A 57,671-nucleotide genomic window follows, 5' to 3' on the forward strand; every position below is an offset into this window, starting at 1 on the left:
TACTATTAACCACCGCTCGTTTTTTCTTCATTATAAACAAAAATACCCTATAAGATGACCTTTTTGAAAGTGTCTATCTTATAGGGTACATTTTAGTATTGAATCAGACCTTTTTTTACTTTGGCGAATTCCTTTTTTTGAAAATAAAATAAACGATTAACATTAGTATTAGGAACAATACTATAAGATAAATACTGTAGCGGGATAAATATACCCCAACATAACGCCAGTTCTCCCCAAGTACCTTTCCTAAGGTAATAAAAGTAAATGTCCAAATAACTGCTCCCGTATAGGCAAAGAAAGCAAATTTTTTATAAGGATAATTATTGATAGCCGCAATATATGCTGTAAGATGACGTACACCAGGAATAAAATACCCTATCAATAATAGTATGGGTCCTATTTTTGCAAATAATTTTCTAGTAAAGTCAATTTTCTGTTCAGTAATGTGGATTTTGGGACCGTATTTTTGCAATAACGGTAGCCCAAATCTATAACCTATATAGTAGCTCAGAGTAATTCCCCCTGCCGCACCTACCATAGCGCTGATTAAAGCTGGAATATGTGCGAGAGTTTCTTTATATACGCTATATCCTACATATGTTAAAAATATCTCATCGGGAAGTGGCAGCCCAACAATCCCGCCAACTAGGATAAGAATGATGCCAAAATACCCGTAATGTTCTATTAGAGATTGCACGTGATGCGCCATAAATTCTTCCCACCTAAAGCATAATGAATTTCTTTTTACAGATAGCTTTATAATAACTTAAAGTAAACAATATTATGAGTATTATGACTTTAATACAATTTTCTCCAGGATTTATTATCACTGCCTTGTAGATTGTATAGATGGAAGAATTATTTCTTTTTAAAAACTTTCTCCAATGTTGTATAGTGGTCGATTCATGCTATAAATCTCATTTCTCGGCTACTACTCTATTAAATTATTTGCAGCTCATGTAGAGCATAATCAATACCACCATCAGTTGATTTCTTCGTTATAAAATCAGCGACTTTTTTTAATGCTTCGCTACCATTACCCATTGCAATACCAAAGCCAACCTGCTCCAGCATGTCGATATCATTATCTCCATCACCAAAAGCAAGCGCTTCCTCAGGACTCAAGTCGAAATAATCTAGTACAGCCTGGACAGCAATAGATTTGGAAACATCCTGTTGCAAAACATTTGTAATGTAAGGGTGCCACCTTTTAAATAATAAATGAGGAAATTTTGAAGTATACTTTTTCTCTATATCCTCATCACCATATAAACACATTAAATAAACCTCTTGAGCTAAAATATCCTCATTAATATCAGGAAACTCTTGCAAAGATAATGTTTCTTGCATGGCTTTTAAAGTCTTTTCTTCTTGGACGTTATTCATTGACAATTGTTCTGTAAAAAAAGATAAACTTTGCTTATTTTCATCAGCAAAAGCCTTAACTACCTGGACAATTTCTTTTGCAACAGGTATTTTATGTATTACTCGATCTTGATACTTAACATGGGCACCATTAGCTGTAATAAACGTTTCTATGCCTATGTTTCTTAAATCTTGGCACATTGACAAAGGTCTTCCTGTAGCAGCAACAATATGAATTCCTTTGTTTTTTAATTGCTCAAGAGCGTTCCTTGTACTTTCTTCAATACGACCATCTTCATAATTAACAAGCGTTCCGTCTACGTCAAAGAATACAATTTTGTAATCCATCTTTCGCTCCTTATCGTTTTACATAATTTTTGACTCTTCCTTATCACCAATAACAATCCCATATTTTTTCAACCAACACACTTGTAATTTTACATTAAGAAACATCTTTACACCAAAATTACAAATAGGTATTATAACCTATACAAACAATTTTATAATAAAAAAATAAGTAGCTATTTAATTAACATTTGTACGTAATTTGACAAACTAAAATAAATGTATAACTTGCTATAACTACACCGATAAACACTATTACGGGTACATATCGAAATTTCAAATAACTAAGAAAGTAATGAACATTTTTATTTTAATAATTCTAAAGGAGTATACCAAAGAACATAGAATTGTTAATATAAAGGTAACTAAATTAAATATATTGAACGATACTATCCATCATATAAATAGAACAAAAGAAATAATCATCTGGATGTAAAGGAGTTGATTCTTATGGCATTTAACATTTACTACTATGAAAGTAGTGTGGATTGCAAGTTTTGTAAAAAGCATTTCACCACATATAAAGTACGCCCTAATCGATATAAAGTTATCGAAGAACAAACAGACTTCATGCCAGTTTATGAAGGTTTAAACCCGTTATTGTATGAAGTTGCTGTTTGTCCACATTGTGGCTATGCTTACCACAAATCTATGACAAGAACATATGGACCTTTCATGCTTCTTATTGATGAGCTATACATAAAAGAGCTTCAAAAACCAATGGATATGTGCAAGGAACGTACAATCGATGATGCCATTGTAAGCTTTAAATTAGCTTATCTTGTATCAAGGGCATCAATGGAAGAGTCACTTCTTATGGCTAATTTCGCACTAAAAATAGCCTGGCTATATCGCTTGAAAAATGATGAAGAATCGGAAATGCGCTACCTCTTTGCTGCAAGGGACTTTTACAGCAAATCTTTTGCATCCAATCAAGAGGGCGGAGAGAGAATTCAATTTTTACATGCAGAATTAAGCCTTCGACTTGGAGATATTGCTGAGGCGAAAAAAGGATTCTCTCGACTAATAGCAGATCGAAATGTTTCCAATAAATATCGAAAACTAGCACGAAATCGCTGGGAAAATTATAAATATGATGAGCAGCCTAACAATGTAAATGAAAATATAGGAGAAGTCATCAATTGAAGTAAACGAGGAGAATAATCAACATGCAGCTATTTACTAAAAGGATTGACGTGAGAGAAGAAGATATTTTTTCAGAACTACATCATTTTTTACTGAGAAAAAATAATCGCTATTTAACGAATGATGAGGTAGTTGCATTAACTGGGGTTTCAACTGAGCTACTCTATAAATGGGTAAAAGCAGGAAAATTAAAAAAATCGATTTTCCCTAATTTAGGCGCACCTTGTGAACGCTGTGGACAAGTTACTCAGGCAAAAATTTGTGTCAGCTGCTCATCAACCATCGTTAATACATTAAAACAAGAGGAAAAGGATCGTGCATGGTTCAATCAAATACAGCGGAATAATCAAAGAGCTAGCACGTATCACTATAAATAAAACAATTAACATCTCTACAGTGTACTTACGCTTTGGAGATGTTTTTTTACCTGCCCTCGCTCGAATAATCCAAAATAATGACATTTGACCAAATTTAAACAAAATTTAAACAAAGTCCCCTTTTACTTTAAACTTCACCACCTATAATTAGTCTTAACATATAGCGAAGGACTGATAGAAAGTGATAAAAGGTAAGAAACGTAAGGTTTTATTATCATTAAGTATTGCACTAACAAGTTTTGTAGCGTTCAACGGAGTTTCAAATGCATCCGCTGCAGTTCCGGCGGTAGAAGAACGCGTAGCTTTAGATAACAAATTAGAAGTGAAGCAAGCTCGCACATCCAATGAAACTCTTCAAGATTGGAAAAAGTGGACAAACGACCACGCTTACAGCTTAACATCCATTCAACCTGAAGCAGTTGGTCAACAAAACATCCCATCTACTAAATTTGAAGATTTAGAGATGCTAAAGCCTTTATTGCATGATAAGCGCATCGTTTTTTTAGGGGAAAGTTCACATGGCGCAGCAGAATTTAGCCTAGCGAAAACACGTTTAATTCAATTTTTACACCAAGAAATGGGCTACAATGTCCTAGCTTTCGAAAGCGGTATGGGGAATGCCATGAATGCTCAAGGACAAATTGATAAACAAACAGCGAAACAAACGATGAAGGATACTATTTTTGGTGTATGGTGGACAAAAGAAACAATGCCGTTATTTGAGTATGCTAAAAAAACACAGAATACCAATAAACCTTTAAAATTAGCAGGCTTTGATATTCAACAGCAAGGTGCATTCACAAACGGGGACTGGCTACAAAATAGTAAGCTTGCGAAACAGTTAAGAGAAGTAGAGGAGCAACTTGTTGACTGGAGCTTCGGTACAGATCTAAAAGGCTACCAAAAGGCGAAACCAAGCATTATCGAAGTGTATAAACAAGTAAAATCACAAGTACAGCTAAAAGAAAAAGAGTTAAAAGCGGCTTATCCGAGCGAGCCTCATATTGTAAAGCTTATGGAACGTACTTTAGCTGACCGTATCCGTTTAGCAGACGAATATGTAGAACTATCAATTCAATCAAATATTGATTTAGAACAAAATAAATATGATTCTTTTTTAAAGACAATGGAATGGCGTGACCAATCAATGATGGAAAACCTTCTTTGGTTAGCAGAGGAGATTTATCCAACTGAAAAATTTATCGTCTGGGCGCATAATGACCATATTCGTAAAGCACAATCCGAAGTAATGGGTTCTCCTTATCCGGTAAAATTGATGGGTGAACGTCTACCAGATAGCTACAAGAAATATAGTTATGTACTTGGTCTTTACATGACTAGTGGCGAAACAGCAAACAATATGGGTGAACCTATGGCCGTTTTACCGACAGTAAAAGGATCAATCGAGGATATTCTTTCATCGTCAAATAAACCATACACATTTATCGACATGCGAAACCGTCAAAATGAGCGAGGAAACTCATGGATGTTTGAGCCACGTTTATCGTATAGCTGGGGAATGATTCAAGAAAGTCTTGTTCCACGAGATCAATATGACGGTCTTCTTCTGATTGATAAGGTAAGTAAACCGAATTATATAAAGTAAAACTTTAATCAGTGGGGTTCTCTCTTCATCCCCACTGATTATTAGTCTTTACCAATCGGGCTTTTACGGGCAGTCCTTTCGTTGAATTTTGAGATGGAGTCTTGTACCTGACGCTTCACTTTCGGTACAGTTAAATTACTGACCCGTTAATGCGGGATAAAATAATAATATAAAAATCGCAAACTAGTTTCTACTTCTAGTTTGCGATTTTTCCTTTAAGCATCATAACATGGGGGCGTCCGATGATCCGCTTCGCTCCAGGGTCTCGGGCCAACAGATGTTTTTTGCGCGAAAGCGTAGCGACAGCAACAACGTGTTTTGTCTGTGCGAAAGCGTAGCCATAGTTGATAAAAACTGAAATTGTTCCGATAAAACGAGAAAATATTCCGATAAAAGCTAAAATTGTTCCGATAAAATGAGATTTTGTTCCGATAAATCTTCAAAGTATTCCTATAAAAATAACTTTTGGTGATGAGCCATAAATTTATTAAGTATCCATCGAAATAGTATCCCATTTCTCATTGCGATACCCTATCATCCAGAACAAGCCTCTGCGTCTTTCCATAACAATACTTTCATTCATCCCCGCAGGAGCTGGTTGTTCGTGTATACGACTATCTACGCAAGCCCAATGGTATCTGTAAATTTTGTCGGCCTCATCTATGATCTCTTCCGGACTACGCATAGTAGTTTGTAAATAAAACTGTTCAAACGATTCGTAGTTAGAAACCACTTGAATTGCATACTCGCAATCGCACACTTCATCAGGAAAATTGAGTTTTTCAACAAATCCAAGTGCCCAAATAAGTGTCCAATAAGCCTCATATTGCCAAGAAATATTAATAGCTTCTTTCCCCTTTGGTTCTGACGTATGTAAAAAATCTCTTTCATCGCTAGTTAGATAATTATCCACATCATAATTACGCAACATATTGACGAAAAACTCTCTCGATTCATCTACATTTTCGCCTTGTGCTACATCACAGGCGAATTGGATAACTATTAACAAGGCTACAGCCCTTCTAGCTATGTCCTCTTGAGTTTTAAACTGACAAGCATCAATTGGTGGGAGCTGAGGGAGTGAAGTTGTATATGGAATAGCTCTTTCCTTTAAATATGCTATCGTGTTATTTTTTCTTTGCTCGCCTTCTTCTGATGTCACCTCTTGTCCCATTACCTTGCGTGTACATGTATGAGGTCTGAAATTTGATGGTCCTGATTGCCCGTCAGGATAAACAATAACGATCCCTTCATCATCTAGTAAAGTGCCATTCGATAAAAAGCCAATCCCCCCTATACTTGATAGCAAGTTCGTAAATAACTGCAGCTGATCTTCATTTACCTCTTTTTCCGATTCAATCGCAATCACTGTATTTAAAACAGATATTTGAGTCAAAACTAATTCTTTTAAGTTGTCATCTTCAAAAGGAATGTTATCGTAATATCCCATCATCCCAGGAATATTATTAGCGAAGTAATCTGGATTCGTATCTTCAGACATGACTCTAATTATTAATTTATATTTTTTAAACAGTGCCTTGGATTTTATCAAATACTCATTGTCATTTTTATCGATCGCAAAGCCTTTTACAAAAACATCTGAAATTTTCACTTCAATATCATCAATGTTGTTCTTAGATGCAAATATAGTGAAATAGTTCAATCTTCTCTCCCCTTTTATTCACCAACTATCTAAGCCTTCGAGAGCTTGGCTAAATAGCTGTTTATTTTTTCGTAGTAGTTCGTTTTCCTTCCAAAAAGCAAGTAATTGTCTCCAATTGTCTTTATTTATACATGTTGATGGCGCAATTTCTTGCTGCATCATTTGCCATACCGCCCGTATTGCTGTAATCCTTTCTACTTCACTGCCGCTCAACCATTCAAATAACGTCTCTGCACTTGGCTGTAATTCTGCTAAAAGTGTATCCCATCCATCTATTGGAAATGAAACATACGTCTTCATCCAAGCTATAATTTTCGGATTATGAAAATGACGTAGTCGGTGTAAAGCTGTATAGGAATCAACGGTCTTTTTCTCAATATCTTGAAGAACAAGAGATAAACCTTCTTCTGTTGGTAGACAATTTGCTGTTAAATAATCTCGAATCCGACTAGGAATATTATTTTTATTACTCCAGAGCGTCCTTACCCAATCACTTGCTTCAACCGCACAAACCTTTACTAGCACATCACTCCATGCTTCTTTATATGTTAGTGCCAGTGATTGTTCGATTTTAATTCGGAGTGCATAATATACCTTACTAGCATCAAACTGTGCAAAGGCTTCCAGAACTTTAGTATCTTTCACTCCATGCATCGATACATATATTAATAAGGATTCCAAGTTAGACATTGCTTGGTTCAGAGTTAGTGTGAAATACTGTTCAAGCCATTTCAGCCATATTTCTGAGCTAGCCAGGCTCAAATCCAGTCCATCCTCACCACAAAACTGTCGATGCTGACCACAATCTGCACCTATACAACCTAAAGCTGTAGCTCGCTCTACATAGATAGTAAAGCGCTTGGCTAGTAGGTCGAACTCATCTTCTTCATGACTCCAATACCAAACGGAACCATCCTCAATCCTAATAAGAAGTGCATCACCGTTGCCAGCCGTATAAAACTGTAAATATAATTGTTCATCTAGATTTTCATCGTCGCCACCGAAATCAGGAAATTCAAGCTCTTCCAAGCTCCAACCAAAATCACCTGATGGCGTATCCTCCAGTTCAATAGGAAGTAAGGCCTCGTCTGGCAAAGACCAATACATTCCCACTTGTCGCGAACAAAGTAATAATAAATTACGGAACTCAAAAGGAATACGAACGCCAAGTCGCTCCTCTACTATTAGTAGCTCGTTCTCTGTAGCTACTGGCTTTATCTCAAGCGGATGCACCAAGGCCCCTTGCTGTTCAAGCTGTTTTAATAATTGCGTCCATCGTTCAGCCCATGTTTGCATGACTATTCCTCCATGTTAAGAAAAGTACTCTAATAAATATACCGTCTGCTCTTTGGGTTTTAGCAGTATAAATACTGTTCCACCACCAATGATCGACATAAAGCGGTAACGCTCAGTTGCCCCACGAATCAAGCTCTCATCAATACCATAGTCATGCGTGACGTTCCATTTTAGATTCATGAAAAACTCCTCGCTCATCTCTTGCGCTTCTTCTTTACTAATTAACACCTCAGTATCATCGTGGCCCCAGCTTTCTGTTAGCTCTGTAATATGCCTAAATTCTCCGGTGCATTCATAATGATATTTAGTAAATTCATAGCTATAAAATGCTTCAGCATAATAATCCACATCGAAATTTTTAGCTAATTGATTCAAACCATCTTGGATTCCCATTTTGTATTTATTGACAGTTATTTTATTTTCCAGGTAGTAATTTTTGTTTTTTGCAAAATCAGTTTGCAGAAAAGCATATACGTCCGGCATATTCCCATCCCCAAACACACGAAGATCTCCAAGAAAATCGTATTTTCCGTCTATGTAACGAAATCCCCAAAAGTTATTCTCTGCATTTAGATACTCTTCCTCGCAAAATAATCCATCAGTTCCTAAAAGGTGAAGGACATATTCAGTTCCTTCAACTACATCAGTAAAAGACAGCAATGGTCTAAAATAACAAGCTAAACGTACATCTACAAATACATCATTTGCTTTCGGATAAAGCGTTACCTTTTTTGGATCCATTTTTTCACCTCTCCATTTTACTGAAACTAAAGATTCCTTCATTTTTTCTTCACTATTGTATCGTCAGGAAATCATTTACTTATTAGGACTAGATTTTAATTCGCTTTAAAACACTAGGATTTTACTTCCATTAAAGCCCAACATACATGCAAAATTACTTACCTTTACTAGTTCTTTTCTAATTGTTTTGAGCGAAATAGTATGTTGTTGACAATTAAGACGGCTCCCTCTATTGTATAAATACATTCGAATGTATCTATAAGGAGATATCTTATGGCCAGAAATAAATATCCAGAAGTTACGAGAAAAAGAATTATTGAATCAGCTGTTAAATTATTCACTGTAAATGGTTGGGACAATGTAACAATTCAAGAGATTGTAGATGATGTGGGCGATATCACTCGAGGAGCTTTCTATCATCATTTTAAAACACGTGCTGATGTTATTGATGCCATTACAAAAGAAATGCTGATGGCAAATAATTATTTTAATGAAATATCTGATTTAGAAAACTTAAATGCTTTAGAACGTTTAAGGCAAGGAATTTCTTTTTCAATTTCTCAAAGTGTCAAAGAAGAAAACCTATCCACGATCCCTTTAAAAATGAATTCTGCTGAGTTTGTTTATAGTCGCATCACAGAAGGAATACAGGTTGTTGCGCCAGGCATTCAAAAAATTATTGAAGAAGGCAATCAAGACGGCTCGCTACAAATTGCTTTTCCGAAGCAAGCAGCTGAAACCTTTACAATGCTTTTTGATATTTGGATGAATCCAGAAATATTTCGTGTAAGCCGAACTGAGTTTATTCAAAAAATCGAACATATTAGTTTACTGTTCGAAGGGATTGGAATGCCACTTGTAAATAATGAATTGAAGGGCGTATTTTTAGCTTTATTTGATAAAGTTCACGAATAGTAGACTACTTTATGTAGTTTATTATTTTAGTCTCTTACATACATTTGTATGTATGTATAGATCACTTGCAATTTTACTTTACTGAGCAATTACATACATTCGTATGTATGTTAAAGGAGATATACTATGAAAACCTTAGAAGTTATATTTACGATTGTTTTATTATTATCAAGCATTTTACTGACATTTAGACAGCGTGGGAAAACTAAAATTAATATATTTATGTTAGTTGTCAACTATATATTATTATTAGCTACAATTATTTCAATTGGTGCTAACTGGCGTATGATCCCTGCTTATATTGTTTCATTACTATTGACACTGCAGGTTTTTGTAAAGCCTAAAAGCACAATTGTTTCAAAAAAGTTTAGTATGAAAATTTTAAAACTTGTAGGTATTGCTGCAGCAGCATTTGGAATGTTCACCTTACCAAAGCTTTTTCCAATCATATCTTTTCCTGAACCTACAGGAGAATATTCGGTAGGAACCCAGGCATTTCACCTCATCGATAAGAATCGTAAAGAATTTGTCGTACCTAATCATCAGGTAAATCGAGAATTAATGATACAAGTTTATTATCCTGCTGAAAAAGGGACTGGACAGCCCTCTCCTTACTTTGAACAGATAGAGGCCTTAACACAACAATTAGCAACCACACAAGGTTTTCCGTATATCGCTACAACACATTTAGGATTGACGGAAACCCATTCTTATGAAGATGCGACGCCGATTAAGTCAAAAGAAAAATTCCCGCTTCTATTATTTGCCCATGGAATGAGTTTATATAGTCGCCAAAACACCTTCCAACTAGAGGAGCTAGCAAGCCATGGCTATGTAGTGGTCGCTCTTAACTTTACAGGTGACGCGACAACAACTGTATTCCCAGATGGAGATCGTGTGGATTTTACACCGATTGACAATACAATTACCTTCCTGAGTGATCGTATCAAGCTTTGGGAACAAGATACATCATTTGTTTTAGATGAGGTCATTAAAGGTGATTTTGATAAGAATTTTAAAGCAATTGCAGCGTTAATTGATGATGACAATATTGGTATGCTAGGCCACTCTTTTGGTGGTGCGACTTCTGCACAAATGCTTGTAAAAGATGATCGCATTAAAGCGGCAATTGATATGGATGGTGGTTTATATGGTGACGCTATGCCAACAAATGGTCCAGAAAAGCCGTTTATGCTGTTGAATGCGGGGGCATCCATTAATTTTATGAAAGAAGCATATAGCCAACAACCAGGTAATCGAGATGAATTGTTTGTAGAATCCTATTTAAGAAACAAAACGATTGAAAAGCCTGGTGTTTACACAGCTATTATTCCTAAAACAAATCATGGTAGTTTTACAGATTTAGCAGCAGTTTCACCAATTATTAATGAATCTGGTGCAGATGTGAATGCTATTTTTAAGCTGATTAATGAATTGTCACTAGGCTTTTTTAATAAAAATTTAAAAGGAATCAATGACAATAAATTAGAAGAAATTCAGAAGGAACATCCTGAAATAAACTTAACGTTGCACTAAAGCATATTGGGTAGCAGGGTTGTTGATAAGTTAACTTATCAACAACCTTTTTTAATTTCTATCATAATTTTCGTTACATAATCCTCTTCACGATTTTTAATAACGGCGTCATAAATATATTCCTCATATACGTACTCCCCTAGTTCAAAACCGTTCACCTGCATAACCTTAAATAATCGCTCGTAAGTTTCACCAAGTGTAGTAGAATCTCCTACATGGTATCCAACAATAAAATCTCCTTCTATCGCCTCGAAATATGGATGACCTTCTCGTGGGTGTGGCTGCTCTATATACAAATAACTATAATTATCATAGTTTCCGGCTAATACTTGCTCTCTTCTTGTAATTCCTCCAATGGGATAACCTGTGTCTAATTGAGAGCGATCTAATTCATCTATAAAGTCTGAAACAGCCTTCGTAAACTGCTCTTCCGTCGAATTCTCGATATTTTTACTTAAATACAACATTGCCTCTGGCAGATGTTCAATCGTAATGCTATCAAAATCAAGATGTAAGGCTTCTTTTGTTAAATCAATTTTTACATCAATAATGCTTTCAATCATCTCTAGTTCTCGACGTTTTTTCGCTACAATTTTCTTTTGCTGATACATTAAGTCTAAAAAATTTTCAGGAGATTTTTCTGCCATATATTTTTGAATATCCTTTAAAGACATACCAACTTCCTTTAATAGCTCTATTACACTGAAAAATTCATATTGTGCAATGGAATAATAACGGTAGTCTTTACTATCCTTCATAATTGGTGATAATAAACCGATTTGATCGTAGTAAATTAGCGTTTGTTTATTAACCTTACAAATTTTAGCGAACTCACCAGTTGTAAAATATTTTACATTTTTATTAAACATTTTTAAGTTTCCCTCCTTGACTATATAGTTACTATATACATTAAATTGTAGCTATTCACAAGCAATTATGCCTCGGCATAATTGCGTCCGGAATCAGCTTTGTGCTTAGGCCATATCGTATGGATGCGATGATTTTAGGCTAACATCCTTTTAGAACTCCTACTCCTTTCCGATTTCCGTGACATCCGCTGAAAGAAATTAAAAATAGAAAGGTTTTGACATTATGTTCACGGAAATTCGTGACATTACAGCTTTAAACAAAGAAGAAATATTGGCATTACGTATTGCAGATAATCAGCAGAATTTTATTGAAAGTACAAAACAATGCTTAGCGGAGGCAGAAACAGATAGACGCTTTATTCCTGTTGGATTGTATAGGGCAGATATTGTAGTCGGCTTCGCTATGTATGGTGTGTTCCCGCATAAGGACAATACACAACGTGTTTGGTTAGATCGCTATTTCATTGATGAGCGTTATCAGCACAAAGGATTAGGAAAATACTTTTTACAGCAGCTTATTAATTATTTAGTAGCTAAATACAGCTGTCAAAATATATATCTAAGTGTTTATGACAACAATATAGTAGCTATTGAGCTATATAAGAAATTTGGATTCGTCTTTAACGGTGAGCTAGATGACAAAGGCGAAAAGGTGATGGTAAAGGAGGTACATGCTCATGACCACCATTAATCCAATTGAAACAAAACCACTAAAGCCCTTGTTTTTATCATACTTATTTCCGGCTATGATTGGTATGTTGCTGATGTCCGTCAATATTTTAGTAGATGGTATTTTCGTTAGTCACGGAGTTGGACCAACCGCTTTAGCAGGAATAAATATCGCCGTACCGATTTTCTCGATTTTACTATCTATTTCCCTTTGGATTGGTATGGGTGGGGCAACATTATTTTCAATTTCTCTCGGTGAGGGCAATAAAAAACGAGCGCACCAGCTCTTTACATTAGCATTTACAACCATGATCGTTGTCGTTATGACACTGGTTCTAATACTTTTATTAAATTTAAAGGAAATCTCCTATATATTTGGGGCAAGTGATGCTACCTTTCCTTATGTTCAAGAGTACCTACTTATTATTTTGATTTTCGGTGTGTTCTATACAATCGAAAACTTACTAAGCATTTTTATTCGAAATGATGGCAATCCAAAGCTTGCGATGCTGGGCTTAATCACTACATCTGTGTTAAACATTATTTTAAACTACATCTTTATTTTCGTGCTCCATTACGGCGTAACTGGCTGTGCCCTAGCTACAGCACTCTCCACAATAATCGGTATGTCGGTGCTTTGCCTACATTTCTTCCGAAAGCAATCCGAATTAAAGTTTGTGCGTAAATTTTTCAGCCTATATGATTTAAAGAAAATATTTGCTATTGGGCTACCAAGCTTTATCGTTGAAGCCTCCGTTGCTGTGATGGTTATTTTATATAATGTAACATTTTTACACTATTTGGGCTCAGATGGAGTGACCGCCTACGCGATGGTTAACTATATTCATACCGTACTATTAACAGTATTCCTTGGGATCGGTATGGCCCTACAGCCCCTAGTTAGTTATCACCACGGTGCGAGATTAATAAAGCGCTTAACAGTGTTATTGAAAATCGGTATTGCCACTGCATTTATTATGGGTTTAATTACTGTCATAATTGCTACGTTATTCCCTTCTCAGCTAATAGCATTGTTCGGTGATAGTACGTTTAAAATTCGCAATATGGCAACACAAGGCTTTGTACACTTTGCCATTGGGTATGTATTCCTTGGAGTGAACATGGTATTTGCGGAATTCTTCCAATCCATTGAAAGAATACGTCTTGCAACAACTATTATGTTACTTCGCAGTATTATATTATTTATCCCTGCTCTCGTACTATTGCCTAAATTCCTTGGCCCACAAGCTATTTGGTGGACATTCCCCGTCGCAGAGAGCATTACCGCATTGTTAATTTTTATATTTATGAAGAAAAAGCCACATACGATTTTCTTAGAAGCAAATAGCTTAAAATAAAATAGTCATTCAAAAGGGACCTTGAAATAAATAGGTCCCTTTTGAATTTATTATTAAACCTAAGGCCAAACAAAAACAAAAAGGAATCATACACACTTGATTCCTTTTTGAACAATTTATTTATCCTCTTGTATTTCCATTGCCTGTTGCAGTTCATCCTCTGAGGACGTCACTCCGAGAATATCGAGAAGGAACATGAATAATGGAATACCAATAATTAATCCCCATACACCAAGAAAATGCTCTGAGAAGAGAATGACGATGAATGTATAGAAAATTGGAAGATTTGTCTTGGCAGACATCAGCTTTGGATTTAAGAAGTATGCCTCCACAGCATGTAGTACCATAACAATAACCAAGATATAGACAATGTACATTGGACCACCGATACTGTATGCAATTATAGTTAGAGGAATCAAGGACATGATGACCCCTGCAACTGGCACCAATCCCAGTATAAAGAGCATAATCCCCAGTGCAATTAAATGCGGGAAGCCCATAATGTATAAAGCAATAACAGATAAAACACAGTTGATAGAGGCAATAATGAACTGCGCCTCAATAACTTTACCGAAAGAACGAATGAATATCTTTGAGAAATAATGTAATTCATCATAGAGATGGCTCATTTTGCTATCTTTAAATTTTGCTGTAAATTCCGTAATACGTTTCTTCTCAAGTAAAATAAACAAGCTCAAAATCAGTGCAATGAATATATGCAAAATAATTTTACCGATATTTGTAAGATTTTTTAGCGTGAGGTCTACACCCTGCTCTAAATATTTACCCAGTTCAATCTTATCAAAGGTTGGAGCTAAATACCTTGCAATCTCGTTATCATTTGGGTTGAGACTAAAGCTGGCAATAAGATCAAAGAGCTGTGTAATTTGTTGGGTTACGATAGGCAAATACTTGTAGATAATTGCAACAATACCTGCAACAAGTAAAAGATAAAGGGTAACTGTCACAGCTTTCTCACTCAACTTTACGTACTTTCTAATCTCTTTTGTTGTCTTCGTGGTAAGTTGATTCATTAAGTACGTAATAATGAACGTGAGAAGAATAAGATTGATCATACTTCGCATCAAATATAGTGCAATAGCGATCCCGACTAGAATTATAAAACGTTTAAATCCATTACTACGAAAGAAATTACTCATGTATTCACTCCTTCTACAAAACGGCTTCGCTGCCTTTACTGCCTGGGTTTCACTATCAAATGAACATAAGCAATTAATAAATTGATGTAAAACATGACGTATCATTCTTATGTAAATGCCTCCCTTCATTGGACTATTATTCCCATCATCGCTTAGAAAAAGACTTAAAATGAATGCTACTTTATAAGTCTTATAAGAAATAAATAAATCCAAGGAGCGCAAAGAATTGTATGTCTTATCAAATTAGAAATTAATGACAATACTTTTGCACTTTATTGAAAGCTGTATCAGCGTTATAAGCCTTAATTCTATTATTCTATTATAACCCTTCGAACACTATCATAGCCAATGTAAGTTCTTTTATAATGGTATTAAAATTATAATTTTTTCTTTTGTTTCGGCTCTTCATCAAAATATTTACATGACTTCCGAAGGGACGCTTTTCACGGGCTTTGAGCTCCCTACATACTATTTGTTTTCATTCCCAAAATACTATTTTAATCAAGAACAGATTTTAGTATTGTTCCTTAGTTTCAGTATGATATTCTTATCAAAATTTTAAACTAAAATAATAGAAAAGATGGAATATGTGAAGTTCCAAGAACCCCGAAGTACATTCATAAGCAGTTGCTCCTTATGTACATAAAATTGAAGAAGCGGGACCAAAGAGCATCTGGACAAAGCAAATGGAGAAAGACGGGACTGTACCTGAAGAGCCATTAGCTCACATGAAGTTAACGTTGAAAATATCCGGAAGAATCTTGAGAGTGCACATACGGAACTTCAAGATTTAATTTATTTGGTTGGGGAAATTAATACGGCACAAAGAAAGCAAATAATAAACGACTTTCTTGGCGATCACCTTCCATGTGTAAAATTGATGACTGGGCATGTAAGGAAATTTAAACTTATCATATGTTGAGATTAACAAGAATGTGCGTCTAGATCTGTATTAATTTAACAAAAACACCTCTTTAGGGCTAAAGAGGTGTTTATCTCATTTATAGATTTTCATTTTCAGAGCCTATTTTAGCGTGCTTGTATCCATAGACTATGTATATAACTAAACCTATCGCTAACCAAATCAAAAAGCGCAGTATAGTAAATAACGGCAGACTAAAAATTAATACAAGACATCCTCCAACACCTACAGTTGCTACAAGCCATATCGCAGGTACTTTGAATACGCGTGGCTGATCTGGTCGTGTATAACGAAGAACAACGACACTAACTGTCGTTAAAGCAAAAGCAGTTAAACCGCCGATGTTAGCAAATTCAGCTAATTCTCCGATTGATAAAAATCCCGATAAGAGAATACCCGTTACAACAACGATTAAAGTTGATAATACAGGTACTCCTGTTTTTTTATTTGTTTGTGCAATACGTTCTGGTAGAAGCCCATCACGGCTCATCGCAAACAGCACACGCGTCGCACTAGTTGTATTTGCAATCATCGTAGCAAGCAGTCCAAAAATAACTGCTACGGCGATGATAGCACCTCCCCATTGAATACCAACTGTTTGCAGTGCATACACTGTAGGATTTGGAACATCCAAATCCGGGAATGGGACAATACCTGTCAATACTAGGGCAACAAGTGCATAAATAAGCGTTAGTACACTTAGACCACCAATTAAAGCTTTTGGTATAGTTTTTTGTGGATTTTTTACTTCTTCCAGAACAGTTGTTACACCATCAAATCCAGTAAAAGCAAAGAACACTAATGCCGCTCCCGCCATTACACCAGACCAGCCAAACGGTGTAAATGGTGTCCAGTTTACAGGGTTAACGTGAAAAGCCCCAATAGCAAGGAATAAGATGATCGCGCCAACTTTTGCAATTGTAAATAGCATATTTGATCGACCAACATTTTTAATTCCGCTCAGTGCAATCCAAGCTACAATAAGCCAACCAACCACAGCAGGTAGATTCACAACCCCCCCATGAGCAATGTCCTTTGTTAAAACTCCTGGTAAGTGAATGCCTACAGATTGTAAAAACGAATTGACGTAGCCACTCCAGCCAACTGCGACTGTACTAGAAATAACGATAAATTCCAATAATAAATCCCAACCGATTATCCAAGCAATAATTTCACCTAACGCAATATAAGAATAGGTGTAAGCGCTCCCGGCGACAGGTGCCATCGCTGCAAATTCGACATAGGCTAATCCAACTGCAATTGTAACAAGACCCCCAATTAAGAACGAAACAACGACACCAGGACCTGCATGTAGAGCAGCTGTAGTTCCTGGCAGTACAAAAATCCCAGCCCCTATTGTAGCCCCTAGTACATACAGCAATAACTGTAACGACCCTAGTTCACGCTTTAGCTTAAAACGTTCGACTTCAGTTATTTTATTGGCTTGCTCAATGGACTTTGTTCGTAAAAAATTCGCCATAATAACCACTCCATTTCCAATAAAAAGCTAATTTATGCATTTTTACTAATAATCAGTATATTAGCTATTTTTTCTAATCGAGTCAACAATTAGATTATTATAGCAATTTATCTGTTACTAGAGAACGAGTTAATCGACGCATTCTTTTATATAAAACTTTTATCATACTATTTTACTGGAATTGTGACGATAGCTGATGATTCCACTTCCATATATGGTGTTTCTAAAATATGAATAATTGGTTTCCCAGCATTCGTCTGATAAGAAACTTGAAATTTATTTGGTCCTTTTGCATGAGCATACTCTGTGATTAGGCTTTCACCCGATTCCGACTTAACATCAATAGGTATTAGATTCTCATTATAAGGAAAATCACTATCGACATAGAAAGACAGCGTAGCTTCCTGCCCCTGATTTGTCACATCTGTGATAACCAAATCCCCCATCTCACCTTGTGAGATTCGTTGCGGTAATGTATCAGCAAGTGGAACAATTACATCTTTAATTTCAGCGCCAAACGGGCGGAAATAGTAAGCAATCTTTATTTCAGTAATATTTTTATTTAAAGGCTCTACTAAGTACATATAAGTTGTGCTTTTGTCATCACCACTTCCTGATTGATGCAACACTGTCAGTGGGGTTCCGTTTTGGTCCATTATAGTAGCCTCTACCCCGGCCTTTTCGGAGAACAATTTATCCATAGTAGCCGCAAATTTCACCTTTATTTTTGTCGATGTTGTTGAAACCTCCACACTTTCTATATCAAATGGGATGTCATTAACTTTCCCTGATTGACCAACTACTAATTTATGACTATCATTTTTTACTTTTTTGATAGGTGTAGAGAATACCCATTCTCCTTCTGTTGTTCCTACTTGTGAAATTTTTATCGTTAAATCAAATTCATCCGGTAATTCTTCGTCGATAGCAAATTCCCATAAACCAAGAAATCCATCTTGACCTTCTAAATCTCGTAAACTTTCAGTCGTATTAAGTTCTCTTCCATTAACAGACAGAACGACCGGTGGGATGTCCTCATACTCGGGCATTGAAAAAATCACATTCAAACGTGTACCATCATATACCATCTCCTCTACTGTAATGGCTATGCCGTTACTAGTTACTGTTTTATTTAATTTCACCTTATTATCGTCAGAAAGCGCCGTTTGCAGGCCTTTATCATGTTCTGCAATATTATACATAAAACCAATAAGTGGAACATCAGCAAGGACATTTGCCATTTTAGGGGAAATAAAACCAGAACCCAAAATCAATGCTACACTTGCTACACTAGAAACAATTACAGTTTTCCAACCTTTTTTGCTTTTTTTCGTTTCAGAGCGCATTCCTTTTTCAATAGCTTGATCAAGTTTTTCTAATGGTACGTCAATGTTATTTATGACTTCTTTAATATTGTTCTCCATAAAGCTCTCCCTCCTTGTTTAGATATTTTTTTAACTGCTGAATACCTCTATGCACATTCGTTTTGACTGTCCCCTCTGGACAACCTAATAAATCTGCAATTTCTTTTATTTGCAAATCTCGATAGTATCTCAATAAAATAACGGTTTTATATTTTTCCTCTAACTGTTCAATGGCTTGTAATAAATCTAGCTTTTCATCGTTAGTTGAAATTTGCTCTTGCTCCGCCTGTTGTTCAAGAAGCGGAACAATCTTTTGATTTTTACGTAGCATTTCTAATGCTGTATTTATCAAAATTCTCATCAGCCACGTGGCAAAATACTGCTCCTCTTTCACTGTATGGATATTGGCATACGCCCTTGCTATTGTCTCCTGCACCACATCTAATGCATCATTTTCATTTTTCATATAAATATAGGCCATCTTATATAGTTTTACTTTTTCTTCCTGTAATAGCTCTATGAACGCTTGATTATTCCCTTTTTTCGCATCTGACAATAATGACTTCACTTGCAATTTTTTCACCATCCTTTCTTGTTTCTATATGTTAGATGTTGTAAATATGTAAATCGTTTCAATAAAATAAAAAACGCGGGCATAAAAATTCTCCTCTAGAAAGTATATCTAAAGGAGGATTAAGGTAACTGCAATCATTCCCCAATCTAGTAACACAATATTAAAGATGATATTGTACAAACTATATAGAAGTTAGGAGAGGACAAAATGGATTCCTATGAAGTATCAACATTAAAAAAAGGCCTTTTGATTTTAGATATATTACGTCAAAGGCATTCTCTTACATTAACTGAAATTATGGAAGAATTATCAATGAATAAGACGTCCGTTTTTCGCATGCTTTATACGCTAGAAAAAATGAATTATGTTATTAAATATAATAAGTATTATCAATTAAATCCGCATATCTTTAGGGATGAGCATTTATATTGGCACAAAGATATCCAGTGGACGTCTCTCGTGGCGCTATATCAATTAGCCCGCCAAGAAGAAATAACTACTTATATTGGTATTTTGGAAGATTGTGAGATGGTGATAAAAAATGTGATTAGGGAGCCTTTTGAACAGCCTGCTTATCATTCAATCGATACTCGGACACCTATGCATTCAAGCGCACTCGGAAAAGTAGTATTAGCTCACCTGTCACCTAAAAAACAACGTGAACTATTAAATAGTATTGAACTTAACACATTTACAACAAAAACCTTCTATGATTATGGTCTATTGATTCCTCATTTACAGGTCATTAAAGCACAAGGATATGCTGTTGATAATGAAGAAACGAATGAAGGTAAATGTTGTATTGCCGTTCCGCTTTATGTGAATGAAGAAGTCATCGGGGCAATTGCTTTGCACGGTTCGACGAATCAAATTAAGAAAACTGCCATACGGTCATTTGTAAAAAAATTAGAAGAGACAAGCCAGCAATTAACGGAGGAAATTCATTATCTTTTAGCATAATGTTAAGACCTTAGGCAATTTTTCATTCGTTCATTATTTGCAATTAAAAAGCATTTGTTTCTATATATGAAACTCTAACGGTGTATGTTTGTAAAATATTTTTTTTACTCTATTCTGATTACAGAACAACGAGGAGGTAGGAATATGAAATTTCATACATTTAAAAAAACAAATATCAAAATTTCCGAAATTGGTCTTGGGACGAATGCTGTAGGTGGCCATAACTTATATGAAAACTTGAATGAACAAGACGGGAAGGAGCTAGTCACAGCTGCACTTGACCTAGGGATAACCTTTTTTGATACAGCAGATATATATGGAAAAGGGCGTTCAGAAGAACTTGTTGGCGAAGTATTAAAAAAACACTCAGGGGAAGATTTCGTTTTAGCGACAAAGGGAGGTAGACATTGGTTTGAGGATGGTTCAGTAAAAACAAATAATCATCCGCAATATTTACGAAGTGCACTTGAAAATAGCTTGAACCGACTACAAATGGATTATGTAGACCTCTACTATTTACACTTCCCAGATAATGAGACCCCTCTTGCGGAGTCGATTGGGGAATTATCACGCTTAAAAGAAGAAGGAAAACTCGGAGCAATAGGCATTTCAAACGTAACATTAGATCAGCTTATAGAAGCTAATGTGCACAATGATATTTCAGTGTTACAATCTCCTTACAATATGTTAAATCGTTCAGCAGAACAAGATTTATTGCCATACTGTGTAAAAAATGATATTTCATTTATTCCATACGGTCCACTTGCATATGGCCTTCTTGGTGGAAAATATACAAAAGACTTTAAGTTAAGTACTGGAGACTGGCGAATTTCGGATCCTTTATTCCAAGGCGAATTATTTGAACAAACATTAGTAAAAGTAGATACATTAAAGGAAATTGCAGCTGAAAAGCAAACGACATTACCAAATCTAGCGCTTGCTTGGTTATTAGCTCAAGATGGCATTGATGCAGTTATCCCAGGTGGTAAACATAAAAACCAAGTGGCTACCAATGTGAAAGCAACCGATATCCTATTAACTAAAGAAGATTTAGTGAATATAGCAAGAATTTTAGAATAAAGTAAAAATGCGAAAATGCTGTTATATCAACATTTTCGCATTTTTTTATTGAGGACGTTCTAACTCAAATATATCACCAATTTTTGCGTAATTTGAGCCAGCTAATCTGCTAACTGCTTTTAGTTTTCTTGGATCAATTCGCCCTTCATTATAAATGGTCTCATCTATATGATATTGTACGACTTCACCAATAAACAAATCACCTGTCTGTTCGTCACCATTCATTAAAGGAATCGTCTGTACTAAACGGCATTCCATTCGAACCTTCGCCTCTTGAATACCTGGTACAGATATCAGTTGGCTATCGATTAATGTAAATTGTGCTCGATCAATTTCACTTTCAGTTACAGGTAAGGAAGCGGCTGTTTCATTCACCTGCTTAACATTATCCTCATCTACAATATGCACAACAAATTGCTGCTGATGATGAATATGGCGAGCGGTATCTTTTAAGCGCCCATTTGGTCTTTGAACGGCTAGAGAAATCATCGGCGGATTGGAAGACACGATGTTAAAAAAACTAAAAGGTGCGCCATTGATGACCCCTTGCTCTGACTTCGTCGTAACAAAGGCAATAGGTCTCGGAATAATACTGCCAATCAATAACTTATAATTCTCGCGTTCTGTATTTTTCTTAGGATCAATTGAAATCAAACGTCACATCTCCTTTAATCAAGCGCACGCACTTTGATTGGAATTAATGTTCTTTCCAATTGTTCACGATGCTGTTCGTATTGAGATGGTAACATTAGTTGGCTACCCATTGTCTCAGGTGTCTCATCATGAGCGAATCCAGGTGGATCTGTCGCAATTTCAAATAAAATCTCACCGGGTTCACGGAAATAAATCGCATTAAAATAATTACGATCTTTCACTTCGGTTACATGTTGTCCATGATTCATTACATACTCTTGCCATTCTAGGTGATCCACATTATCCTGGGCTCTCCAAGCAATATGATGAACTGTTCCAACGCCCATTTGACCGCGCATACCAGAAACAACTTTTAAATCTACTGTATTGCCAATATCTGCGCTGGATTTGTAACGAGTATAATCGCCTTCCGTTGCTACTTTCTCAAGCCCCATGACTTCAATTAAGACTTTTGCTGTTTCTTCAGGATGACTTGAATAAAGTGTTGCACCACCAAATCCTTTAATCGCAACCTCAGGAGTTACTTCACCAAATGTCCATTCATTCAATTCGCCTTCTGCACGTGCAACTAGTTCAATATGAAGTCCGTGTGGATCATCAAATTGTACTACTTGTTCACCAAAGCGTTCAGCTTTTTGGAATGGAATAGTGAATTTTGCAAGACGATTAATCCAAAAAGGTAGTGCTCCTTCTGGTACAACATAAGTAGTTACGCCAACTTGACCATCACCAATACGTCCTTTATAAGCATTTGCCCATGGAAAGAATGTAATAATTGTACCAGGTTTACCACCTTTGTTGCCAAAGTAGAGATGATAAGTGCCTGGGTCATCGAAGTTTACCGTCTGTTTAACTAATCGCAAGCCTAATACACCAGCATAAAAATCAATATTTTCTTGTGGATGCCCTACAATGGCTGTGATATGGTGAATACCCGCAGTATGTTTTTTCATGTTAACAAGCCCTTTCATGATAAATGTATTTCTCACCTATACTTTATCCAATAACGTTCTACCTCAATCTATCAATTATGCCTCGGCATAATTGCGTCCGGAATCGGGTTTTTGCTTAGGCCTGCGTGATGCAGGTCAGTTAGCCGTTATCGCATGGAGGCGATGATTTTAGGCTAACATCCTATGTGAACTCCTTTCCGATTCCGTGACATCCGCCGGAGGCTTTGGGCCAACAGATGTTTTTTGCGCGAAAGCGTAGTGCTAACGCAGCGGCAGTAGCACGAAGTTGGTCACTCAGTCGTTGCCACAGGACGTGGCGTTCTTAGACTGAGTTCCTTTATTTCAACAGGTGTTTGGACACCCGCTGAAATAAGTTAAACAAGATTAACGAATTGTATATAAAGCTTTTGACCAAGGAATTAATTGGTCTAACATTTGGTTAACAGAATCTGTTTGCATCGCTTTTGGTTTAAAATCAGTACCATTTTCAAAATCTGTGAATAGTGACAATGCTGGATGTACACGGACATCTGCAATTAAAAGCTCACCCATAATACCACGTAAATGTTCAGCTGCTCGTGCACCACCTACAGAACCATACGATACAATACCTGCAGCTTTGTTATTCCATTCTTCACGTAAATAATCTAGTGCATTTTTTAGAGCACCTGTAATAGAGTGATTGTACTCTTGTACGATAAATACAAATCCATCTTGTTTTGCAACAATTTCTGACCAAGCTTGAGCGCCTGAAGCGTCTTGCCCTGGTTCACCTAGTAAAGGTAATTTGTAATCTGCAATATCAATAATTGTATAATTAGCATCGCCTCGTTGATCTGCGATTTCTTTTACCCATTGTGCTACTTGTGGACTTACACGACCTTCACGTGTTGATCCGATAATAATCCCGATATTTAATTCTGCCATTGTTTTTTCCTCCTCTTTTTTTGAAGCAAATAATTTATTTAAAAAACCCATTATGATTACCTCCTTCTTATGCAAAAAGTTAAGCTTTCTACACGACTTAAAAGGTTCGAATTCGTTTATCTTGAATTTAGTTATCTTGAATTCGAGATAATAATATCACGATGGTTTTATTTACGTCAACAAGTTTGTTTAATGTTTTTAAAAAAAGCAGAGATGTTATAGGGTTACAACATCTCTGCTTAGCTTTTTAATTAATATGGCTCATCACTATAACGGGTGGTTGATTTCCGTTCCGACTGGGCGCTTTCCTGGGGGCGTCCGATGAGCCGCTTCACTCGCGTTGCTCGCTCCAGGGTCTCATCTGTGACGCTGATCCCTAAGGAGTCGCCCAGTCTCCACTCCAATCAACTTATTTTACATCATATATACCATCCCCAACTTTCAGTGAGTAGCTTTTAAATTTAAAAATAAACAAAGGTGGATTTTCAATCGGAATAACACTTTCACTCCCTAGCTTTTTCTTAAATTCTCATAAATTAGTTACTTTAGATAGCTATATTGAATATCATTCGTATCTTGAAAAGCCTCTTCCCTGTTTGATTGAACATCCTGATATTCGAGGTTGTACGAAAATTATTCTTGTGTAAAATCCTTTCTTTCCCCATTGAGAATATTATAAAAATGCCAGCCTTCATCAAGCCACGTTTTATATATTTTGCCTCCAAGAATATCATTTACAACTAATGCAGTGACTCCGCATTGTCCTTTTGCAGGATTATCTATACTCCATTTCGAGCTAGATTGAATGAACCAGGATTTTTTTAAGCTCTTAATAGATCATTTTCTGTATACATTCCTCAGCACCCTTTTATCAATATTTGTATTCAAAATGGGATGTCATCGATTTTAATTGGCGTTGTGCTACCTAAAATCCAATCATCTTTGATTGCACCATAAACGATACTATCTGTTACAGTACCATCTGCATTTTCCCAAGCATTTCTTAAATAGCCCTCTTTTACAAAACCTGCTTTCGCAAAACATTTTCTCATTCCCATATTATCAACTCTCGTATAACCCTCGATACGAATCTTATCTTTTTCTCCAAACAGGTAATCTTGTAACCAAAGGAGTGTTTTTACTCCGTATCCTTTTCCTCTAAAACGTATATCTAAACGGATATCGAATAATGGGATCGTATCGTTTATGTCATGAATGATAATAATCCCAACCTTTTCTTCATTATCAATTATCCAATGCGTTTCGCGATTGCTGTAATAGTATCCTTCTGCATATGCCTTTCGAACGGAGTCCTCTTTTAATTTTTGGTCGGTATGATAAATCCACTTGTTTTGAGTTAATAATTCCACTAAATCTTCAATTTCATCTTCGAATAGTTTATAGTCCAATTTGTATAATCCTCCCGAAAGTTTTTGATTAAGTAGTGAAAAAGGAAAGTCATCATATGAAAATATCCGTATGTTGCTTTTAAAGACAACGTTCTTTCGAATAGTATACACAACAAATATCATATACTATAAAGAAGTGTATATTTTTGTAAATTTACTTCATGGATTAAAGGTCATGATTATAAAGGGAAAATTTTAAAGGAAATAGGTGAAAACAAAAATGAAAACAATCCCAATATATAAAGCTATTGTAGTATGTTTATTATTAATTCCGTTCTATCTATTTCAACCAGTCTCACAAATTTCCACAGAAGCCGCGGAACAAGACATTAAGAGTACTATAGATAAATATGTTGAAAACTTTTTAGAAGAGCAGCGAATTCCAGGGGCATCTATTGCTATTGTTCATAAAAATGATATCTTTTATTCCAAATCGTGGGGCGTAACGGGAGAATCCGAAGAAAAGGTAACTGCCGAAACTCCATTTGTAGTCGGCTCTATTAGTAAATCACTAACGGGCTTAGCCATCATGAGATTGGTAGATGCAGGCATCATTCAATTAGATGATCCAGTTCAAAAGTATATGCCATGGTTTACCTTGAAAGATAAACAAGCCGCTTCTCAAATAACAATCAAACAGTTACTTACACAAACAAGTGGGATAAGCACTTATTCTGGCTTATCTATATCGGACAACGAATCTAATGATTTGAGTGCTATAAAGGAAAATGTAAAAAGTTTATCGAATGTGAAGCTAACTGCTGCTCCTGGAGAAAAGCATCAGTATAGCAATGCTAACTTTTCTATTCTTGGAGCTCTCATCGAAGAAGTGACCAATCAAACATTTTCTGAATATATGGAGGAACAAGTTTTTTCTCCATTAGGGATGAAAAATGCAGCCGCTAATAGTAGCATGGCCTATGAAAAAGGATACTTATCTGGTTATCAATCATGGCTTGGTCACCCTGTAAAAAGCGCAGTCACATATGATAATGGTGGGACACCATATGGATATATTACTGCAAGTGCATCAGATATGGTGCAGTACATTAAACTTCTTAGTCACCATGAACATAACAATTTTTTAAGTAAAAATGCGTTGAACCTTTATATATCGCCGTTTGTTCAAACTAGTCAATATCGATATTATGGCCTTGGTGTACGAATCTCATATCCAGAATCTAAAGAAGAAATGATATGGCATTCTGGTTCAAATCCTGACGCACGCTCAGAAGTATTTTATCTACCAGAAACCGATTGGGGCGGTGTGATTCTTACTAACAAAAGTCATATATTAGAGGAAAAATCACTTCTATACTTGAAACAAGGGATTATCGACATTTTAAATGGAAAAGAGCCCGTTAATGCGCCTAAATATAAACCTACTTCTCAAGTCATAACAATTGCTATTTTATGTTTACTTTTTGTGATGTTTATTTATCTTCTAATAAAAGTTAAAGCTAAAAATGTGAACAAAAGAGGCGTGTTGGGTATACTCGGTCTTATACTTTTAGTTTTGGCCATTATCTCCATTCCATTATTAAGTTATAGTACAGGAACACCTTGGCACACTATTAGATATTTTGCTCCTGATATTGCATTTTTGGCCATAACACTGGTTACTCTTTTAACATTGAATGGCTTATTATCTATATATATTTCATTTAAACGACGACAAAAAAGACAACTTCTCTAAGTAGGAGTTGTCTTTTTTCGTTATGGTTGTATTTTCGAGGGAATGCTTCAACCTTTCAAAATATCTAATATCTATTATTGATTGCCCTGACCGTAGCCTGCTTCCGTTGCCTCAGCGTCTGCTTTAGTAACATGTACTGTACCGAATGGATGGTTTGGAGGAGCGTATATCGAATAAAGCTTTAGTGGTATACTCCCTGTATTTGTGACGTTATGCCATGTTCCAGCAGGCACTACTACGGCATAATTTTCATAGACCTTTCTTTCATAGTTTAGATTGTTTTTACTAGGGCCCATTTGAGCAAATCCCTCACCCTGTTCAATATATAAAAATTGATCCACATTTGGGTGTACTTCCAAACCGATATTATCACCAACATTTATACTCATTAAAGTAATTTGTAAGTTCTTTCCCGTCCAAAGAGCAGTACGATACGTATCGTTTTGCTTAGCCGCATTTTCGAGATTGATGACAAATGGCTGAGCTCCATAATCTTTTAATGCAATACTTTCACCATTGGAAAAACGAGAAGGTTCAGCTCTATTCGCATACCCTACCTGATAAGGAGGTGCCCAATAAACAAGCTGATCTCCATAGTTATACATAGGCAGGTTTCCGTAATAAGGAATGTAGTACATTTTCTCAATCCCCTCACACATTATAGGGATATCCTATGCAACTTGTTCAAGAAATGTACGTATTACGCATTTCCATCCTTTAGTACGACTTACAAAATCTAAAATGACTTCAGTAAAATACTGAAGTCATTTTAGAAAAAAACAATATAATTTTTTTACTCAAAGGTATCCTCATCCTCAGCATACTCTAAAATATCGCCTGGTTGACAATGCAATACTTTACAAATTGCATTTAACGTGGAAAAACGTATTGCCTTTACCTTCCCCGTTTTTAAATTCGATAAATTGACAATCGATATATCTACTGCTTCTGCAAGCTCACTTAATTGCATTTTTCTATCAGCTAATACACGATCCAATCTTACGATAATCGCCAATTTCTTCACTTCCTATACTGTTGCATCATACTCTTCTTGTAAAAAAGAGCCATATCTAAATATCTTACCAATTGTCCAAACTATAAAACTACATAGTAGTATGCTCCAATTTATATCAAAAAATCTAAAAGAAACTGATTGAATCCATTCAATATTTTGTAATTCATTATTGTTTAAAAACATATGTAATACCGTTGAAACTAAGTATGCTTGAACCGTATTACTAAAAAAACTTAAAATTAATAAACTATATCCCACTAACTCTATTCTTTTACTATTTCTAAGAGTAAATACATCCCCAACAATTACTGATTTAACAAATTTCCATAATAAAATAAAAATTGACATAAAAATCAAAGTAAAGATCATCAAGAGTAAAATTAATATGATTGTTTCACTTTTATCATAAACAAAATTACTCATTATATCTTTATTTAATAAAACAGTTATTCCATTAAATTTAAAAGAAATGTCAATGTTAGAATCTAAAACTAGTTTACTAAACTTCTCACCAGAGACTGTTAAAGCTACAACTAATAAACCAAAGAGCAATAAGATACACGATGATATGATTACTATAGTAGCTATTAATAATACATTTAATATTCTCAAACTCATTTTAATATTACGAATTGCTAAAGATTGATCCATAACTGCTTCTAACACCCCTTATTATTTGTTCTATATATATATTCCTTCCCAAATTATTTCACATCCCCGTTTTAAAGATTACTTTTTAAATAATTTCAACTTCAAGTTCGGATATAGTATATATTATAAGCTGATTTCAGTATGATTCCACATAGATGTTTAACTTCTTTCAGCGGGTATCCAAACATCCGCTGAAAGAAGTTATAGCTTCCGGCGGATGTCAGTTTCATGAACGATTTTTTTCAATTCGACTTTTTCTCTAATAAAGGACATACTAACAATTATAGATTTATCATAAACAAACATTCCAAAAAGTATATAAAATGTGTAGAACTTGATATAGTATGTATTTAGGAAAAAATCAATTTGTTTTGGTGGTGTGTATATGAAGAAATTCAGTATGGATTTTTTAATGATTACGGTCGGAGCGCTGCTTTTTGCACTTGCTGTAAACTTATTTGTTATACCTAATGATTTAGGTGAAGGTGGCGTAACAGGTGTAACAATCATTGCTTATTATTTGTTCGGATGGTCGCCAAGTATTGTGAGCCTTGTGTTAAACGCAGCTTTATTAGTAGTTGGCTATAAATTTTTAAGTAGGCAAATGACTATTTATACGATTATCGCAGTATCCCTTCATTCACTGTTTTTACATTTAACAGAATCGTGGTCGATTTCTTCAAATGAAATTATTGTGAATGCTATTTTTGGCGGGGTGTTTGCTGGAGTTGGTATAGGCCTAATTATAAGAGTTGGTGGAACAACAGCAGGTTCAACAATCTTAGCTAGAATGACGAACAAATATTTAGGCTGGAGTATTAGTTACGGTTTATTGTTTTTTGATTTAATAGTTGCTTTTTCATCTTACTTTATTATCGGAGCAGAAGCATTAATGCTTACTGTCATTATGCTCTATGTCGGAACAAAGGTGATGGAGTTTGTTATTGAAGGTGTAAACCCGAAAAAGGCAGTTACGATTATTTCGAAAAAGCCAGAAGAGATTGCCAGTCATGTGAATGGTTTTATGAATCGAGGCGTGACGGTCCTATCAGGCCATGGCTATTATACGAAGGAGCAAAAAGAAATTCTGTATATTGTCATTAGTAAACAGGAAGTTGTAAAACTAAAGAAAATCGTCAAAGAAATAGACGCGGATGCCTTTATTGCTATTCATGATGTAAGAGATGTTTTTGGACATGGATTTATTGAATTATCTAAGGCGTAATTAAGAAACTGAAAAAACACCTTTTGTTGAAACTAGGGATTATCCCTTTAAAAATCAACATAGAGGTGTTTTTTCTATTGAACATACTTTAGTCCATCATAACGTAGGGTCGATTTCCGTTCCGGCTGGGCGCTTCCCTGGGAGCATCCGATGAGCCAAGGAAATTTCAATAATCCTATCTAAAAGTTGCGTATAAGTAATTCCTGCCGAGGATGCACTTTTTGGGAGTAAGCTGTTTTTTGTCATCCCAGGCAATGTATTAACCTCCATGACATACGGGATTCCATCCTTGATCATCATATCGATTCTGGCATAAACACTGCATTTTAATGCGCTATAGCAAGCTTTTGCGGCTTCAGCAACACGTTCATGTATGGCAGGCGGAAGTTCTACTACCTCCTCTATCGTAGCGGCATCCTCATATTTCGCTTTATAGTCAAAGAACTGCGCTGTATGGCGAATTGAAATAATCGGAAATAGCTCCCCGTCCAAAATGGAGCATGTTATCTCTTCACCCTTTATATATTTTTCAATAATGATTTCTGCATCCCATTTGAATACTTCCTCAACCGAAGTGATTAAAGAATTTTTATCATAAACTATTTTTACCCCTACACTGGAGCCACCCGAATTAGGTTTAACTACTAACGGATACCCCATTTTGTCTAATTCATCGAACTGAAGCTCATTGATATTCGAAAGATGAAGCCAATCCGGTGTTTCAATGCCCTCATAACGTAGAATTTTTTTCGAAATATTTTTATCCATACAAATACTGCTTGAAAGTATACCACTACCTGTATATGGAACGCCCATAGTTTCTAGTACACCTTGAATCGTGCCATCCTCTCCAAACTTGCCATGTAGTGCTAATAAAGCAATATCGATATTTCTCACCTTTTCAATAAGCTCTGCCTTGTCATTTACTTTAATAGCTACCGCTTCATATTTACTCTTATCTAAATGAGCGATCATTTCTTCCCCTGTCATAATAGAGACCTGCTTTTCTGAGGAAACGCCCCCCATAATAACGCCAACTTTCATATGTTCAACTCCCCATTTCATTTTTCAAGGTATCACCAATAATCTTAATACCACGCACAATATCCTCTTCTTTGAGCCGAGAAAATCCTAATCGAAAGGTGTTACTACCTTCGCCATTGCTGTAAAAAACATCACCAGGATAAAAGACGACTCCTTTTTGATAGCACTTTTCCAATAGTGTACGAGCATTCATTCCTTTTTCCAGCTCAATAAAGAGATGAAGTCCACCATCTCCTGTCATTCTTTTAAAAGGAATGTATTGATGGCAGGCTTGACGTGCTAGTTCATATTTTTTCTTATATACGAACTTGGCCTTTTTTAAATATTTTTCAAAATAACCATCCTGTAAATACTGATAAAGTACTGCCTGATCTAATGTCGATGTATGAATTGTACGGGCTCTTTTCATACTTTCCAAACAGTGGATGAGTTCCTTATCTGCTAATATCCACCCAACACGTAATCCCGGAAAAAGAATTTTAGAAAAGCTACTGATATAAATAACATTGTTGCCCTCACCGATAAAGGTCATTAACGGTGCTAAATGTGAGCCTGAATAACGTAATTCCTCATTAAAGCCATCCTCCACAATCGGAATTCGATATTGTGAAAAAAGCCTAATAATTTCAGCTCTTTTTTCAGAGGATGTAACAATACCTGTCGGATTATGATAGGACGGGATTAAGTAGGCAAAATCAAATTCCTTTTCCAATAAGCTTTTCTCAACTTGTTCAATATCGATACCGTCATCCTTCATGTCGATTCCGTGGATGTCAAATCCATGTAAGCGAAAAAGCTTTAATGCAGCATGATGAGTTGGATTTTCGCAAATGACACGCCCAGATTTTTTTGCTAAGGAAGATAATAAAATATCCAATCCCTCGGTAAAGCCATTCGTAATTAAAATATCCTTATTGGAAATATCTACACCCTTCATTTCCATATAGTGAAGAAGGTACTCGATTAAAGGTTTATAGCCCTTTGCGTACCCGTAATTCAACACGATATCTCCTTCAAGGGACATCCGGGTCAGAAAAGCTCTTTTAAAATTTTCAACATCAAAAAGCTTTTCTTCGGGGGCAACACTATTGAAGGAAATCATGCCTTTTTCCCAGTGAATATCTTGCTTCATTAAATCTAATTCATCAGCTAACAAGGTAACATTATTCAACCTCTCCTTCCAATTAAATTCGATAGATGAAGCTTTCAACGTTTCGACTTTCCCTACAAAATTCCCTTTTCCTTTCACTGCATAGATCATGCCTTCTTGCTCTAAATCTGCATATGCATTCAGTACCGTATTTCTACTGATCGATAATAATTTACTAAGTTCACGGGTAGATGGAAGCTTCTGATGCTCCAGCAAGTGTCCCTTCATAATCATTTCTTTTAAATAATCTTTTAATTGAATATAAACCGGACGATTACCTATAAGCTTAAAATCATTAAACACTTCCTTAACCCCCTTGCTTTATTTTTACATAACTGTAACTCACTCAAAAGGTCCACAGTATAGGGATTTTCCCTTCCTTATGGTATGGTTTTCTAGCTCGAAAAAATGCAATCCTTCAAAATGAAGAATTGCACCTATAATAGGCTAATTATAATTGAGGATTAAAAATACATTTTGAAGTCCTTTCTATCAGCCAGTTCTTTAAGCAATTAATCGTATTTATTTCCCGGGAATAATTGAAAGGACCTAGCCTCTCTTACCTTCTCATAAATTCCTTTTAAATAAACCTACTAAAAACCCTTCTAAACCGAAATATTGATCTTCATCAGACACGGCTATCATTTTCCGTATTTCAATTTCTTCTAATGATTGAAATATTTCTTTTAGTTCATTTTTTGTATACCCTAATCCGCCTTCTAAGCTACGTTTTATATAAACTTCTTCATCTGAGATAGCAGAACCACCATATGCACCATGTTCCTCAAATGAGCATAAAGCGAAGTAACCATTAGGCTTTAATAATTTGTGAATCAATTCAATATACGTCACACGACGATGAGGGGCTATGTGGTGAAAACAGCCTGAATCATAAATAAAATCAAAGCTCTCTTCTTGTAAATTCAGTTCAAAAATATTAGCACAAATGAAATCTACATTTACGTTTGCTTCATCAACCCTTTTTTGTGCCCATTGCAATGCATGATCCGATATATCAACACCAACGACTGAACAACCTTGCTTTGCTAAGTAAATGGCATTTCGTCCTGCGCCACAACCTAACTCTAAAACTCTATTTGGCCGAATCACCTTTTTTTCAAAGTAGCTTACTAGATTTTCATCAGGTTTATTAACAAAAAAAGGTACTGTTTTAAATGTTTGATCATAAAATCCATCCCAAAAATTTTGCGGTTCACGTAATAAATTATCTAATACAACTAGCAATTGTTCATTTGATTTGATTAGCATTTTACGCCTCCCGTTTGCACCTATTACATGTTAAAAAACAAAATATTATATCTATCTATTATAAGGTATAGTTAGTCAATACTGGAAATGAATCGATTCTATTTCACAATAGGGATATTTCTACACTTTTAAATGTTATATTATATTTATGGATATTTTATCTAAATTATTTACACTAAACATAAGATAAATTGAAACTTTTATCGGAGGGGGATTTTCTTCATCCTTCACCGATCGTGCCTTTACAGGCGGTACCAGATAAATTACTGCACGTTAATGTAGGATAAGCAGAAAGGAGCTGCAACATGGAAGAAATCTTGACGATTACGAATTTGACGAAGAGTTATGGTAGTAAGGAAATATTAAAAGGAATTGACTTGCACGTCTCAAGAGGGGAAATAATTGGTTACATCGGCCCGAACGGCGCAGGTAAAAGTACCACTGTCAAAATCATTTTAGGGATCGAAGGCGATTACGGTGGCGAAATTAAGCTTTTCGGAGAGAATATTGGAATAGACAGCATTGAATATAGACGGAGAATTGGCTATGTACCAGAAATAGCAGATGTTTATGATAATTTAACTGGTTATGAGTATTTAACCTTCATCGGCCAGCTTTATGGCCTTGAATTAGAGATCGCTGCGGATAAATCAAAATCCTTAATGGAATTGTTTGGTGTTGGAGAAGCGTATCATTCAAGGATATCTTCTTATTCAAAAGGGATGCGGCAAAAGCTATTAATTATCGCTAGCCTTATACATAATCCCGATTTGTTATTTTTAGATGAACCGATCAATGGATTAGATGCGAATAGTGTGATGATCTTTAAAGAGATTTTGATTCAACTGGCTGCCCAAGGAAAAACAATATTTTATTCCTCTCATATTATGGATGTTGTCGAAAAAATCAGTAGTCGCATCATCCTGCTTAATGATGGGAAAATTGCTGCCGATGGGACATTTGCCCAACTACAGGCAGACAATACCGAAGGGACTCTGGAAAGGATTTTCAACCAATTGACGGGCTTCCATGATCATCAGGAAATTGGTGAGAAATTCGTTTCTATTGTACAAGAGGTATGATCATGAAAGATTTCAAAACGCTTCAACTACTTGATAAGATTCAATTTGTTTTTGTGAAAATGGGCATCGATTACGAGATCATGAGAAAGATCCTCCATATTAAACTAACAATGGATGAGCGTAAAGTACCGACAATATTTAACCAAGCATCAAATAAAAACAAGAAAGAGCAAAAAAATGGCTACATCAAATCTTTATGGATTTATATTTTAATGGGACTTATGTTAGTTCCTTTTATGGGATTTGGTCAAAACTATCTTTTCCAGATGAGTATTGCTTATGCAATGATTATTTTTATCATCATGACAACATTGATTTCTGATTTTTCTTCGGTACTTTTGGATGTACGGGACAGAAGTATCCTATCGACTAAGCCTATCTCTGCTAAAACGATCAATGCGGCGAAATTTATGCATATTTTCATCTACTTAACGTATTTAACTATTGCATTTACCGCCATCCCCCTTATGGTGGGCCTATATAACCAAGGATTTGTATTCTTTATTTTAACTGTGCTCTTACTAGTTTTAATTAATATTTTTATAGTTGTTTTAACTGCTATTTTATATATTACTATTTTAAGATTCTTTGATGGAGAAAAGCTGAAAGACATCATCAATTATGTACAAATCGGCTTATCATTAATGTTGATGATTGGCTATCAAGTTCTTATTAGGTCCTTTGAATTCGTTAATTTTGATATGGTGGTAGTGTTTCATTGGTGGAGTATTTTTCTAATTCCTATGTGGTTTTCCGCTCCTTATGAACTACTGCTAAACGGTGACACCTCTTTATTTACAGTGGTATTCAGTATATTTGCTGTCGTCATGCCAATCATCTCGATATGGCTTTATCTAAAGCTGATTCCAACCTTTGAACGTAATCTGCAAAAACTGTTAAACACAAGCAAGTCGAAAAAAGAGAAGAACAATCGACTTAAAACGCTTTTGTTAACAATCATTTGTAGAACTAATGAAGAAAGGGCTTTCTACCGTTTCGCCTCTCTTATGATGAAACAGGAGCGAGAGTTTAAACTGAAAGTATATCCATCTTTAGGATTTTCTTTTGTCATTCCATTTATTTTTATGTTTACTTTTTCAAGGTCCGAAGCTGTTGACTATGCCGTTAGCATGGGCTATTTAAATATTTATTTCAGCATGCTAATTATTCCGTCAGCTGTGCTTATGCTCGGACATTCAGGAAAATATAAAGCGGCTTGGATCTATAAAGTCTTTCCAATCAAAGATTATACAAACTTGAAAAAAGGTAGCTTAAAAGCATTTTTGATTAAGTTGTATATTCCATTGTATATTTTTCTAAGCATCATTTTCTGCTTCATTTATGGTACGAGAATTATCCCAGATTTATTGATTGTTTTAGTAACAAGCTGCATGTACACCGTCCTTTGTCACATCGGCATGGGAAGCAAGATTCCTTTCACAAAGCCCTATAATGAAGTTGGCGATGCCCAGAGCTGGAAAACTCTTATATTGCTTATCCCATTAGGTGCTCTAGCGGGACTGCATTACTTCCTGACTACTCATATTACTTATGGGGCAATCATTTACTTAATCGTGCTTGTCATCACGAATTTCGTTCTATGGAAACTTGCGTTTAAACGTACAAAAACGACTTGAGCCCGAGCTCAAGCCGTTTTATTTTAAAAAGCTTTTCTCTCATATATACGAACAGATAGTAGCCACGACCCAATATATAAAATAATAACCGTAATGCTAGCTACAAAATACATTTGCGTTTCTTGTAGAGTCAAGAACTTTCGTGTTAGTTCTCTTAATATATCATTTATAGGAACTAGTAAATTAATTGTTAACATATAAATACCAAATAAAACACCTGAAGCAATCAATAAATATTGCGTTTTAAATTTATAGGAGATTGGAAACATGAATGATATAGCGACCATAACTAGACCAATAATAAGCAACATTTCTTTCCAAATAAAAAGAACCCCTTTTCCATTTATGAGGAAATCTCCTACATAAATCATGAAAACAAATAATGTTGTAAATATCAGTGAACCTATATATTTTGAACTGACAATTTCCTTTCTCGTATATGGCAGAGAATTGAGCAAAATATTAGCATTGTCTTTTTCATCGTAAGCGAAAGCATTTAGTATATATATTACACTATAAAGAAATCCCAAAAATATTAGGGGTACACCTGCCAATAAGTAGATTATTATAGTAGCAATGTAAAATAAAATTAATTTCTTTTGTATTAAAAAATCCTTAAGTATAAGGTTAATCATCCAATTACCTTCCTTTTTTCGTATATTACATACTATCTTCGGGGGTAGGCTTTTTCACAATAACCGTATCTCCAAATATATTCACCACACTAATTTAACAGCTGTCTCCATCACTCATCCTCTGAATACAATAGTGTGAGCATTTCTTTGAGCTCTGCTAAGCCAATGTTCATTTCTTTAGCATTTTGAATGGCAATCAATAGATTTTCTTCGATTACTTTTACTTTTCTTTCTCTCATCATTTCCTTATTTTGTTCTGAGATGAACGAACCTTTCCCCACAATAGAATAAATAAATCCGTTTTTCTCTAGCTCTTCATAAGCGCGTTTTGTTGTAATAACGCTAATTTCTAAATCCTTTGCAAGCTGTCGCATAGACGGCAATGACTGCCCCTCTTGTAATTCACCTGATAAAATTAGCTTTTTGATTTGAGTATAAATTTGCTCATAAATCGGTTCTTTTGAGCTGTTTGAAATAATAATTTGCATGCAAATACCTCTTCTTTATTTTTATGTGATCAGCACAGAAGACGATGGTTATTCCGTTAGCATGAGCAGTTTTTATTTCAGCATGCTAATTATTCGTCAGTTGTACTTATGCTTGGACATTCAGGGAAATATATAGTCATTTAGATTTATAATGTCTTTCCACATAAAGATTACATTGTCTATTGTTTAGAGTATAATTTTCTGCCTCACGAAAATAATGTTTAGCCCATTTGTACACTGTTATTTGTTACATCGACATCGGAAGTCAAGGTCGGCGATACTCAGATTTTATTATATGGGACTTTTTGTTTAAGCGTACTTAAACAGCTTGAGCCTACATCAACGGGCTCAAGCTGTTTTATTTCAAAAAGCCTTTCTCGTATATATTCGAATAGATAGTAGCCATGATCCAACATATAAAATAATGATTGTAAAGATAGCTACGAAATACATTTGTGTTTCTTGTAAGGTCAGAAACTTTTGAGTCAGCTCTCTTATTTCACCAAATAAATTAGGAATAAAAAAAGTAGTTATTAGCAGCAAGATACCGACTAAAGCACTTGCAACGATTGGCAAATTTTTCATTTTAAATTTATAAGAAATTGGAAACATGAATGAAATAGCGACCATTACAAGACCAATAATAAGCAGGATTTCTTTCCATAAAAACATTATCCCTTTTCCATTTAAGAGGAAATTGCTACTATAAATGATGAATATAAACCCTAGTGTAAATACAAGAGAACCTATATATTTTGAACTGACAATTTCCTTTCTCGTGTAAGGTAGCGAATTAAAAAGGATATTAGCATTATCTTTTTCATCATAAGAGAAACTAGTCATTATAAATAATATGCTAAATATAAACCCGAAATACAACGGGGAACTCATACTTCCCAATAAAAGGATTATTATAATAGGAATGTACAGTAAAATTATTTTCTTTTGTATTAAAACATCCTTTATTATTAGATTAACCATCCCATTACCACCCTTTTTTCGTATAATACATAATATCTTCAAGCGTTGGTTTTTCCACAATGACAGAATCCCCAAATATGTTTGCCACACGATTTTTATCCGCTGTTAATGCCTCAAAGCCTGTGTTCGTTTTTCGAATTGCAACAAACTCTCTTTCCGTTTCCTGATCCAATAAATTCAATGTCCCTTTGACAATGGCATATTCCTCTTCAATCTTATAAAATTCCTTCGTGAATATATGTTCACCGTTATGAACAAAGGTAATATAATCCGCAATTCGGTCTAAATCTGTTGTTATATGTGTCGAGAAGAAAATCGTTTTATCTTCATCTTGCATCAATTCATGTAGAATATTTAGTAACTCTCTACGAAATATCGGATCGAGCCCCGCAGTTGGCTCATCCATAATAATTAATTCTGCATGATGAGCTAGAGCTATGGCTAACGAAGCTTTCATCTTCATTCCTTTCGAAAAGGTCTTCATATTTTTGTTTAATGGTAATTCAAACTGATCAACATAACGTTGAAAGGCGTCATCATCCCAGTTTTTATAAGCTGGTTTAATAATCCTTTTCATATCCTTTAACGTTACATATTCATAAAAGACATTTTCATCATAGACAAAACCAATACGTTCCTTTATTTCTTTTTCATGCTTCTTATAATCCATGCCAAACACTGAAACAGTACCGCTATCTTGCTGCAGCAAGTTCATAATCAATTTGATTGTTGTAGACTTCCCTGCACCATTTCCCCCGATAAATCCGGTTACGAAGCCCTTTTTTACGTTAATAGAGAAATCCTTTATCTGAAATCCCTTAAAAGATTTATGAACATGCTGTAATTCAATGACATTTTCCATCTTTCACCCTCCGTATGCAATAATGTAAGCATTTCCTTGAGCTCTTTAAGGCAAATACCCCTTTTCGAAATAATGTATATATACTTTATATACAATATATACACAACATACATATTTTGCAAGTAATAAATTATTATTGAAAACAAAAAACGAAAACATGAGATTGTTAAATCACAATCTCATGTTCTCTGTTTTTAATTATTTAGTTGATAATACTGCCAATTATGAGCCTAATTAGCTTTAGCTAACTATTTAATTGGAGCATTATTAATTGCTGATAATACTTCATTCACCTCGAAGATCTTCCCACGAATATCGGTAATGCCGAAACTTGTTAATCGTTCTGAATGCATAGTTAAATATTTCTCAGCATCTGTTTTGGTTTCAAATAAATATATGCCACCAGCTTCTTTAGTCGCAGCATTCTCAGTCCAAATCTTCCAAATCATACCCGACTCTTCGTTAATACTTTGCGCTAAATCAACGAATGCCTCGGACATTTCTTCACCGAATCGCCCGTCCATTGTAAAATCAACTTGTAATAAATATTTCATGATTAAAACTCCCACTTTGATTTTTTCTATAACAATTAGTAATTTTTGGGTTATTCATCATAACGTGTGGTTGCTTTCCGTTCCAACTGGGCGCTTTCCTGGGGGCGTCCGATGAGCCGCTTCGCTTCGCTCCAGGGTCTCATCTGTGACGCTAATCCCCAAGGAGTCGCCCAGTCTCCACTCCAATCAACTTATATATGTGGCATACTTTTTAACAAATGGCATACACAACTTTTGGTGATGAGCCTAATGATTTAAACTCTCTATATATTTTTCTGATTCATCAGCTATTCGCTTAAATTCAATATCATGAATATAGTGTGAGCAATCTAATTTTATTAATGTGCCGTCTTTATGCTTGCTGATGAACTCCTTTTGAAATTCATTCCACTCATCTTCATTCCAACCTGTCCCTTGACCGTTTGAAGAGAACAAAAGCATTGGAACATTTGGGATTCCAGCCGCTCCTACCTTTTCAGCATTTGCCTTAATATGATTAATTTCATTCACCATATTTTTAGTTACTGTTCTACGATAAAAAATCACTTTATACAATTCTTTTTCCTCATCTGTCAAAGTCCCATATTTGATGGCATCACTTTCAGAAAGGCCCGGAATCCATCTAGTAAAACCAATATTAGCGGCAAAGGCACTTAAATGAACTAGAGGCATATTTATTTCATAATCTTTATATGCAGCAGGAACAGCCATATCCAATCCTATAATCGCCTTAACTTCATTCGGGTAGACTTGAGCCCAATACAATGCTTCAATACCAGACATAGAATGAGGAGCTAAAATATATGGTCCTTCAACACCTGATTTTAATAGAGCTTCTCTTGTTTCTTGTAAAATTGTATCAATATCACGCTCAGAATCTGTAATGTCACTGAAGCCATAACCTGCCTTTTCAACGACAACGATTCTATATTTATTGCTTAACAATGAATATAATGATTTAAAATCTAAAACAGGTGAGCTTGTGCCTCCCCCAGACATAAATACAAGCGTTTCTTCTCCATTTCCTTCTACGTACACATGCATCTGATGACCATTCACTTCTACCATTTCCCCTGTTGGCGTAAATAATTTATCTTCCTTCGATAATTTTATTTGATGAATAATATAACTAGTCGTAATGAGCACCAAAAAGATCGCAGCAATAATTGAAAAAAGTATCATGATTCGTTTAAACATTCTTTCAACCACCCCTCTCAGGATTTTTACTATCCATCAAGTCCAACAGAAGACACCATGGCTTTTAAAGTTCCAAAAGGTAATCGATAAACTGCAGTTTTTGGCCATTTATCTCAAACTTATCATCACTTATACACACTTGTTTAAAACCGTTCTTTTCAAGAATCCTTTGGGATGCAATATTATTTGTTGTTGTTTTTGCTTTTATCTTTTTTACACTGATTTCTGTTTCCAATAGTAGCTTTAATGCTCTAGCCCCTATTCCTTTTCCTCCATATTCTTGCCCCACTCTATAACCGACTTCTGCTATATCATTCGTTGTATCTATATCTACTAAATTAATTCTTCCAATAATATTGCCTGAGTTATCTCTTATTAAATAGAATTTTGATTTTTCTTCCTGTTGTTCTGCTAAAAGCTCTCTATGCCTTAATTTAAACGTTTCAAAATTATAATAATCTTCTCCACGACTAGGCACCATTTGTTCAAAGAATTGCCTATTATTCTTTTCAAACTGATACAATTCTTCTGCGTCACGTTCTTGTAAGCTATCAATTGATATTTCCAAGCTAACTCATCCCCTCGTTCTGAAAAATATGTAATGTAATCCATATTTAAGAAAAAACAAACTCTTTACGATATCATACCGAAGAGTTTGTTTTTAATCCATTGGAATCCTGAAATGAAGAAATATATACACATTCCTTTCTGGCGCATAACATATATGTATAACGTCTCGAATAAAGAGAAAAATTAACCCTCTAAATCTTTCAATCGTCTCCGAATAGTAGCTTCTGAAACGCGAAGTATTCGTGCAATTTCTCGATTACTTTTTCCAGCATCCTTTAAATGCAGCAACTTTATTTCATTTATGGCCACTTTAGGTCTTCCGTTTAAATTTCCCCCACGCCATTCCTTATTTTCCTTTTTACTTTTCCAAAATTGAATCCGCATTTTCTCACCTTCTCATACGCTATAACTCTAAATTATCAGTTATAAAGTTTTATTGTAAAAAAAGAAAGCAGATTTATATCTACTCTCTTGATTGTTTAGGAAAAATATAAAAATAAAAAACGAAACCAATGATAATTGCGGGTGGTAAAGCAATTCCTATATTTTGTACAAATGCACTTGCAAGTAGTTTTAAAATTTCAATAATATCTTTAGATAAAATGTTTTGATATTGTTCTGCACCTGTCAAACCTTTGATTATCAAGGTTACAGCAAAAATAATGATATAACTAATTAAGCTATAATTAATACTTAACTTTATTTTTTCTTTATCATCGTTCTTTTCCTCTAATAGCAATGTTTCCACACTGATATCAAGAATCTCCGATATTTTTAGCATATTTCTCTTACTCGGATAACCATTCCCAAGTTCCCATTTGGATATAGACTTATCACTTACTTCCAAAATCTCAGCTAATTCTTGTTGGGTGATTCCTTTTTCTTCTCGATATCTTTTTAGTTTTAAACTTAAAATATTTTTCTCCATTTTACCATCCTCCCATTGCCTTAATTTATTGTAATTATCACATATTGGAATTTCTATTAACAGGAATTTTCGAAAATAGAGGAAAATAGAACACTATATAAAAGTGCGACAAAACTCATTAAATAGGTTTTTGTCGCACTTTTCATTGGAAATCTATCGGAAATTACCATAAAACTTATATATTCTTTTTCGAAAACTCAGTATGCAACAAACTATAGATCAACATATCTTTACATTCTCCAGTAACACTATGGCATTCAAATTGTCTTAAGCAGCCTTCTTCCTTAAAGTTGAATTTCGACAATAGTTTCTTTGAAGCTATATTTTCTTCCGTGACAATTGCCTGTATTCTTACTAAACCTAACTGATCAAATCCTATTGATAATACTGCTTTAACCGCTTCCGACATAATGCCTCGATGCCAATATTTTTCAGATAATTCATAACCAATTTCAGCTCGTTTGCTTTCAAATTCACTTAAAAAAATAGTACCAATAATTTCATCGGTTTCTTTGTCAGCAATAGCAAAACGAATAATCCAACCTTCATCATAGCCTTTGTTCCAAAAGTTAATTACTTCATAACTTCTTTCTAAAGTTTCAGGTCCATTCCAATCAAGATAACGATATACATTTTCATTTGAATAATAATTGAATAACGCAGGAACATCCTCCAACTTCAACCTTCTTAATATAATGCGTTCAGTTTGTACTGTTGGGAAAGAGGTCCCTAATACTTTGGTAAAATTCATTTTTTTCTCTCCTTTTTTGAATGAATATCAAAATAAACTAAAGGTGAAAATTCACAAGAAGCTGATTAAATTATACCCAGCCTAGATTGCCTGAAAAAACCTCATACATATTTCATAAAAGAAAATAAGCCAATGCGGTCAAAAACCACACTGGCTTATACTACTATTCTATTCTATTCTTCTTCTTTTCTCTTTTAGTACAATTCTTTGAATACTCTTTGAAGACAAATAATATTTTTCACCTAAAGTAGCCGTGTCCGCTCCCGATAGATAATCGTTATAAATATTAAAGTTTCTTACATCCAATTCTTTTCTTGTCGTAGTATTGGATCCCCAGTCCTTTTTATGTTCCGCTCTCCGCGGTATATAAATATATTCACCATCAACATATTCTTGGATTAACTCTAGCAACTCAGCTGGTAGAATATGCTTTGCTTTTTTATAGCTCATATTTGCACTCCTAAATTTAATATTTTTTAGGAAGAGCAAAGGCTATTTAATTTATCCTATATTGCAATAGCCTTTGCTATGCAAAAAAAGTATACCTTCTCATCAAACAATCCCCCTTGTATTTTTGTAATTTTAATCCATACTATACCATATAATCCAAAAATATAAAGAGTTTATAGATTCCTGTACGCTCTATTATTCTTTACTTATTAATTTCAGTTTTTCATAGCCCTTTATATTTAAACTTATTTGCTTTTCTTTATTCCAAATACTATAAGGATAAACTAAATTAACAACGGTTTTTCCATCTTTCAATTCTACAGAAGCTCCTCGTGCATAAAAGGACTCTCCCTTTTCATTTGTTAACGCCCATTCAAAAAATTGATTTTCATCCTCATAAAGAAGATCTGCGTCAACCATTAAAGATACATGCATAGAGCCATTCGTAAGGGTTGCTGATTGTAATTGAATGCCCTCAACAAGTTTTTCCGCTACAAATGATTGCGTTACAACCTTCGTTGGTGTCAATGTAAATGGCCATTCTCCATTAATACTGACAATCCCTTTCTTCTCTGTATAGAAATGAATTGTTTCAATTACTAATTGAGCGTTATCTAAGGATGGCCATGCCATCTTTTTGGATTCTAATAAAAGTTCTACTATCATAGATTGATCGTTCTCTTTTAGCAAATTCATATATGGGCTTGCCGCAATGACTGTTGGGGCGAGAGGCTTTGTGTCTGACACGAGGGAGTCAATTTCTTTCCCAGCCGAATCATACATACGATATTCAATATTTACGTTATAAATATCTTTTATATCCATATTTTTCGGCAAAATTTCCATTTGCAACCCTACACGGTAGGCATCAGCAAATGTATTTTCAAGTATGACCGTAACATCTTGTGAACTTTGCGACACCCCAACGTATTGTACTTCACCATTTTGACTAGCAAGTTCAATCCCAGCGTCCTGGAAACCTAGAAATGCTTTTAGTTTAGCCATCGCTGTACCATTAGACAAAATCACACCCGAAGCGAGCACTGCACATGCAGCCGCAGCTGAAATAGGCTTTAACCAACGTTTTTTTGTCTTTTTCTTTGATTTCGAGCGAATCTCTGTATATGAACGATCAAAAGCTTTTTGCACAATTTCCGGTATTTCTTGTTCTCTATTCATTTCCTCATCTAAACGGTCGTCTAATGATTTTTTCATAGTAATTGTGTCCCCTCAACATAATAATTATTTTTCAGATATTGCTTCGCTCTAGAAATCCTCGACTTTATCGTCCCTTCTGATTCATGAAGAAATTCACTAATTTCTTTTGTCGTAAGTCCATTCACATAATAAAGCGTTAAAGCAATGCGATAGCTCTCATCGAGACTCTCTAAAGCTTCATCGAGCTCAAGTGAAATTTGATCTTGGTGTCGCAGTTCATGCATTGTCGTCACATCCAGTGGTACAGTACGCTGATCCTGCTTCATAAAGCGATAGCAGTTATTTAAAAGAATTCGACAAATCCATGTATTAAAATATTTCGCTTCTTTTAGAGAATCTATTTTTTCAAACGCTGTCAGAATCGTATCTTGTAGAAGGTCTGCAATATCCTCATCTTTCAAACCAAGTCGTTTGGCTGTCCGATAAAGTGTCATTTCGTATTGACGGATTAATTGTATAAACGCTTCTCCATCGCCCTTCTTTGCTTTTTTCACAAGAAACTCGGATTGCATGTCATCACCTCTTTTTTCTCTTACATACCGTTAGAGCATTTTGATTGATAGTTAGTTGCATCGATTTATTATTTTATAACATTAAAAAAGCAACCGACGATATAAAGTCGGTCGCCACCTACTAACATAAATTGTAAATAAGAGGATATTTAAAACAACTGACACTGTTTACTCTCCTAAAACAGGTATTTAAACCTTATTCAAAACTTTATAAAATCATCAAAAACCAAAGGACTTTTATACCCCAATACATCACACCTTAAGTAATAAGCCTATCAATTCATTATTGACATTCCTGTTTTATTACATAATACTATACTTAAAATTTGAGTTTTTATAGGCATAAAGTTCCAACAAAACTCAAAGGAGGAAACTATTTGAAAAACAAAAGTATTAAGCGACGATTATTGTTTTTTACATTAAGTTTGCTGTTATTGTCATCTGTAATCAATTCCGTACTAGGTGTGTGGATTGTTGGCAAAAATAGTAAGGAAGTTTTAATTGAAAAAGCCAATGAACAGGTCTATGAAATCGCAAAGCAAGCTGAAACTATATTAAATTCTGAGAATGATCCCATCTCATCTTTACAAGATTTTGTGGAGTTAAAGGCACAACAAGATAATGTGACCTACGCTATTGTCATTGATACCAATGTAAAAGCTGTGGCACATAGTGATAAAGAAAAATTAGGAAAAACATATGAGGATGCATACACAGTCGATGGTGCTGAACACGGAAAAAAGCAATTTTCGAGATGGTATGCTGAAGTTCAAGGTATATGGACATATGACATCATGGAGCCTATATATAAAGATGGCGAGCTGTATGGAGTAATTGATATAGGGGTGCCTGAAAGCGGCATTCAATCTATTACAAACTCTGTACTAGGCTATCAGATTTTTACAGGTATAGTGAGTTTTATAATTATAGGTGCTTTAATGTGGTGGATTATTGGTCACATTATTGCTGCCATTAAGAATCTCGAAAAGGTTATTCATCAAACCGCAGGCTTAGACTTTACTGAAAATCCTGAGTTAGATAAGCTATTAAATCATCAAGATGAAATTGGTCTCATGGCAAAAGGCATCTCTGGTATGCGTTTGGCATTAAAGAATGTTACCGTCAACATACATAATACTAGTTCCGAGTTATCAGATTCCTCAAAGATTCTTATTCAAATAGCTGAAGATACGGTACGTACGACTGACGAAATTAGCTCAGCCATTAATGAAATAGCAAAAGCTACAGAAGAGCAAGCTCATGATACAGAAAAAAGTGCTGAACAATTAAATCAACTATCTGGAAATATTGATCGTGTTATTGATCATACAGAGAAGATCGCTTCCATGACTGAAGATATTGATCGTTTAAGTAATCAAGGTGTAGAAACTGTCAACCAACTCTCTATTTGGTCAGAGAAGAATCGCGAATCTTCACAACAGGTAAGTAACATCGTTCAAGAAGTAGATAAAACTTCATCTGATATATCAAGTATTGTCAATACAATTACAGATATCGCAACTCAAACTAATTTATTAGCTCTGAATGCATCCATTGAGTCAGCTCGCGTGGGCGAAGCAGGGAAAGGTTTCGCAGTTGTTGCTGATGAAATTCGAAAATTGTCGGAACAGACATCTAATGCTACTGAGGATATTAAGAATAAAATCTCTGCAATTCAGGATATTTCTAAAAGTGCTGTGCAGGAAATTAGTACGAGCCTTAGCATTGTCGAACAAAATGCTAAGGCTACAAAGGATACTAGTGAGATCTTTAATACAATAAAGACAGCTCTAGATCAAACGAGTGAAGTGGCACAAGAGGTGAAACATTTATCTCATGAGATGGATGAACGCAAGGAGCAAATCATTAGTGCCGTACAAAACATATCTGCTTCTGCAGTAGAAACCTCTGCTGGAACAGAGCAAGTTTCCGCTTCCGCAAATGAACAGCTTAAAAGCATCGAGACTGTCTCTGAAAAAGCTAAGGACCTAAATGCTATTTCTGATGCTTTAAGAGACGAAATGAAAAAATTCACTATTTAATGTAAAGAAGCTGATTCAATTATGAATCAGCTTTTTTAGCACATATCTCTAAATCAATTTACTTTCTTTAAGCAAATCATAGATAATCGTATCTTTTGTTTTATGAATACCAAATTTACCTATTTGTTTTAAGATAAATGGAGCATCTACGTCTGTTAATTTTTTACCATCTAGTAAGCGAGCAGTTGAAGCGAGCAAAGTACGAATATCATAAGTAGATGCAAACACTTCTGGAACGCCTCGATCAATATCTAGCAATTGATAAACAGCTTCCATCGCTGTTCTTACTGAATATTCTGTTGTGAATACAGTGTCTCTTTCTGTTTCACTAAAATTACCCATGAAGGCTAAGTTAACCGATCCATTAGGGACGACTAAAGGACGATCTCCCATTGCTCTAGGCATGAAGTAAGATGTTATATAAGGCATGTAACATGGAATAGTATTACATGAATTTTGCGCAATATCCGGTATTTCGTCTACAGGTACACCCATATGGTACAACCACTCTTGCGCGATCTCTATTCCTGAACATTCAGTGATACTCTTTTTAATAAAATCACCTGGTTTATTTGATAGTAAACCATAAATCCAAACTACTAATTGGTCTTTTGGTTGATTTTTAAAATGAGGTTGTCGGTTTAATGTATAACTTAGCATCCAATTAGAATCTGTAGCAGTTACAATACCACCTGTAACTACCTTACCAGCATATGGATCTCTTTTACTGATTTTTTCAATATACGGAGCAACTCGATCATCCAATGTAGTAAGTGTTGCCGAAACAAACCAACTTTCTTCCGGAAGATCATCACAGAATTTTTCTGGTTTACCAAACTCAGAATCTTGGGAAGCGATGTTTTTCCAAAGTGACCAGCTTCCGCCTAAATCAGTGCTTACAGGGGCTGGCGTATTATTATCACCATAAGTTGTACTCTCCGTGATACTACCATTTGTAACAAATACTAATTCATTTTCTGTTAGCTCAATATTCTTTTTCACACCATTTTGTTTTAACACTAAAGTATGGGCTACCTTTTTGTCTCCAACTTTATCAACCAAAACATTCTCTACAACAGTATTAAATTGGAAATCAACATTATGGCTTTCTAAATATTTAATCATAGGAAGTACTAAAGATTCGTACTGGTTATACTTTGTAAATTTTAATGCAGATAAATCAGGTAGACCCCCAACATGATGAATGAAACGCATAATATAACGACGCATTTCCATTGCTGAATGCCATTTTTCAAAAGCAAACATCGTAGACCAATATAGCCAGAAGTTCGATTCAAAGAACTCTTCAGAGAAAACATCTGTAATTTTTACATCATCTAATTTCTCTTCAGGAGTAAAGAATAATTTAATCATTTCTTCAGATGCTTTATCAGATAATGTAAACTTACCATCGTCCTCAAGTCTTTGACCTCTATTATCCATCAATCTACATTTTGAATAGTTAGGATCCTCTTTATTTAACCAATAAAATTCATCTAAAACAGAAGCGTTTTCTATTTCTAAAGATGGGATTGAACGGAATAAATCCCATAGGCATTCAAAATGATCTTCCATTTCCCGACCACCACGAATAATAAAACCTCTAGTCGGATTTAGAATACCATCAAGGCTACCTCCTGAGATATCTAGTTCTTCGAGAATATGAATATTTTCACCTTTCATTTGACCATCACGAATTAAAAAACATGCGGCTGAAAGTGAAGCTAGCCCCGAACCAACAAGATATGCCGATTTCTCATCAACACCCACTGGTTTTTTAGGACGTGCGAAAGCCTCATAATTACCATTACTGTAATACATAATACCGCCTCCATAAACTATTATCGTGATATAGCATACCATTATTTCACATGATAATGGTAAAATGAGAGATAAATTAACAAAAAATTCAATTTTAAAGTTAAACTCTAGATATTCATACCCTATTATTTGACATAACAATTCACTGCATTTTTATAAATTATTCATCAATATCTTTTGTTTTAAAGGGATTATGCAATACCTACACATTAGATTGCCCTTGTAGCGGATAACCTTTAAAGACTTGGATTATTTGCATGATTTCCTTCTATAAGAAGAACCATAAAGCTGATAAAGTATACAATCTATTGAAGGCAGCCTTGCATAATTATTATATCAAGAAAATAAAAAGGATCATTCCACAGTCAAATTTCACAGGCACAATTGATACAATAACCATCTATTATTTTTGGCGCTTTAATAATCTACTTAACTCCCTTATTTTATAAATCGTATATATTGTTGCTCCCCAATTTGTAAAACCTCATCATTCATTAATATTATGTCAGTATCATCTTCTACAAGTTTTTCCCCATTTAAAGAAACACCCTTTTGTTTCATTAATCGCATAAACTCACTTTTACTTTTAATATATCCTTCAGCAATTAATGATGGAATAATATCTAGAACAGACTCTTCCCCTATTTCAATTAATATTGTGGGGATGTTATCAGGCAAAACCTCTCCTTCATTAACGATCTTACCTATACCCTTTTGAATCATTTCTAATTGTTCTTCCAGTTTTAAAAACATACAATACAACTCCTTAAATATTGAATTAATATTGCAAGTTCTATAAGAGTAAAAAATCAATTTCGCCTTGGCGTAATTGTAGCTGTTGCTTTGCTTTCGCTACAGATAAATTGCCATAGGACGTGACGTTCTTAGACTGAGCTCCTCTATATTGGTGTTAGGACACCCACTGAAAAGGAATCACATCGCATTCATCTTACCAACCACTTCTGCTGAATGAAGATAAAAAAAACGCCCTTTAGGAATCAACCTAAAGGACGTGTTATGAACGTGTTACCACCTTAATTTAAGAGCTACTCACATAACTCTTCTCTATAGGTACGGCTAAAAGCGATACCTTTGCATTGTTACGGATGCAAACCCGTCGTAGCCTATTAAAGTTCGGTACGCAGCTCCAAGATGAATTCATTTTAACTTTCCTTGCGCCTCTCATCAACCGGCTACTTTCTGTAAGTTCCATTAAAACTACTAGTTCTCTTCAACACTTTTACTCTTATACTCCAAATTGTTATCAACAATTTTTCGTTATGCAAATCTTGATAATTATTATAGTGCTTTTATTTGAATTGTCAATAAATTAAAAAGATGAATTAATTTATTTAATTTTTTGAAAGCTAATAATTCAACATGACTCCCAAAATAAATTTACAGATACAATACCATCTGCTTTTGTAGGCAAGCACTTTTTTATCATTAGAAAGATGGAGATAAGTTAGTTCCTCTTCCTAAGTCTCCAATTTTACACTTCTCCTTTTTTACGTGCTGCCATTTCATCTTTCATTTCCTCTTTTAATCCTTCAATTGATTGTTGGCGCCGCTTATTTTTTTCCTTAATCATTTCACTTTGCATTGGGTCTGCAAATTCCAAACTAATTTCCGCTTCATGAAGTTTTTCTTCAGTGTTCTTAACGATATCACGAATTCGTTCAACGTTATTAGACCTATCATCGGGTTTCGAGTGTCTTGAATTAGCCATGGTAACCTCCTAAAAAATTTGACATGAAATTAGTTTGGATTTTTTTTTATGTTTATATGTGCACTAATTTTTACTAAGAAAAGCGTGTTTGCCACCCGAAGAGACTCTTGACTCAACCAGCCGCTGAAGCGAATACCTAAACATCATGAAACATATACTTCTTATCTAAAAAGCCTTTAAGGAAATGTATCCCTTAACTCAAATAACTAAATTAAGGTACATTCCTCCAAGTGTGTAGTTAGAAGCTGTTGTTGCTGTTGCAATCACATCTGCAGCGTATTCAAAAGTAAATGCATTGTTATCTGTTACCACAACTGGTGTTGCTCTAAAATATAACGGTTATCTGAATGTTTGGCCTTTTGCCATCGTTTATGTGCTAGGTATGATTTGGCAATTAAGCCCTAAAACACGGGAGAAATTAGCAGTCGGTCCTGGAACACGGGAACAAAAAAAGTGGTCTAATTTTTCAATTATGTTATTGGCTATTTTAGTTTTTGTCATTCTTCAATTTTTCGCAGATGATTATAGAACTTGCTGGCTATTAATTATTTTAGCTGTCGGCGTTCATTTCTTAACTTTTATTCCGACACATAGGAAATTAATGCTTTTTCTATCAATCACTTTAATAATCAATGCATTCATAGGATTAATCATTGCTAACGTAAATCTAGACGTCTTTTTTGTAATAGATGGCCTAATAAAGATTTTATTTGGTAGTATTTTTATTAAGCTAAGTCCTATTAATTTTTTAAAAAATAAGGATTCTGCTCTGCAGTGATCCTCATTTTTTGTCTAGGTATGACCTTTTCATAAGTGAATTTGTTAGAACCGAACCCGTATAAATATATACGTTGAGATACATAAAAATTCAAAAATTTAGTTGACTCTATTTTTAATGTGTGATAAAAATGATATTATCAATTCGAAAAATTAATATTTGGGCAATGATAGGATTAAGTAGTGAAAATCTCCCTATATCAGAGAGCTGGTGGTTGGTGCGAATCAGTATATAGATTATCATGAATTTCGACCTGGAGCATCTTTCATAAATCACACGTTGTGAGGAAGTGGAAGACGGTAGTGAATACCGTTATCAAATAAAGTGGTGAAGAATTTTTTTCACAACTAGGGTGGTACCGCGATATATATCGTCCCTACGTACTTACGTAGGGACGTTTTTTTTAGGTCTTATTCTTGTTGTATTTTCATAACTAGGGTGGTACCGCGATATTTTATCGTCCCTACGTATTTGCGTAGGGACGTTTTTTATTTGGGTCTTACTCTTGTTGTATCTTCATAACTAGGGTGGTACCGCGATATTTTATCGTCCCTACGTATTTGCGTAGGGACGTTTTTTATTTAGGTCTTACTCTTGTTGTATCTTCATAACTAGGGTGGTACCGCGATATTCTATCGTCCCTACGTATTTTGTAGGGGCGTTTTTTTTTTGAGAGGAAGTGGTTGTATGAGAAAGGAGTCACGATAGAACAATATTATAAAAACCGAATTGTCATAAACAAAGAAATAGAAAAAGAGAGGAGATAAAGAGATGAATTCACAGCAATGGACATCGAAATTAGGTTTCATTTTAGCTGCAGCAGGCTCAGCGATAGGTCTTGGTGCGATTTGGAAGTTCCCGTATATGGCCGGTATTGGAGGTGGCGGTGCGTTCTTCCTTATTTTCATCGGTTTTACCTTATTAATTGGTTTACCGTTATTATTAGCAGAATTTGTTATTGGGAGAGGTACACAAAAAGAGGCTGTTGAAGCATATAGAACTATTGCTCCAAAGACGCTATGGCCGTGGGTCGGAAAATTAGGGATAGTCACTTGTTTCATATTGCTTTCATTCTACAGTGTTGTAGGAGGATGGATTTTATTATATTTATGGAATGCAATTACAGGTAGACTATGGGAAGGAAATGGTGCGTACGAAGCAACTTTTAATGAAATCATTTCCAATCCATTTTTAGCGGTTGGATCACAGTTATTATTTATTCTTATGACTATTTTTATCGTAAGTAAAGGTGTACAAAACGGTGTTGAAAAAGTAAATAAGTATTTCATGCCAGCACTATTTGTTTTATTCTTTGTATTAATTATTCGTGCTCTTACATTAGACGGTGCAGGAGAAGGGGTTCGCTTCTTCTTACAGCCTGATTTCTCAAATGTTACATCTGAAATTATTTTATATGCCATGGGGCAATCGTTCTTCTCATTATCTGTCGGTGTAGGCGTAATGGTTACGTATAGCTCATATTTACCGAAAGAAGAAAGTTTACCACGTTCCGCATTTTCTATCGTCGGTTTAACGCTTGTGATTACATTACTTGCAGGGCTTGCTATTTTCCCGGTAGTATTCGCATTTGGAATGGAACCATCTCAAGGACCAGGTCTATTATTTATTGTCTTGCCAGCGATTTTCAGTAAAATGGCCTTTGGGAAAGTATTCTTCATTATTTTCTTGTTACTATTTTTCTTTGCAACGATAACATCAGCCATTTCGATGTTGGAAATTAGCGTGGCTTCTTTAACGACAAAAGGTAAAGGGAAACGCGAAAAAATGGCATTGATTGTCGGTTTACTAATCTTTGTTGTAGGGATTCCATCGGCGCTATCATTTGGCGTATTAAGCGATGTGAAATTGTTTGGAAAAACAATCTTTGATTTTGCAGACTTTACAGTAAGTAATATTCTTATGCCACTCGGTGTATTATTAGTAGCGATCTTCGTACCGTTTAAAATGAAGAAAGATGTATTAATGAGAGAACTGGGTGTAAGTAAAAATAAAGGCTATAAATTATTTGTATTATGGTTATTCTTACTTCGCTATATAGCACCAATTGCAATTATTATCGTATTTTTAAATGTAATTGGCGTGATTTAAAATACAAAATGTCCTAGAACCATAGGAATTAAGATGCTAACCTTTTTATAGACAAAAAACCAAAACTAAAAAGGGCATACTAAATATGCGTTTATTTATCTATTGCCTTGGGGCTTGTACTTTGTTTATAGGCTATATACCCGACCCCAATGGCTGTACAAGTACTTATCACCAGGTTTACAATAAGTAAAATTTTCATTAGATTTTGTTAGGACTATTCCATTTTTATCCTTCCATCTATAAATGTTAATAAGTCCATTATGAATTTTGTTCCTCTACTTTCCCTTAAAATTTCAACCCTACATTGCGGCACTGAAAATTGTTAAGATAAACGAAGGCTTCCTCAATCTCATTGAGGAAGCCTTCGTTTTTTCATGTATTATAGTTGTAATTCAAAGCAAATAATATTTTAAAATCTTCAATGAAAATCAAATAAAAAACGCCATTACGGAAGCTCTCCCTAGTTTTTTACAATTGTTTATTTTATAAAAAAAGATTGATCATTTTCTGCATTTGTGCCGAACAATCGCGCCCGTTTAACAACATATGAGGCTTATTAGAACTTAGGAATATTATTGTATCCTTCTATGATATCCCCAAATCCTTGGTTGATAAGAGCGTTCCCTACCGGTCGAAGAATTTCCTGTTTGCTTTCCATAAGATAATGTGCTTTCGAGCGAATGAGTCGATCAAATAGTTCACTTCGTTTTTCTCCAACTGCCTCCCAAGATTGTTGAGACTTCAGTAAATCTTCTAACGTCAAGAGAGGATAATCGGTTCCTTCAAAAGTGAAATCACCATTCACTTGATACCACACATCCCCATTCTCTCGTAACCATTTTTCTCCGATGTTTTCAACGCCTCGTCTCATATTTCTGGCTACGTCTAAATAGGATTCTTCATTTGTTTGTTGATAGGTTTCTAGTAAGAAATTCATTTCTCCTAAAGCATGATTTAAGGAAGTATGTGTCTTCTTTGTCTGCTGAGGAGAATAATAATCGGTCACAAGGTAACCACCTTTTGGAACTTCGATTTTGTTTCCGTTTTCCGCCTGATCGACTAAAAAATCTGCATAGGTGATGGTCGAGTTTTTGAGTTCTTTGATGTCAAGGATGTCCCCTGCCTCTTTTAGGAATAACGCGATTTTTTCGTTATGCCTAGTATCGATATAGGGAGCTTTGATTCCGTAATCTTTTTTCAACCACGTACTCGTATACTCCGTTTCCCATAACCCTTTATTATCTCCTTGAAAAATAAATAAGTTCGCAACAGAATTTAATAGCAAATCGTAGAAGTATCGCTCCTGCGTAGTTTCATAGTGATCTAATGCTTTTTTATCTTGGACCCTCACTAGGTTTCGCCCATATCCTACCTTTGTTGCAGGTTCGATTGACCACGGGAGTTTTGTATAAGGCCCTTCGGCTGTATACCATTTGTTAGTTTCTTTGTATTGTTTGGTACTTTGACTAATCCATTCATCGAGCGCTTCTTCTTTTTTAAACAGAGGCTCTTGTGACACTAACACCCAGTTTTCAGATAAATCTTTTCCTACTGATTGAAGTGGAAGCTTTACAGTAAGGCCTTTATCATTATTAATTAATTCCAAGGCCTTATTTTCACTCGTCAACTCCCGGACCACACTCTTGTCCCCGTTCTCATACTTTGTTATCAGTTCTTTCGATACGTAGTTTCGGCTTATCATCATATTGGTCATTAATTTTTTGTGTTCCTTTACTTTTAACAGGCCGATAGGATAGGTGGTTGGATCTACACCGGATACATGATCGTGCTCATGTTGAATTTCCTGTCGTTCGAAATCTGTCAAATCATACTTTACATTTCCGCTGATAGGGTACGATATCGAGGCACTATAACCTTTGCTGCTTTTGTTTTGTAATTGAGTGAAAATGAAGAAATCCCCATTATCGATTTCTCGAACAGTGATCTTGATGGAACCCACGTTTTCCCCATCTTCAAATAATTTATAGACCGTTGTTTGATCCATTGAACGAATATACGTTTCATTCGAACTTTTTGTTTTTTGCAGTAGTAAACCATTGGCTTCCAAATGTAGTTGTGTGGAGTTCGGTAATGCTAGAGAAACCCTCTCTCTAGGTTCAATTTCTTTATTTTCATCTTCACCTGCTCTGTTTAATGAACATGAAGTCAAAGTTATAAACGCTAACAAGGAGCATAAAATTCTGCCCCAGATTTTTCTATTAAGCAAATTTGCCCTCCCGATGTAACTATTCTTTTATATAAAAGGTTTCAAAATTATAGCAGTGTTAGATGAGAAAACCAATGTATGAACTTTTTCTAAAAGGAAAAAAGGTATCATTGACAAGGCATTCTTTTGTATTATTCATACACATCTAGTTAACATATTTTAAGAAATTTGCTAAAGAGCCAAACCCATGTAAACAAAGGGGTTGGCTCTTTTCCATCTTTACTCGTTATGCATGATTTTATTCATCATTGATTTATCAGTGTTCACTAGTTTGTGTGGATGGCTTTAATAAGAACCAAACAATTACTAAAGTTACTAGTGCTAATATAAAAGTACTCATATAAATGAAATGTACACTTGAAGCTAATGCTTCTTGTGATTCAGTTACTACGTTTGCTGTAGTTCCTTCATGTCCACCAGAAGATACAAGATCAAGGTTTTTAATACCGCGTGCATGAATCATCGTGTTGAAAATCGCCCCGAAAACTGCAGCACCTAATGTTTGACTAAACGTATTGATAAATGTGTTTAAGCCAATTGCTGTCCCACGCGTATGAGATGGAACAGCTGCTTGAATTGTTACCATGTAAATAGGTACAATAAGCCCCATTCCTAAGCCGAATAATCCAACTGCAACATAAATAAGGAATGCTGGCGAATTTGCTGACAATGTAAATAGTGAAAAGGCAGCAATTGAAATAACGCTAGCTCCAAGTAGAATGATTTGTTTCGTTTTTAAGTTATCAACTAATTTACCAGAAAAAATAGTCCCAAATGTCCACATAACAGGAAGTGGCATTAAAATGAGCCCGGCGTCTGTCGCATTTTTTCCTAATACACCTTGGCTCCAAATTGGAAGATACATGGTAACACTAATAAGCATTGCACCAGAAATAAGAGTTAGTATATTTATAGTAGATAATGTACGGTTAGAGAAAAGTGCTAGCGGAATTAATGGTTCCGGAGATTTTTTCTCAATAAATAAGAAAATAATGAATGCAACAGCTGCAAAGATTAAGAGGCCAATTATTGTAATGTCCCCCCAGTTTTGCTTACTGCTACCTGTTAATAGCGCGTATAGTAGAGCGATTGCACTTAATGAGAATACTGTTGCACCAAGATAGTCGATATGGTGCTTAGCAGGCTTAATAGATTCTTTATAATAAATGACAATCATTAAACAAGCGATAATTCCAAATGGAACGTTTAAGAAGAAGATGTAGCGCCAAGAAAGAGAATCAACTAAAAATCCGCCAACTAATGGTCCGATAACACCAGAGACGCCCCAAACAGCACTAATCCAACCCTGTGCTTTTGCACGGTCTTTCACTTCGCTATATAAGTCACCAATGATTGTCATTGTTATTGGCATAATAGCGCCAGCACCTAGACCTTGAAGGGCTCGAAAGGCGATAAGCTGTTCCATCGATGTAACGACACCGCAAAGTGCAGAGCCGACTAAGAATATTGTAGCTCCGATAAGTAAAACTTTTTTACGACCGAATAAATCAGCCAGTTTCCCGTATATTGGAGTCGAAACAGCTGTGGCAAGCATATAAATTGCATATACCCAACTAACAAGTTCGACGCCTGACAAATCACTCGTTATACGGGGGATTGCTGTACTAATAATTGTTCCTTCTACAGCAGAAAGAAATGTCATTAACATTAATGATAA

54 protein-coding genes, 1 pseudogene and 2 other annotated features (1 of these 57 running past the window's edge) are annotated in these 57,671 nt (G+C 35.1%); of the genes and pseudogenes, 16 read left to right on the forward strand and 39 right to left on the reverse strand.

Translation table 11 applies throughout. The features are described from left to right. Window positions 1–115: 115 nt before the first annotated feature. Both ABH968_RS21790 and ABH968_RS21795 read right to left on the reverse strand, forming a co-directional pair. A complete protein-coding gene (locus tag ABH968_RS21790; protein ID WP_370047388.1) occupies window positions 116–712 on the reverse strand; it encodes a DedA family protein in 597 nt (198 codons plus the stop codon). A 230-nt stretch (window positions 713–942) separates the two neighbouring features. After that, on the reverse strand, window positions 943–1,716 hold the full coding sequence (locus tag ABH968_RS21795; RefSeq protein WP_370047390.1) for a Cof-type HAD-IIB family hydrolase: 774 nt from the start codon (window positions 1,714–1,716) through the stop codon (window positions 943–945). Between the two features lie 447 nt (window positions 1,717–2,163). Between ABH968_RS21795 and ABH968_RS21800 the strand changes: the two genes are divergently transcribed. From ABH968_RS21800 to ABH968_RS21810, 3 genes are all read left to right on the forward strand, one after another. Next, entirely contained in the window at window positions 2,164–2,859 is a 696-nt protein-coding gene (locus tag ABH968_RS21800) for a DUF2225 domain-containing protein (protein WP_370047392.1), read from the forward strand. Window positions 2,860–2,882: 23 nt separating this feature from the next. After that, window positions 2,883–3,236: a hypothetical protein gene (locus tag ABH968_RS21805; protein WP_370047394.1), complete on the forward strand. Its 354-nt coding sequence runs from the start codon at window positions 2,883–2,885 to the stop codon at window positions 3,234–3,236. 181 nt (window positions 3,237–3,417) lie between these two features. Further along, window positions 3,418–4,842 (forward strand): erythromycin esterase family protein, encoded by a 1,425-nt coding sequence (locus ABH968_RS21810; protein ID WP_370047396.1) that lies wholly within the window; start codon window positions 3,418–3,420, stop codon window positions 4,840–4,842. Between the two features lie 487 nt (window positions 4,843–5,329). Here ABH968_RS21810 and ABH968_RS21815 read toward each other — a convergent pair whose 3' ends face one another. From ABH968_RS21815 to ABH968_RS21825, 3 genes are read right to left on the reverse strand one after another with little or no spacing between them, the layout of a single operon-like run. Beyond that, window positions 5,330–6,505 (reverse strand): DUF4272 domain-containing protein, encoded by a 1,176-nt coding sequence (locus tag ABH968_RS21815; RefSeq protein ID WP_370047398.1) that lies wholly within the window; start codon window positions 6,503–6,505, stop codon window positions 5,330–5,332. A gap of 18 nt (window positions 6,506–6,523) precedes the next feature. Continuing rightward, window positions 6,524–7,801 (reverse strand): SMI1/KNR4 family protein, encoded by a 1,278-nt coding sequence (locus ABH968_RS21820; protein ID WP_370047399.1) that lies wholly within the window; start codon window positions 7,799–7,801, stop codon window positions 6,524–6,526. Window positions 7,802–7,816: 15 nt separating this feature from the next. Beyond that, window positions 7,817–8,542 (reverse strand): hypothetical protein, encoded by a 726-nt coding sequence (locus tag ABH968_RS21825; RefSeq protein ID WP_370047400.1) that lies wholly within the window; start codon window positions 8,540–8,542, stop codon window positions 7,817–7,819. A gap of 273 nt (window positions 8,543–8,815) precedes the next feature. Between ABH968_RS21825 and ABH968_RS21830 the strand changes: the two genes are divergently transcribed. Next, the gene (locus ABH968_RS21830) at window positions 8,816–9,457 is read left to right on the forward strand and encodes a TetR/AcrR family transcriptional regulator (RefSeq protein ID WP_370047401.1); all 642 of its coding nucleotides are present in this window, start codon (window positions 8,816–8,818) and stop codon (window positions 9,455–9,457) included. Between the two features lie 126 nt (window positions 9,458–9,583). Next, entirely contained in the window at window positions 9,584–10,993 is a 1,410-nt protein-coding gene (locus ABH968_RS21835) for an alpha/beta hydrolase family protein (RefSeq protein WP_370047402.1), read from the forward strand. 38 nt (window positions 10,994–11,031) lie between these two features. Here the strand turns inward: ABH968_RS21835 and ABH968_RS21840 are convergent, their stop codons facing one another. Further along, window positions 11,032–11,862 (reverse strand): MerR family transcriptional regulator, encoded by an 831-nt coding sequence (locus ABH968_RS21840; protein ID WP_370047404.1) that lies wholly within the window; start codon window positions 11,860–11,862, stop codon window positions 11,032–11,034. 223 nt (window positions 11,863–12,085) lie between these two features. On the opposite strand from ABH968_RS21840, the gene ABH968_RS21845 reads away from it, so the two are divergent. Both ABH968_RS21845 and ABH968_RS21850 read left to right on the forward strand, forming a co-directional pair. Further along, complete coding sequence (locus ABH968_RS21845) at window positions 12,086–12,553, forward strand: GNAT family N-acetyltransferase (RefSeq protein ID WP_370047406.1); 468 nt, start codon at window positions 12,086–12,088, stop codon at window positions 12,551–12,553. Next, a complete protein-coding gene (locus ABH968_RS21850) occupies window positions 12,540–13,889 on the forward strand; it encodes an MATE family efflux transporter (protein WP_370047408.1) in 1,350 nt (449 codons plus the stop codon). Before ABH968_RS21845 ends, ABH968_RS21850 begins: the two co-directional genes overlap by 14 nt. 116 nt (window positions 13,890–14,005) lie before the next feature. Here ABH968_RS21850 and ABH968_RS21855 read toward each other — a convergent pair whose 3' ends face one another. The 4 genes from ABH968_RS21855 to ABH968_RS21870 form a co-directional block, all read right to left on the reverse strand. Continuing rightward, window positions 14,006–15,049 (reverse strand): AI-2E family transporter, encoded by a 1,044-nt coding sequence (locus tag ABH968_RS21855; RefSeq protein WP_370047410.1) that lies wholly within the window; start codon window positions 15,047–15,049, stop codon window positions 14,006–14,008. 1,001 nt (window positions 15,050–16,050) lie between these two features. Next, window positions 16,051–17,451, reverse strand: coding sequence for an amino acid permease (locus ABH968_RS21860; RefSeq protein ID WP_370047411.1), 1,401 nt, complete (start codon window positions 17,449–17,451; stop codon window positions 16,051–16,053). A 167-nt stretch (window positions 17,452–17,618) separates the two neighbouring features. Further along, a complete protein-coding gene (locus tag ABH968_RS21865) occupies window positions 17,619–18,875 on the reverse strand; it encodes a DUF4179 domain-containing protein (RefSeq protein WP_370047413.1) in 1,257 nt (418 codons plus the stop codon). Further along, window positions 18,859–19,383 carry a sigma-70 family RNA polymerase sigma factor gene (locus ABH968_RS21870; RefSeq protein WP_370047488.1) on the reverse strand — a complete coding sequence of 175 codons (525 nt, stop codon included), beginning with the start codon at window positions 19,381–19,383 and terminating at the stop codon, window positions 18,859–18,861. The genes ABH968_RS21865 and ABH968_RS21870 overlap by 17 nt, the downstream gene beginning before the upstream one ends. 213 nt (window positions 19,384–19,596) lie before the next feature. On the opposite strand from ABH968_RS21870, the gene ABH968_RS21875 reads away from it, so the two are divergent. Together ABH968_RS21875 and ABH968_RS21880 are read left to right on the forward strand one after the other, a co-directional pair. Beyond that, window positions 19,597–20,349 (forward strand): IclR family transcriptional regulator, encoded by a 753-nt coding sequence (locus ABH968_RS21875; protein WP_370047414.1) that lies wholly within the window; start codon window positions 19,597–19,599, stop codon window positions 20,347–20,349. A gap of 144 nt (window positions 20,350–20,493) precedes the next feature. Then, a complete protein-coding gene (locus ABH968_RS21880) occupies window positions 20,494–21,429 on the forward strand; it encodes an aldo/keto reductase (protein ID WP_370047416.1) in 936 nt (311 codons plus the stop codon). 45 nt (window positions 21,430–21,474) lie between these two features. Here ABH968_RS21880 and ABH968_RS21885 read toward each other — a convergent pair whose 3' ends face one another. The 5 genes and pseudogenes from ABH968_RS21885 to ABH968_RS21905 form a co-directional block, all read right to left on the reverse strand. Then, entirely contained in the window at window positions 21,475–22,083 is a 609-nt protein-coding gene (locus ABH968_RS21885) for a flavin reductase family protein (RefSeq protein ID WP_370047418.1), read from the reverse strand. Between the two features lie 14 nt (window positions 22,084–22,097). After that, window positions 22,098–23,036: a ring-cleaving dioxygenase gene (locus ABH968_RS21890; protein WP_370047420.1), complete on the reverse strand. Its 939-nt coding sequence runs from the start codon at window positions 23,034–23,036 to the stop codon at window positions 22,098–22,100. Window positions 23,037–23,420: 384 nt separating this feature from the next. Beyond that, window positions 23,421–24,014, reverse strand: a complete 594-nt coding sequence (locus tag ABH968_RS21895; protein WP_370047422.1) for an NADPH-dependent FMN reductase — start codon at window positions 24,012–24,014, stop codon at window positions 23,421–23,423. A 489-nt stretch (window positions 24,015–24,503) separates the two neighbouring features. Further along, a pseudogene (locus ABH968_RS21900) lies at window positions 24,504–24,797 on the reverse strand (YunG family protein). Window positions 24,798–24,847: 50 nt separating this feature from the next. Further along, window positions 24,848–25,372, reverse strand: a complete 525-nt coding sequence (locus ABH968_RS21905; protein ID WP_370047424.1) for a GNAT family N-acetyltransferase — start codon at window positions 25,370–25,372, stop codon at window positions 24,848–24,850. Between the two features lie 220 nt (window positions 25,373–25,592). Here ABH968_RS21905 and ABH968_RS21910 point away from each other — a divergent pair, with 220 nt between their 5' ends. Continuing rightward, on the forward strand, window positions 25,593–27,068 hold the full coding sequence (locus tag ABH968_RS21910; RefSeq protein WP_370047425.1) for a serine hydrolase domain-containing protein: 1,476 nt from the start codon (window positions 25,593–25,595) through the stop codon (window positions 27,066–27,068). A gap of 74 nt (window positions 27,069–27,142) precedes the next feature. Here ABH968_RS21910 and ABH968_RS21915 read toward each other — a convergent pair whose 3' ends face one another. From ABH968_RS21915 to ABH968_RS21925, 3 genes are all read right to left on the reverse strand, one after another. Continuing rightward, window positions 27,143–27,706 (reverse strand): cupin domain-containing protein, encoded by a 564-nt coding sequence (locus ABH968_RS21915; RefSeq protein WP_370047427.1) that lies wholly within the window; start codon window positions 27,704–27,706, stop codon window positions 27,143–27,145. Between the two features lie 155 nt (window positions 27,707–27,861). Further along, a complete protein-coding gene (locus tag ABH968_RS21920; protein WP_082337327.1) occupies window positions 27,862–28,083 on the reverse strand; it encodes a helix-turn-helix domain-containing protein in 222 nt (73 codons plus the stop codon). Window positions 28,084–28,095: 12 nt separating this feature from the next. Next, the gene (locus ABH968_RS21925) at window positions 28,096–28,734 is read right to left on the reverse strand and encodes a DUF2975 domain-containing protein (RefSeq protein WP_370047429.1); all 639 of its coding nucleotides are present in this window, start codon (window positions 28,732–28,734) and stop codon (window positions 28,096–28,098) included. A gap of 385 nt (window positions 28,735–29,119) precedes the next feature. On the opposite strand from ABH968_RS21925, the gene ABH968_RS21930 reads away from it, so the two are divergent. Beyond that, window positions 29,120–29,959 (forward strand): YitT family protein, encoded by an 840-nt coding sequence (locus ABH968_RS21930; RefSeq protein ID WP_370047431.1) that lies wholly within the window; start codon window positions 29,120–29,122, stop codon window positions 29,957–29,959. 96 nt (window positions 29,960–30,055) lie between these two features. On the opposite strand, the gene ABH968_RS21935 is transcribed toward ABH968_RS21930, so the two are convergent. The 3 genes from ABH968_RS21935 to ABH968_RS21945 form a co-directional block, all read right to left on the reverse strand. Beyond that, complete coding sequence (locus tag ABH968_RS21935; protein WP_370047433.1) at window positions 30,056–31,003, reverse strand: D-alanine--D-alanine ligase; 948 nt, start codon at window positions 31,001–31,003, stop codon at window positions 30,056–30,058. A gap of 4 nt (window positions 31,004–31,007) precedes the next feature. Further along, on the reverse strand, window positions 31,008–32,456 hold the full coding sequence (gene pdxR / locus ABH968_RS21940; protein WP_370047435.1) for a MocR-like pyridoxine biosynthesis transcription factor PdxR: 1,449 nt from the start codon (window positions 32,454–32,456) through the stop codon (window positions 31,008–31,010). Window positions 32,457–32,720: 264 nt separating this feature from the next. Continuing rightward, entirely contained in the window at window positions 32,721–33,422 is a 702-nt protein-coding gene (locus ABH968_RS21945; protein ID WP_370047437.1) for a class I SAM-dependent methyltransferase, read from the reverse strand. 305 nt (window positions 33,423–33,727) lie between these two features. Between ABH968_RS21945 and ABH968_RS21950 the strand changes: the two genes are divergently transcribed. Further along, window positions 33,728–34,504: an ABC transporter ATP-binding protein gene (locus ABH968_RS21950; RefSeq protein ID WP_370047439.1), complete on the forward strand. Its 777-nt coding sequence runs from the start codon at window positions 33,728–33,730 to the stop codon at window positions 34,502–34,504. 2 nt (window positions 34,505–34,506) lie between these two features. Next, window positions 34,507–36,141: a hypothetical protein gene (locus ABH968_RS21955; RefSeq protein WP_370047440.1), complete on the forward strand. Its 1,635-nt coding sequence runs from the start codon at window positions 34,507–34,509 to the stop codon at window positions 36,139–36,141. Window positions 36,142–36,164: 23 nt separating this feature from the next. Here ABH968_RS21955 and ABH968_RS21960 read toward each other — a convergent pair whose 3' ends face one another. From ABH968_RS21960 to ABH968_RS22020, 13 genes are all read right to left on the reverse strand, one after another. Further along, on the reverse strand, window positions 36,165–36,776 hold the full coding sequence (locus ABH968_RS21960; protein ID WP_370047442.1) for an ABC-2 transporter permease: 612 nt from the start codon (window positions 36,774–36,776) through the stop codon (window positions 36,165–36,167). Window positions 36,777–36,886: 110 nt separating this feature from the next. After that, the gene (locus ABH968_RS21965; RefSeq protein WP_370047444.1) at window positions 36,887–37,264 is read right to left on the reverse strand and encodes a GntR family transcriptional regulator; all 378 of its coding nucleotides are present in this window, start codon (window positions 37,262–37,264) and stop codon (window positions 36,887–36,889) included. Between the two features lie 363 nt (window positions 37,265–37,627). After that, a complete protein-coding gene (locus ABH968_RS21970) occupies window positions 37,628–38,245 on the reverse strand; it encodes an ABC-2 transporter permease (protein ID WP_370047446.1) in 618 nt (205 codons plus the stop codon). Window positions 38,246–38,249: 4 nt separating this feature from the next. Continuing rightward, a complete protein-coding gene (locus ABH968_RS21975) occupies window positions 38,250–39,107 on the reverse strand; it encodes an ABC transporter ATP-binding protein (protein ID WP_370047448.1) in 858 nt (285 codons plus the stop codon). 248 nt (window positions 39,108–39,355) lie between these two features. Next, window positions 39,356–39,661 carry a monooxygenase gene (locus ABH968_RS21980; RefSeq protein ID WP_370047449.1) on the reverse strand — a complete coding sequence of 102 codons (306 nt, stop codon included), beginning with the start codon at window positions 39,659–39,661 and terminating at the stop codon, window positions 39,356–39,358. A gap of 246 nt (window positions 39,662–39,907) precedes the next feature. Further along, complete coding sequence (locus ABH968_RS21985) at window positions 39,908–40,858, reverse strand: alpha/beta fold hydrolase (RefSeq protein ID WP_370047451.1); 951 nt, start codon at window positions 40,856–40,858, stop codon at window positions 39,908–39,910. Between the two features lie 64 nt (window positions 40,859–40,922). Further along, window positions 40,923–41,426, reverse strand: a complete 504-nt coding sequence (locus ABH968_RS21990) for a GNAT family N-acetyltransferase (protein WP_370047453.1) — start codon at window positions 41,424–41,426, stop codon at window positions 40,923–40,925. 185 nt (window positions 41,427–41,611) lie between these two features. Then, complete coding sequence (locus tag ABH968_RS21995) at window positions 41,612–41,812, reverse strand: helix-turn-helix domain-containing protein (RefSeq protein WP_370047454.1); 201 nt, start codon at window positions 41,810–41,812, stop codon at window positions 41,612–41,614. Between the two features lie 79 nt (window positions 41,813–41,891). Further along, window positions 41,892–42,356, reverse strand: coding sequence for a helix-turn-helix transcriptional regulator (locus tag ABH968_RS22000; RefSeq protein WP_370047456.1), 465 nt, complete (start codon window positions 42,354–42,356; stop codon window positions 41,892–41,894). A 175-nt stretch (window positions 42,357–42,531) separates the two neighbouring features. Beyond that, the gene (locus ABH968_RS22005) at window positions 42,532–43,107 is read right to left on the reverse strand and encodes a GNAT family N-acetyltransferase (RefSeq protein ID WP_370047458.1); all 576 of its coding nucleotides are present in this window, start codon (window positions 43,105–43,107) and stop codon (window positions 42,532–42,534) included. Between the two features lie 168 nt (window positions 43,108–43,275). Further along, a complete protein-coding gene (locus tag ABH968_RS22010) occupies window positions 43,276–43,557 on the reverse strand; it encodes a CD3324 family protein (RefSeq protein ID WP_370047460.1) in 282 nt (93 codons plus the stop codon). A 195-nt stretch (window positions 43,558–43,752) separates the two neighbouring features. Next, window positions 43,753–44,772 (reverse strand): DUF4179 domain-containing protein, encoded by a 1,020-nt coding sequence (locus ABH968_RS22015; RefSeq protein ID WP_370047461.1) that lies wholly within the window; start codon window positions 44,770–44,772, stop codon window positions 43,753–43,755. Continuing rightward, window positions 44,769–45,287, reverse strand: a complete 519-nt coding sequence (locus ABH968_RS22020) for an RNA polymerase sigma factor (protein WP_370047463.1) — start codon at window positions 45,285–45,287, stop codon at window positions 44,769–44,771. The genes ABH968_RS22015 and ABH968_RS22020 overlap by 4 nt, the downstream gene beginning before the upstream one ends. A gap of 377 nt (window positions 45,288–45,664) precedes the next feature. Here ABH968_RS22020 and ABH968_RS22025 point away from each other — a divergent pair, with 377 nt between their 5' ends. Continuing rightward, the gene (locus ABH968_RS22025) at window positions 45,665–47,329 is read left to right on the forward strand and encodes a methyl-accepting chemotaxis protein (protein ID WP_370047465.1); all 1,665 of its coding nucleotides are present in this window, start codon (window positions 45,665–45,667) and stop codon (window positions 47,327–47,329) included. 48 nt (window positions 47,330–47,377) lie between these two features. Here the strand turns inward: ABH968_RS22025 and ABH968_RS22030 are convergent, their stop codons facing one another. The 3 genes from ABH968_RS22030 to tlp form a co-directional block, all read right to left on the reverse strand. Then, on the reverse strand, window positions 47,378–49,150 hold the full coding sequence (locus ABH968_RS22030) for an oleate hydratase (protein WP_370047467.1): 1,773 nt from the start codon (window positions 49,148–49,150) through the stop codon (window positions 47,378–47,380). A gap of 438 nt (window positions 49,151–49,588) precedes the next feature. Beyond that, a complete protein-coding gene (locus tag ABH968_RS22035) occupies window positions 49,589–49,903 on the reverse strand; it encodes a tyrosine--tRNA ligase (RefSeq protein WP_370047469.1) in 315 nt (104 codons plus the stop codon). A 250-nt stretch (window positions 49,904–50,153) separates the two neighbouring features. Then, window positions 50,154–50,394 (reverse strand) — a binding site (T-box leader). A gap of 248 nt (window positions 50,395–50,642) precedes the next feature. Further along, complete coding sequence (gene tlp / locus ABH968_RS22040) at window positions 50,643–50,879, reverse strand: small acid-soluble spore protein Tlp (protein WP_370047470.1); 237 nt, start codon at window positions 50,877–50,879, stop codon at window positions 50,643–50,645. A gap of 295 nt (window positions 50,880–51,174) precedes the next feature. Between tlp and ABH968_RS22045 the strand changes: the two genes are divergently transcribed. Next, the gene (locus tag ABH968_RS22045) at window positions 51,175–51,657 is read left to right on the forward strand and encodes a DUF6609 family protein (protein ID WP_370047472.1); all 483 of its coding nucleotides are present in this window, start codon (window positions 51,175–51,177) and stop codon (window positions 51,655–51,657) included. 157 nt (window positions 51,658–51,814) lie between these two features. Continuing rightward, window positions 51,815–52,038: a binding site (T-box leader), on the forward strand. A 390-nt stretch (window positions 52,039–52,428) separates the two neighbouring features. Next, window positions 52,429–53,766: a sodium-dependent transporter gene (locus ABH968_RS22050; RefSeq protein ID WP_370047474.1), complete on the forward strand. Its 1,338-nt coding sequence runs from the start codon at window positions 52,429–52,431 to the stop codon at window positions 53,764–53,766. 556 nt (window positions 53,767–54,322) lie between these two features. Here the strand turns inward: ABH968_RS22050 and ABH968_RS22055 are convergent. Together ABH968_RS22055 and ABH968_RS22060 are read right to left on the reverse strand one after the other, a co-directional pair. After that, window positions 54,323–55,993 (reverse strand): hypothetical protein, encoded by a 1,671-nt coding sequence (locus ABH968_RS22055; protein ID WP_370047476.1) that lies wholly within the window; start codon window positions 55,991–55,993, stop codon window positions 54,323–54,325. A gap of 256 nt (window positions 55,994–56,249) precedes the next feature. Then, window positions 56,250–57,671, reverse strand: the 3' portion of a protein-coding gene (locus ABH968_RS22060) for an MDR family MFS transporter (protein ID WP_370047477.1). The gene runs 18 nt beyond the window's last position; 1,422 of the gene's 1,440 nt are visible here — the last part of the coding sequence; the start codon falls outside the window, past its right edge; it ends in the stop codon at window positions 56,250–56,252.

This window comes from Lysinibacillus sp. RC79, assembly GCF_041262405.1.
Lineage (GTDB): Bacteria > Bacillota > Bacilli > Bacillales_A > Planococcaceae > Lysinibacillus.

What these genes read in the sequence shown, in the direction of transcription:
- ABH968_RS21915 (WP_370047427.1), bottom strand. Translation starts at nt 27,706, where the DNA reads ATGTACTACATTCCTTATTACGGAAACCTGCCTATGTATAACTATGGA.
- ABH968_RS21860 (WP_370047411.1), bottom strand. Translation starts at nt 17,451, where the DNA reads ATGGCGAATTTTTTACGAACAAAGTCCATTGAGCAAGCCAATAAAATA.
- ABH968_RS21960 (WP_370047442.1), bottom strand. Translation starts at nt 36,776, where the DNA reads ATGATTAACCTTATACTTAAGGATTTTTTAATACAAAAGAAATTAATT.
- ABH968_RS21880 (WP_370047416.1), top strand. Translation starts at nt 20,494, where the DNA reads ATGAAATTTCATACATTTAAAAAAACAAATATCAAAATTTCCGAAATT.
- ABH968_RS21975 (WP_370047448.1), bottom strand. Translation starts at nt 39,107, where the DNA reads ATGGAAAATGTCATTGAATTACAGCATGTTCATAAATCTTTTAAGGGA.
- ABH968_RS22050 (WP_370047474.1), top strand. Translation starts at nt 52,429, where the DNA reads ATGAATTCACAGCAATGGACATCGAAATTAGGTTTCATTTTAGCTGCA.
- ABH968_RS21980 (WP_370047449.1), bottom strand. Translation starts at nt 39,661, where the DNA reads ATGAAATATTTATTACAAGTTGATTTTACAATGGACGGGCGATTCGGT.
- ABH968_RS21855 (WP_370047410.1), bottom strand. Translation starts at nt 15,049, where the DNA reads ATGAGTAATTTCTTTCGTAGTAATGGATTTAAACGTTTTATAATTCTA.
- ABH968_RS21845 (WP_370047406.1), top strand. Translation starts at nt 12,086, where the DNA reads ATGTTCACGGAAATTCGTGACATTACAGCTTTAAACAAAGAAGAAATA.
- ABH968_RS21790 (WP_370047388.1), bottom strand. Translation starts at nt 712, where the DNA reads ATGGCGCATCACGTGCAATCTCTAATAGAACATTACGGGTATTTTGGC.
- ABH968_RS21805 (WP_370047394.1), top strand. Translation starts at nt 2,883, where the DNA reads ATGCAGCTATTTACTAAAAGGATTGACGTGAGAGAAGAAGATATTTTT.
- ABH968_RS22005 (WP_370047458.1), bottom strand. Translation starts at nt 43,107, where the DNA reads ATGAATTTTACCAAAGTATTAGGGACCTCTTTCCCAACAGTACAAACT.
- ABH968_RS21820 (WP_370047399.1), bottom strand. Translation starts at nt 7,801, where the DNA reads ATGCAAACATGGGCTGAACGATGGACGCAATTATTAAAACAGCTTGAA.
- ABH968_RS21795 (WP_370047390.1), bottom strand. Translation starts at nt 1,716, where the DNA reads ATGGATTACAAAATTGTATTCTTTGACGTAGACGGAACGCTTGTTAAT.
- ABH968_RS21835 (WP_370047402.1), top strand. Translation starts at nt 9,584, where the DNA reads ATGAAAACCTTAGAAGTTATATTTACGATTGTTTTATTATTATCAAGC.
- ABH968_RS21995 (WP_370047454.1), bottom strand. Translation starts at nt 41,812, where the DNA reads ATGCGGATTCAATTTTGGAAAAGTAAAAAGGAAAATAAGGAATGGCGT.
- ABH968_RS22010 (WP_370047460.1), bottom strand. Translation starts at nt 43,557, where the DNA reads ATGAGCTATAAAAAAGCAAAGCATATTCTACCAGCTGAGTTGCTAGAG.
- ABH968_RS22030 (WP_370047467.1), bottom strand. Translation starts at nt 49,150, where the DNA reads ATGTATTACAGTAATGGTAATTATGAGGCTTTCGCACGTCCTAAAAAA.
- ABH968_RS21825 (WP_370047400.1), bottom strand. Translation starts at nt 8,542, where the DNA reads ATGGATCCAAAAAAGGTAACGCTTTATCCGAAAGCAAATGATGTATTT.
- ABH968_RS21945 (WP_370047437.1), bottom strand. Translation starts at nt 33,422, where the DNA reads ATGCTAATCAAATCAAATGAACAATTGCTAGTTGTATTAGATAATTTA.
- ABH968_RS21965 (WP_370047444.1), bottom strand. Translation starts at nt 37,264, where the DNA reads ATGCAAATTATTATTTCAAACAGCTCAAAAGAACCGATTTATGAGCAA.
- ABH968_RS21800 (WP_370047392.1), top strand. Translation starts at nt 2,164, where the DNA reads ATGGCATTTAACATTTACTACTATGAAAGTAGTGTGGATTGCAAGTTT.
- ABH968_RS21955 (WP_370047440.1), top strand. Translation starts at nt 34,507, where the DNA reads ATGAAAGATTTCAAAACGCTTCAACTACTTGATAAGATTCAATTTGTT.
- ABH968_RS21930 (WP_370047431.1), top strand. Translation starts at nt 29,120, where the DNA reads ATGAAGAAATTCAGTATGGATTTTTTAATGATTACGGTCGGAGCGCTG.
- ABH968_RS21895 (WP_370047422.1), bottom strand. Translation starts at nt 24,014, where the DNA reads ATGGGTTTTTTAAATAAATTATTTGCTTCAAAAAAAGAGGAGGAAAAA.
- ABH968_RS21925 (WP_370047429.1), bottom strand. Translation starts at nt 28,734, where the DNA reads ATGGATCAATCTTTAGCAATTCGTAATATTAAAATGAGTTTGAGAATA.
- ABH968_RS21950 (WP_370047439.1), top strand. Translation starts at nt 33,728, where the DNA reads ATGGAAGAAATCTTGACGATTACGAATTTGACGAAGAGTTATGGTAGT.
- ABH968_RS21875 (WP_370047414.1), top strand. Translation starts at nt 19,597, where the DNA reads ATGGATTCCTATGAAGTATCAACATTAAAAAAAGGCCTTTTGATTTTA.
- ABH968_RS21985 (WP_370047451.1), bottom strand. Translation starts at nt 40,858, where the DNA reads ATGTTTAAACGAATCATGATACTTTTTTCAATTATTGCTGCGATCTTT.
- ABH968_RS22000 (WP_370047456.1), bottom strand. Translation starts at nt 42,356, where the DNA reads ATGGAGAAAAATATTTTAAGTTTAAAACTAAAAAGATATCGAGAAGAA.
- ABH968_RS22035 (WP_370047469.1), bottom strand. Translation starts at nt 49,903, where the DNA reads ATGTTTTTAAAACTGGAAGAACAATTAGAAATGATTCAAAAGGGTATA.
- ABH968_RS21935 (WP_370047433.1), bottom strand. Translation starts at nt 31,003, where the DNA reads ATGAAAGTTGGCGTTATTATGGGGGGCGTTTCCTCAGAAAAGCAGGTC.
- ABH968_RS21830 (WP_370047401.1), top strand. Translation starts at nt 8,816, where the DNA reads ATGGCCAGAAATAAATATCCAGAAGTTACGAGAAAAAGAATTATTGAA.
- ABH968_RS21970 (WP_370047446.1), bottom strand. Translation starts at nt 38,245, where the DNA reads ATGGTTAATCTAATAATAAAGGATGTTTTAATACAAAAGAAAATAATT.
- ABH968_RS22020 (WP_370047463.1), bottom strand. Translation starts at nt 45,287, where the DNA reads ATGCAATCCGAGTTTCTTGTGAAAAAAGCAAAGAAGGGCGATGGAGAA.
- ABH968_RS21865 (WP_370047413.1), bottom strand. Translation starts at nt 18,875, where the DNA reads ATGGAGAACAATATTAAAGAAGTCATAAATAACATTGACGTACCATTA.
- ABH968_RS21910 (WP_370047425.1), top strand. Translation starts at nt 25,593, where the DNA reads ATGAAAACAATCCCAATATATAAAGCTATTGTAGTATGTTTATTATTA.
- ABH968_RS21890 (WP_370047420.1), bottom strand. Translation starts at nt 23,036, where the DNA reads ATGAAAAAACATACTGCGGGTATTCACCATATCACAGCCATTGTAGGG.
- ABH968_RS21840 (WP_370047404.1), bottom strand. Translation starts at nt 11,862, where the DNA reads ATGTTTAATAAAAATGTAAAATATTTTACAACTGGTGAGTTCGCTAAA.
- ABH968_RS21850 (WP_370047408.1), top strand. Translation starts at nt 12,540, where the DNA reads ATGACCACCATTAATCCAATTGAAACAAAACCACTAAAGCCCTTGTTT.
- ABH968_RS22015 (WP_370047461.1), bottom strand. Translation starts at nt 44,772, where the DNA reads ATGAAAAAATCATTAGACGACCGTTTAGATGAGGAAATGAATAGAGAA.
- tlp (WP_370047470.1), bottom strand. Translation starts at nt 50,879, where the DNA reads ATGGCTAATTCAAGACACTCGAAACCCGATGATAGGTCTAATAACGTT.